Source organism: Streptomyces roseolilacinus (genome assembly GCF_014649335.1).
Taxonomy (GTDB): Bacteria; Actinomycetota; Actinomycetes; order Streptomycetales; family Streptomycetaceae; genus Streptomyces; species Streptomyces roseolilacinus.
In genome coordinates this window covers 287,915-344,333 of sequence record NZ_BMSV01000001.1, presented here as the reverse complement: position 1 = coordinate 344,333, position 56,419 = coordinate 287,915, and the positions used below count along the sequence as shown (strand labels likewise).

General features: G+C 75.2%; 54 protein-coding genes (1 of these 54 only partly in view). 28 read left to right on the top strand and 26 right to left on the bottom strand.

Annotation, left to right across the window (positions count from 1 at the left end; genetic code table 11):
• Positions 1–77: 77 nt before the first annotated feature.
• The gene (locus IE106_RS01520; RefSeq protein ID WP_189529389.1) at positions 78–914 is read right to left on the bottom strand and encodes a transglutaminase family protein; all 837 of its coding nucleotides are present in this window, start codon (positions 912–914) and stop codon (positions 78–80) included.
• Between the two features lie 16 nt (positions 915–930).
• A complete protein-coding gene (locus IE106_RS01515) occupies positions 931–1,926 on the bottom strand; it encodes a GNAT family N-acetyltransferase (RefSeq protein ID WP_189529388.1) in 996 nt (331 codons plus the stop codon).
• Between the two features lie 114 nt (positions 1,927–2,040).
• Between IE106_RS01515 and fdxA the strand changes: the two genes are divergently transcribed.
• Together fdxA and dapC are read left to right on the top strand one after the other, a co-directional pair.
• Positions 2,041–2,361, top strand: coding sequence for a ferredoxin (gene fdxA, locus IE106_RS01510; protein ID WP_010474859.1), 321 nt, complete (start codon positions 2,041–2,043; stop codon positions 2,359–2,361).
• Between the two features lie 107 nt (positions 2,362–2,468).
• Positions 2,469–3,563 (top strand): succinyldiaminopimelate transaminase, encoded by a 1,095-nt coding sequence (gene dapC / locus IE106_RS01505; RefSeq protein WP_189529387.1) that lies wholly within the window; start codon positions 2,469–2,471, stop codon positions 3,561–3,563.
• Positions 3,564–3,655: 92 nt separating this feature from the next.
• Here dapC and IE106_RS01500 read toward each other — a convergent pair whose 3' ends face one another.
• Both IE106_RS01500 and IE106_RS01495 read right to left on the bottom strand, forming a co-directional pair.
• Positions 3,656–4,072 (bottom strand): ATP-binding protein, encoded by a 417-nt coding sequence (locus IE106_RS01500; RefSeq protein WP_189529386.1) that lies wholly within the window; start codon positions 4,070–4,072, stop codon positions 3,656–3,658.
• 378 nt (positions 4,073–4,450) lie between these two features.
• Positions 4,451–5,437, bottom strand: coding sequence for a VldE C-terminal domain-containing protein (locus tag IE106_RS01495; protein WP_189529385.1), 987 nt, complete (start codon positions 5,435–5,437; stop codon positions 4,451–4,453).
• Between the two features lie 38 nt (positions 5,438–5,475).
• Here IE106_RS01495 and dapE point away from each other — a divergent pair, with 38 nt between their 5' ends.
• Positions 5,476–6,579, top strand: coding sequence for a succinyl-diaminopimelate desuccinylase (gene dapE, locus IE106_RS01490; protein WP_189529384.1), 1,104 nt, complete (start codon positions 5,476–5,478; stop codon positions 6,577–6,579).
• A gap of 79 nt (positions 6,580–6,658) precedes the next feature.
• The gene (locus tag IE106_RS01485; RefSeq protein ID WP_189529383.1) at positions 6,659–7,414 is read left to right on the top strand and encodes an LOG family protein; all 756 of its coding nucleotides are present in this window, start codon (positions 6,659–6,661) and stop codon (positions 7,412–7,414) included.
• A gap of 39 nt (positions 7,415–7,453) precedes the next feature.
• Here the strand turns inward: IE106_RS01485 and folP are convergent, their stop codons facing one another.
• Positions 7,454–8,314: a dihydropteroate synthase gene (gene folP / locus IE106_RS01480; RefSeq protein WP_189529382.1), complete on the bottom strand. Its 861-nt coding sequence runs from the start codon at positions 8,312–8,314 to the stop codon at positions 7,454–7,456.
• Positions 8,315–8,439: 125 nt separating this feature from the next.
• Between folP and IE106_RS30900 the strand changes: the two genes are divergently transcribed.
• Positions 8,440–9,009, top strand: coding sequence for a DivIVA domain-containing protein (locus IE106_RS30900; RefSeq protein ID WP_373295886.1), 570 nt, complete (start codon positions 8,440–8,442; stop codon positions 9,007–9,009).
• Positions 9,006–9,617 (top strand): DNA-3-methyladenine glycosylase I, encoded by a 612-nt coding sequence (locus tag IE106_RS01470; RefSeq protein ID WP_189529380.1) that lies wholly within the window; start codon positions 9,006–9,008, stop codon positions 9,615–9,617. The genes IE106_RS30900 and IE106_RS01470 overlap by 4 nt, the downstream gene beginning before the upstream one ends.
• A gap of 63 nt (positions 9,618–9,680) precedes the next feature.
• On the opposite strand, the gene chcB is transcribed toward IE106_RS01470, so the two are convergent.
• A complete protein-coding gene (gene chcB / locus IE106_RS01465) occupies positions 9,681–10,463 on the bottom strand; it encodes a 2-cyclohexenylcarbonyl CoA isomerase (protein ID WP_189529379.1) in 783 nt (260 codons plus the stop codon).
• A gap of 310 nt (positions 10,464–10,773) precedes the next feature.
• Between chcB and IE106_RS01460 the strand changes: the two genes are divergently transcribed.
• Positions 10,774–10,941, top strand: coding sequence for a DUF3117 domain-containing protein (locus IE106_RS01460; RefSeq protein ID WP_010474836.1), 168 nt, complete (start codon positions 10,774–10,776; stop codon positions 10,939–10,941).
• A 193-nt stretch (positions 10,942–11,134) separates the two neighbouring features.
• On the opposite strand, the gene IE106_RS01455 is transcribed toward IE106_RS01460, so the two are convergent.
• Positions 11,135–11,836, bottom strand: a complete 702-nt coding sequence (locus tag IE106_RS01455; RefSeq protein WP_189529915.1) for an O-methyltransferase — start codon at positions 11,834–11,836, stop codon at positions 11,135–11,137.
• 107 nt (positions 11,837–11,943) lie between these two features.
• Between IE106_RS01455 and sigE the strand changes: the two genes are divergently transcribed.
• From sigE to IE106_RS01435, 5 genes are all read left to right on the top strand, one after another.
• Positions 11,944–12,729 carry an RNA polymerase sigma factor SigE gene (gene sigE / locus IE106_RS01450; RefSeq protein WP_189529378.1) on the top strand — a complete coding sequence of 262 codons (786 nt, stop codon included), beginning with the start codon at positions 11,944–11,946 and terminating at the stop codon, positions 12,727–12,729.
• Positions 12,726–13,592, top strand: coding sequence for a zf-HC2 domain-containing protein (locus IE106_RS30055; RefSeq protein WP_229839918.1), 867 nt, complete (start codon positions 12,726–12,728; stop codon positions 13,590–13,592). The genes sigE and IE106_RS30055 overlap by 4 nt, the downstream gene beginning before the upstream one ends.
• Before the next feature lie 78 nt (positions 13,593–13,670).
• Positions 13,671–15,470, top strand: coding sequence for a S1C family serine protease (locus IE106_RS01445; protein ID WP_229839985.1), 1,800 nt, complete (start codon positions 13,671–13,673; stop codon positions 15,468–15,470).
• A gap of 89 nt (positions 15,471–15,559) precedes the next feature.
• Positions 15,560–15,988, top strand: a complete 429-nt coding sequence (locus IE106_RS01440; RefSeq protein WP_189529377.1) for a sec-independent translocase — start codon at positions 15,560–15,562, stop codon at positions 15,986–15,988.
• A gap of 119 nt (positions 15,989–16,107) precedes the next feature.
• On the top strand, positions 16,108–16,779 hold the full coding sequence (locus IE106_RS01435; protein WP_189529376.1) for a hypothetical protein: 672 nt from the start codon (positions 16,108–16,110) through the stop codon (positions 16,777–16,779).
• Positions 16,780–16,867: 88 nt separating this feature from the next.
• Here IE106_RS01435 and IE106_RS01430 read toward each other — a convergent pair whose 3' ends face one another.
• From IE106_RS01430 to IE106_RS01420, 3 genes are read right to left on the bottom strand one after another with little or no spacing between them, the layout of a single operon-like run.
• Positions 16,868–18,001, bottom strand: a complete 1,134-nt coding sequence (locus IE106_RS01430) for an Mrp/NBP35 family ATP-binding protein (RefSeq protein WP_189529375.1) — start codon at positions 17,999–18,001, stop codon at positions 16,868–16,870.
• Between the two features lie 43 nt (positions 18,002–18,044).
• On the bottom strand, positions 18,045–18,692 hold the full coding sequence (locus IE106_RS01425; protein ID WP_189529374.1) for a DUF1003 domain-containing protein: 648 nt from the start codon (positions 18,690–18,692) through the stop codon (positions 18,045–18,047).
• A complete protein-coding gene (locus IE106_RS01420) occupies positions 18,682–19,962 on the bottom strand; it encodes a magnesium transporter MgtE N-terminal domain-containing protein (protein ID WP_189529373.1) in 1,281 nt (426 codons plus the stop codon). Before IE106_RS01420 ends, IE106_RS01425 begins: the two co-directional genes overlap by 11 nt.
• Before the next feature lie 196 nt (positions 19,963–20,158).
• Here IE106_RS01420 and IE106_RS01415 point away from each other — a divergent pair, with 196 nt between their 5' ends.
• Complete coding sequence (locus IE106_RS01415) at positions 20,159–20,932, top strand: hypothetical protein (protein WP_189529372.1); 774 nt, start codon at positions 20,159–20,161, stop codon at positions 20,930–20,932.
• 366 nt (positions 20,933–21,298) lie between these two features.
• On the opposite strand, the gene IE106_RS01410 is transcribed toward IE106_RS01415, so the two are convergent.
• Both IE106_RS01410 and IE106_RS01405 read right to left on the bottom strand, forming a co-directional pair.
• Positions 21,299–21,814, bottom strand: coding sequence for a hypothetical protein (locus IE106_RS01410; protein ID WP_189529371.1), 516 nt, complete (start codon positions 21,812–21,814; stop codon positions 21,299–21,301).
• 30 nt (positions 21,815–21,844) lie between these two features.
• Positions 21,845–22,972 carry a magnesium and cobalt transport protein CorA gene (locus IE106_RS01405; protein WP_189529370.1) on the bottom strand — a complete coding sequence of 376 codons (1,128 nt, stop codon included), beginning with the start codon at positions 22,970–22,972 and terminating at the stop codon, positions 21,845–21,847.
• A gap of 515 nt (positions 22,973–23,487) precedes the next feature.
• Between IE106_RS01405 and IE106_RS01400 the strand changes: the two genes are divergently transcribed.
• The 4 genes from IE106_RS01400 (at position 23,488) to IE106_RS01385 (ending at position 26,647) form a co-directional block, all read left to right on the top strand.
• Positions 23,488–24,090 carry a suppressor of fused domain protein gene (locus IE106_RS01400; protein WP_189529369.1) on the top strand — a complete coding sequence of 201 codons (603 nt, stop codon included), beginning with the start codon at positions 23,488–23,490 and terminating at the stop codon, positions 24,088–24,090.
• 95 nt (positions 24,091–24,185) lie between these two features.
• On the top strand, positions 24,186–24,824 hold the full coding sequence (locus tag IE106_RS01395; RefSeq protein WP_189529368.1) for a DUF6758 family protein: 639 nt from the start codon (positions 24,186–24,188) through the stop codon (positions 24,822–24,824).
• Positions 24,825–25,056: 232 nt separating this feature from the next.
• Entirely contained in the window at positions 25,057–25,917 is an 861-nt protein-coding gene (locus IE106_RS01390) for a PHP domain-containing protein (protein ID WP_189529367.1), read from the top strand.
• A gap of 124 nt (positions 25,918–26,041) precedes the next feature.
• Positions 26,042–26,647, top strand: a complete 606-nt coding sequence (locus IE106_RS01385; RefSeq protein WP_189529366.1) for a MarC family protein — start codon at positions 26,042–26,044, stop codon at positions 26,645–26,647.
• A gap of 91 nt (positions 26,648–26,738) precedes the next feature.
• Here the strand turns inward: IE106_RS01385 and IE106_RS01380 are convergent, their stop codons facing one another.
• On the bottom strand, positions 26,739–26,891 hold the full coding sequence (locus IE106_RS01380; protein WP_189529365.1) for a DUF8834 family protein: 153 nt from the start codon (positions 26,889–26,891) through the stop codon (positions 26,739–26,741).
• Positions 26,892–27,035: 144 nt separating this feature from the next.
• Here IE106_RS01380 and IE106_RS01375 point away from each other — a divergent pair, with 144 nt between their 5' ends.
• Positions 27,036–27,926 carry an NYN domain-containing protein gene (locus IE106_RS01375; protein WP_189529364.1) on the top strand — a complete coding sequence of 297 codons (891 nt, stop codon included), beginning with the start codon at positions 27,036–27,038 and terminating at the stop codon, positions 27,924–27,926.
• On the opposite strand, the gene IE106_RS01370 is transcribed toward IE106_RS01375, so the two are convergent.
• Both IE106_RS01370 and IE106_RS01365 read right to left on the bottom strand, forming a co-directional pair.
• Complete coding sequence (locus IE106_RS01370; RefSeq protein WP_189529363.1) at positions 27,911–28,789, bottom strand: alpha/beta fold hydrolase; 879 nt, start codon at positions 28,787–28,789, stop codon at positions 27,911–27,913. The two genes, IE106_RS01375 and IE106_RS01370, sit on opposite strands and share 16 nt — an antisense overlap.
• A 217-nt stretch (positions 28,790–29,006) precedes the next feature.
• Complete coding sequence (locus IE106_RS01365; RefSeq protein WP_308427850.1) at positions 29,007–31,019, bottom strand: DEAD/DEAH box helicase; 2,013 nt, start codon at positions 31,017–31,019, stop codon at positions 29,007–29,009.
• 487 nt (positions 31,020–31,506) lie between these two features.
• On the opposite strand from IE106_RS01365, the gene IE106_RS01360 reads away from it, so the two are divergent.
• Positions 31,507–32,241, top strand: a complete 735-nt coding sequence (locus tag IE106_RS01360) for a ferritin-like fold-containing protein (protein ID WP_189529362.1) — start codon at positions 31,507–31,509, stop codon at positions 32,239–32,241.
• A gap of 33 nt (positions 32,242–32,274) precedes the next feature.
• On the opposite strand, the gene IE106_RS01355 is transcribed toward IE106_RS01360, so the two are convergent.
• From IE106_RS01355 to IE106_RS01340, 4 genes are all read right to left on the bottom strand, one after another.
• Positions 32,275–32,544, bottom strand: coding sequence for a hypothetical protein (locus tag IE106_RS01355; protein ID WP_189529361.1), 270 nt, complete (start codon positions 32,542–32,544; stop codon positions 32,275–32,277).
• A gap of 204 nt (positions 32,545–32,748) precedes the next feature.
• On the bottom strand, positions 32,749–32,976 hold the full coding sequence (locus tag IE106_RS01350) for a DUF3107 domain-containing protein (RefSeq protein WP_189529360.1): 228 nt from the start codon (positions 32,974–32,976) through the stop codon (positions 32,749–32,751).
• A gap of 132 nt (positions 32,977–33,108) precedes the next feature.
• Positions 33,109–33,750, bottom strand: a complete 642-nt coding sequence (locus tag IE106_RS01345; protein WP_189529359.1) for a TetR/AcrR family transcriptional regulator — start codon at positions 33,748–33,750, stop codon at positions 33,109–33,111.
• 195 nt (positions 33,751–33,945) lie between these two features.
• Positions 33,946–34,191, bottom strand: coding sequence for an Rv3202a family protein (locus IE106_RS01340; RefSeq protein ID WP_189529358.1), 246 nt, complete (start codon positions 34,189–34,191; stop codon positions 33,946–33,948).
• A gap of 124 nt (positions 34,192–34,315) precedes the next feature.
• On the opposite strand from IE106_RS01340, the gene IE106_RS01335 reads away from it, so the two are divergent.
• From IE106_RS01335 to moeZ, 7 genes are all read left to right on the top strand, one after another.
• Positions 34,316–35,302, top strand: a complete 987-nt coding sequence (locus IE106_RS01335) for an alpha/beta fold hydrolase (protein WP_189529357.1) — start codon at positions 34,316–34,318, stop codon at positions 35,300–35,302.
• A gap of 8 nt (positions 35,303–35,310) precedes the next feature.
• Entirely contained in the window at positions 35,311–36,942 is a 1,632-nt protein-coding gene (locus IE106_RS01330; protein ID WP_189529356.1) for a DUF3152 domain-containing protein, read from the top strand.
• Positions 36,943–37,156: 214 nt separating this feature from the next.
• On the top strand, positions 37,157–38,851 hold the full coding sequence (locus IE106_RS01325; protein ID WP_189529913.1) for a DUF3492 domain-containing protein: 1,695 nt from the start codon (positions 37,157–37,159) through the stop codon (positions 38,849–38,851).
• Positions 38,844–39,995: a hypothetical protein gene (locus IE106_RS01320; RefSeq protein ID WP_189529355.1), complete on the top strand. Its 1,152-nt coding sequence runs from the start codon at positions 38,844–38,846 to the stop codon at positions 39,993–39,995. The genes IE106_RS01325 and IE106_RS01320 overlap by 8 nt, the downstream gene beginning before the upstream one ends.
• A gap of 204 nt (positions 39,996–40,199) precedes the next feature.
• The gene (locus IE106_RS01315) at positions 40,200–41,162 is read left to right on the top strand and encodes an NAD-dependent epimerase/dehydratase family protein (RefSeq protein WP_189529354.1); all 963 of its coding nucleotides are present in this window, start codon (positions 40,200–40,202) and stop codon (positions 41,160–41,162) included.
• On the top strand, positions 41,150–41,902 hold the full coding sequence (locus tag IE106_RS01310; RefSeq protein WP_189529353.1) for a spherulation-specific family 4 protein: 753 nt from the start codon (positions 41,150–41,152) through the stop codon (positions 41,900–41,902). Before IE106_RS01315 ends, IE106_RS01310 begins: the two co-directional genes overlap by 13 nt.
• Before the next feature lie 85 nt (positions 41,903–41,987).
• On the top strand, positions 41,988–43,166 hold the full coding sequence (gene moeZ / locus IE106_RS01305) for an adenylyltransferase/sulfurtransferase MoeZ (protein WP_189529352.1): 1,179 nt from the start codon (positions 41,988–41,990) through the stop codon (positions 43,164–43,166).
• A gap of 631 nt (positions 43,167–43,797) precedes the next feature.
• Here moeZ and IE106_RS01300 read toward each other — a convergent pair.
• The 7 genes from IE106_RS01300 to IE106_RS01270 all read right to left on the bottom strand — a co-directional run bounded on the left by IE106_RS01300 (position 43,798) and on the right by IE106_RS01270 (position 53,671).
• Positions 43,798–44,019, bottom strand: coding sequence for a hypothetical protein (locus IE106_RS01300; RefSeq protein WP_189529351.1), 222 nt, complete (start codon positions 44,017–44,019; stop codon positions 43,798–43,800).
• Positions 44,020–44,288: 269 nt separating this feature from the next.
• Positions 44,289–45,854, bottom strand: coding sequence for an alpha/beta hydrolase (locus IE106_RS01295; RefSeq protein WP_189529350.1), 1,566 nt, complete (start codon positions 45,852–45,854; stop codon positions 44,289–44,291).
• Between the two features lie 98 nt (positions 45,855–45,952).
• Positions 45,953–47,560: an alpha/beta hydrolase gene (locus IE106_RS01290; RefSeq protein WP_189529349.1), complete on the bottom strand. Its 1,608-nt coding sequence runs from the start codon at positions 47,558–47,560 to the stop codon at positions 45,953–45,955.
• Positions 47,561–47,642: 82 nt separating this feature from the next.
• Complete coding sequence (locus tag IE106_RS01285) at positions 47,643–49,595, bottom strand: ABC transporter permease (RefSeq protein ID WP_189529348.1); 1,953 nt, start codon at positions 49,593–49,595, stop codon at positions 47,643–47,645.
• Positions 49,592–50,356, bottom strand: coding sequence for a molybdate ABC transporter substrate-binding protein (modA, locus tag IE106_RS01280; protein ID WP_189529347.1), 765 nt, complete (start codon positions 50,354–50,356; stop codon positions 49,592–49,594). The genes IE106_RS01285 and modA overlap by 4 nt, the downstream gene beginning before the upstream one ends.
• A gap of 101 nt (positions 50,357–50,457) precedes the next feature.
• On the bottom strand, positions 50,458–50,853 hold the full coding sequence (locus tag IE106_RS01275) for a TOBE domain-containing protein (RefSeq protein ID WP_189529346.1): 396 nt from the start codon (positions 50,851–50,853) through the stop codon (positions 50,458–50,460).
• 106 nt (positions 50,854–50,959) lie between these two features.
• The gene (locus IE106_RS01270) at positions 50,960–53,671 is read right to left on the bottom strand and encodes a lysylphosphatidylglycerol synthase domain-containing protein (protein WP_189529345.1); all 2,712 of its coding nucleotides are present in this window, start codon (positions 53,669–53,671) and stop codon (positions 50,960–50,962) included.
• 143 nt (positions 53,672–53,814) lie between these two features.
• Here IE106_RS01270 and IE106_RS01265 point away from each other — a divergent pair, with 143 nt between their 5' ends.
• Together IE106_RS01265 and IE106_RS01260 are read left to right on the top strand one after the other, a co-directional pair.
• The gene (locus tag IE106_RS01265) at positions 53,815–54,216 is read left to right on the top strand and encodes an MGMT family protein (protein ID WP_229839916.1); all 402 of its coding nucleotides are present in this window, start codon (positions 53,815–53,817) and stop codon (positions 54,214–54,216) included.
• An 82-nt stretch (positions 54,217–54,298) separates the two neighbouring features.
• A protein-coding gene (locus tag IE106_RS01260) for an ATP-dependent helicase (protein ID WP_189529343.1) crosses the window boundary here: on the top strand, positions 54,299–56,419 show its 5' portion. It continues 1,425 nt past the right edge of the window; only the first 2,121 of its 3,546 coding nucleotides appear in the window; it begins with the start codon at positions 54,299–54,301; its stop codon lies off the right edge, out of view.

Sequence of the window (56,419 nt, the reverse complement as noted above, 5' to 3'; positions counted from 1 at the left end):
CGCGCCGGCACCCCTGTGGCAAAAGGCCGCTGACGCGCCGGAAGCCGGGAAGCCGCGGCGCGGCCGGCCGGCCCGGGTCAGTTGAGCCGGGCCCGCGCCGCGCGCGCGTGGGCGCGCAGGGTGGTGGCGGCGGCCGGCTCCACCGCGGCGACCACGTCCGCGTACGCGTCGATCTCCGCCGCGCCCGCCAGGAAGTCCCCCCGCTGGACGAGGAGCTGCGCCCGCTCGTACCGCAGCCGCGCCGGGTGCGAGGGCAGCAGCAGCGCCAGCTCCACCGCCCACAGCGCCACGTCGGAGCGCTCGGGCCGCCCGGCCGCCCAGGCGCGGATGTTGTTCAGGATGCGCAGCACCATGTCCAGCGGGTCCGCGGGCACCAGCATCGACGGCCGCAGCCGCTCCCCGGTGGCGCCCGCCACCAGCAGCTCCGCGTCCGCGCCGGTCAGCGGACGGCCCCCGGCGAACGGGTCCGCCAGCACCTGCTCGCCCGGGTCCCCGAACCCGACGACGAAGTGGCCCGGCAGCGCCACCCCGTACACGGGGGCGCCCGCCCGCCGCGCCACCTCCATCCACACCGCGGACAGCAGGATCGGCAGCCCCCGGCGGCGCCGCAGCACGTGGTGGAGCAGCGACGACTCCAGGTGCCGGTAGTCGCCGGGCGTCCCGTGGAAGCCGCACCGGTCGCCGAGCAGCGAGGCCAGCGCCGCCGTCCAGGCCCGCGGCGACTTCGGCCCGTACGGCAGCAGCCCCGCCAGCCGGTCCAGCTCGATCTCGGCGGCGTCCAGCTCGGCCTCGCCCAGCTCCGGCTCCGCCACGGCGCCGATCAGCAGGCACAGCTCCGCCAGGCCGGGCCGCTCCTCGCGGGCCGCCCGCGCGAACCGGGTCCGCCACCGGTCGGGTTCGGGATGGTCGTGCATACGCCTCGCGTACCCCTCAGGAGGTGCGGAAGTGGTGGTAGTGGTGGTGGACCGTGAAGCCCATGCCGCCGTACAGGGCGCGCGCCGCGTCGTTGTCGCTCTCCACCTGGAGCCAGGCGGCCGACGCGCCCTCCTCCAGGGCGCGGGCGGCGAGGGCGGCCATCACCGCCCGGGCCAGGCCCCGCCGACGGTGCGCCGGGTCGACCTCCACGGCCATGAACCCCGCCCACCGGCCGTCGACCACGCACCGGCCGATCGCCACCGGCTCCCCGCCCCCGCCCGCCAGGGAGGCGAACCACACCGAGGGCCCGGCGGTCAGGACCCGCACCACGTGCGGTCCGGGCTCGCCCACCCGCTGGTACCGGCCCAGCCACGCCGCGTCCGGCGTGCGGGACAGGGCCACGCGGCCGGTGTCGGCGGCCAGGTCGGCGACGGGCGCGAGCCCCCCGGTCCGCACCTCCGCCGAGACCTCGCGCCGCCAGCCCCGCTCCTCCAGGGCGGCGCACAGCCCCTCCTGGGTGCCCTCGGCGCCGGTCGCGGCCTGCACGTACGGGGGCAGCCCCCGCTCCCCGTACCAGTCGCGCACCCGTGCGAGGGCGTCGTCGAGGGGCAGGCCGGGGTCGCCGAGCGGGAGGACGGAGTTGGCCCGGCGGGTGAACCCGTGCGCGGCGCGCAGGGTCCACTGCCCGAGCGGTTCGCTCTCCACCGGCTGCCAGGCCCGGGCCTGGACCCGCGCCAGCTCCTCGAAACCCGCCGCGGGGCCGCGCCTGCGGGCCGGGGCGGGCGGGACCACCTTGCCCGCGACCAGGGACGATTCCGCGATGCGGACGCTCTCCCCGGTTCTTCGTGTGATCAGCAACACACCTTCGGTCCAGGATGTGAGAACCCCGACGGTGTCGGTGAACCCACCCGCGCCGGAGCCCGTTTCCCCCACCCGGCGGACAGAAACCCGTTTGCCCACGTCAGAAGGTGTGATCCGGACCTCAAGCCGTCCGCCCGCAGTGAACTCCACAGCTCTGTTCGCCCCTCCTGTTCGGATCGTCTCCAAGAACGGAGATACTAGGGGCGGGCATCGACGACGCCGCGCTCCCGCGCAGAGCCAGCCCTACCAAGGAGGAACGACAGCGTGACCTACGTCATCGCGCAGCCTTGTGTCGACGTGAAGGACAAGGCGTGCATCGAGGAGTGCCCCGTCGACTGCATCTACGAGGGCCAGCGGTCCTTGTACATCCATCCGGACGAATGCGTCGACTGCGGGGCCTGTGAGCCGGTCTGCCCGGTCGAGGCGATCTTCTACGAGGACGACACCCCGGAGGAGTGGAAGGACTACTACAAGGCGAACGTCGAGTTCTTCGATGAGCTCGGCTCGCCCGGTGGTGCCTCCAAGCTCGGTCTGATCGAGCGCGACCACCCCTTCATCGCCGCCCTGCCGCCGCAGAACGGCTGATCGCTTATCCCTCGTCGTCGGTCCCGTACGGCCTTCCCGCCGTACGGGGCCGCGGCGTTCGTGCCCGCGGCGCGCCCGAGCGCCGCACCCACGAGAAAGTGAGCACCGTGTCCGGAGTCTCCTCCCGCCTTCCCGTCTTCCCGTGGGACAAGCTGGAGCCGTACAAGAAGACGGCCGCGGCCCACCCCGACGGCATCGTCGACCTGTCGGTCGGCACCCCGGTGGACCCCGTGCCCGAGCTGGTCCGCCGAGCCCTGGTCGAGGCGGCCGACTCGCCCGGCTACCCCACCGTCTGGGGGCCGCAGGCCCTGCGCGACGCGATCACCGGCTGGTGCGAGCGCCGGCTCGGCGCCCGCGACGTCGCCCACACCAACGTCCTGCCGGTCGTCGGCTCCAAGGAACTGGTGGCGTGGCTGCCGATCCAGCTGGGCCTCGGTCCGGGCGACCGGGTCGCCTACCCGCGGCTCGCCTACCCGACGTACGAGGTCGGCGCCCGCCTCGCCGGGGCCACCCCGGTCGTGTACGACGACCCGACCGAGCTGGACCCGGACGGGCTCCGGCTGCTGTGGCTGAACTCCCCGTCCAACCCGACGGGCAAGGTCCTCGCGAAGGACGAGCTGACCCGGATCGTCGCCTGGGCGCGCGAGCACGGCGTGCCGGTCTTCAGCGACGAGTGCTACCTGGAGCTGGGCTGGGAGGCCGACCCGGTCTCCGTGCTGCACGCGGACGTGTGCGGCGGCTCGTACGAGGGGATCGTCGCCGTCCACTCCCTGTCCAAGCGCTCCAACCTGGCCGGCTACCGGGCCGCCTTCGTCGTGGGCGACGCCGCGGTGCTGGGCGAGCTGCTCCGGATCCGCAAGCACGGCGGGATGATGGCACCCGCCCCGGTGCAGGCGGCGACGGTCGCGGCGCTGGGCGACGACACCCACGTGCGCGAGCAGCGCGGGCGGTACGCGGAGCGGCGGACCGCCCTGCGGACGGCGCTGGTGGCGCACGGCTTCCGCATCGAGCACAGCGAGGCCGGCCTCTACCTGTGGGCCACCCGCGACGAGCCCTGCTGGGACACCGTCGGGTACCTGGCGGACCTGGGCGTCCTGGTCGCGCCGGGCGACTTCTACGGCACGGCGGGGGAGCGGTTCGTCCGGGTCGCGTTCACGGCGACGGACGAGCGGGTCGCCGCGGCGGTCAAGCGCCTCGGCTGACGGCCGCCCCGCCGGCGTACGGCGACGGGAGGGGCCCGTACCGCGTCGTGCGGTACGGGCCCCTCCGTGCTTCCGCGGGTGCGGGCGCGAGGTCAGCCGAGCGGGCCGGAGACCGGCAGGCCGCCCAGGAGGGCGCCGCCCGGCAGGCCGCCCGGCAGGCCGCCCGCGGCGGTGTCGCCGGCGAGGCCGCCCGCGCCGTGCGTGACGTCGCCGACGGCCTTGTGGGCGATCGGCGCGGCCTCCTCGACCACGGCGTCGAGGGCCGGGCCGGCGGCCGGGCCCACCTGCTCGACGGCCTTGCCGCTCGCGAGGTCCGAGACGGCCAGCGAGGCGCCGCCCACGGTGTCGGTGACCTGCGCGGTGTCGGGGGCGGTGACGCCGCCGGTGAGGTCGGCGGTCTGGGGGAGGTCCACGGCGCTCGCGGAGCCGGCCGCACCGACCACGGAGGCCGCTCCCGCTGCGGTGAGCAGCGCGGCACTGGCGATCCGGCGGGTCAGGGGGAGGGACATGATGCTCCTTCGACGGAGAAGAGGTCGTGTGGTTGTGATGCCTGTCCGACGATCGGACGCTGTGACAACCGCTCGGAGGCCGGGGGAGGTTGCGGTGGCTCCGGGTAAAGAGTTGGCAATGCGCCGAGGGACCCGCCCCTCCCAAAACCGGGCAAACAAAAGACCCCGGGAAGACACGCAGAATCGTCCCTCCGCAGGTTTCCCCGGAGGGATCCGCGCCCGCCCGGCAGCGGCCGCGCCCCCCGCCCGGAACGGGGTCCGGGAGGGGTGAAGTAGCCCGGTCGGGGGAGTCCCCGGACGTATGGCCGAACGCCACCCGGACGTGTCGCTGTCACTCCGTGAGAAGAATCGACTACTATGCGGCGTCGCCTCGGGGGTCTACTCCGCGACCCTGATGACGACCGCGGCCGTCCCCGCCCCCGTGCCGGGCTCCGCCCTGCGCCAACCCCCGTCGGCCTCCCGCACGCTCCACACGCGGCCCGCGTACGCGACCTCCACGACGCCCAGCGCGTCCGCCCGCGCCACCGCCCACTGCGCCAGCTCCCAGCCGCGCCGCGGCGCACCGTCCGGCACGCCGCCCTCCGGCCCCGCGGAGTCCACCCGCGCGGGCACCGGCACCGTCACCGTCCGGGCCCCGCCGTCCGGCGCCGGGCTCGCGGACGCCGCCCCGCCCGGCGCGCCGCCCTTGCCGTCACCCGGGTCCGCCGGCGCCCCGGCCAGCACGCCCGCGCCGAACGCCCGCACCAGCTCGCCCCGCACCCGCTCCGGGTCCCCGGGGCGCGACCCGCGCAGCGGGGCGCACGTCAGCGACGCCGCCGAACGCCCGGTCAGCGCCGCGGCCAGCAGTGCCGCGTCCGGCTCGTGCTTCGCGTACGCCTGCGGGAAGCCGCTGCGCTGCACGCGCTGCGCGGCCACCGTCAGGGGCAGCCGCGAGTACCCCGGCACCTCCGCCAGCCGGTCGTAGAAGATGCCCGCCGAGTACACCGGGTCCATGATCTGCTCGGCCGTGCCCCAGCCCTGCGACGGCCGCTGCTGGAACAGCCCGAGCGAGTCCCGGTCGCCGTAGTCGATGTTGCGCAGCGCCGACTCCTGCAGCGCGGTCGCCAGCGCGATCGTCACCGCCCGCTCGGGCATCCCGCGCGTGGTGCCCACGGCGGAGATCGTCGCGGCGTTCGCCGCCTGCTCGGGGGAGAGGGCGTACGTGTGGCTGCCGCTGCCGACCGTGCACCGCGGCGTGCCACCGCCGCCCGACTCGTACTGCAGCGCCAGGTAGCCGGCGACGGCCAGCAGGACGGCGGACGCCACCGCGATCCGGGCGCGGCGGCCGCGGCGGCGACGGGGGGAGGGGACGGCGGGCTCGGACACGCAGCCAACCGTACTAGGGGCCGGGATAGGGTCGGCACATGCCTGACTCCAAGCCCGAAGTGCCCCTCAGCACCGCTCTGGACCTCACGTTGGACGGCCCCGCGCTGACCGCCGCGCTCGTGGACTTCCCCTCCGTCAGCGGCACCGAGAAGCCGCTCGCGGACGCCATCGAGCAGGCCCTGCGGACCCTCCCGCACCTGACGGTCGACCGCCACGGCAACAACGTCGTCGCCCGCACCCGCCTCGGCCGCGCCGAGCGGGTCGTCCTCGCCGGCCACATCGACACCGTGCCGATCGCCGACAACGTCCCCTCCCGGCTGGACGAGGACGGCGTCCTGTGGGGCTGCGGCACGTCCGACATGAAGTCCGGCGTGGCCGTCCAGCTCCGCATCGCCGCGACCGTCCCCGAGCCCAACCGCGACCTGACGTTCGTCTTCTACGACAACGAGGAGGTCGCCGCCCACCTCAACGGCCTCGGGCACGTGGCCACCGCGCACCCCGACTGGCTGGCGGGCGACTTCGCCATCCTGCTGGAGCCGTCCGACGGCCAGGTCGAGGGCGGCTGCCAGGGCACCCTGCGCGTCAGCCTCACCCTGAGGGGCGAGCGCGCCCACTCGGCCCGCTCCTGGATGGGCTCCAACGCCGTCCACGCCGCCGCGCCCGTCCTGGCCCGCCTCGCCTCCTACGAGCCGCGCCGCCCGGTCATCGACGGCCTGGAGTACCACGAGGGCCTCAACGCCGTCGGCATCACCGGCGGCGTCGCCACCAACGTCATCCCCGACGAGTGCACCGTCGTCGTGAACTTCCGCTACGCCCCCGACCGCACCCCGGAGGAGGCGGAGAAGCACGTGCGGGAGGTGTTCGCCGACTGCGGCGTGGACGAGTTCGTCGTCGACGACCACTCCGGCGGGGCCCTCCCCGGCCTCGCCCACCCGGCCGCGGCGGCGTTCATGGAGGCGGTCGGCGGCACCGCCCACCCGAAGTTCGGCTGGACCGACGTGGCCCGCTTCAGCGCGCTCGGCGTGCCGGCCGTGAACTACGGACCCGGCAACCCCATCTTCGCGCACAAGCGGGACGAGCACGTCGTGGTCGACCGGATCACCCACTGCGAGCGACGCCTGTACGACTGGCTCACTGCCTGACGGCCGCAATTTCGCCACTCGTCACATTTCCCGCCCTACGCTGAGCCCAGCAAACGATGTTCAGCGGAGGGAGCAGATCATGGGGAACCCCGAGGCCGAAGGACTGCGATCCCTGGCGGAACAGCGGCTGGGGCCGGTGCTCCGCCGCAGGGAACAGGTCCAGCCGGGTACCGCCGACCAGCGGCTGCTGGACACCGCGGGCGACGCGGACTGGGTCCACACCGACCCCTGGCGGGTCATGCGGATCCAGTCCGAGTTCGTCGAGGGCTTCGGCGCGCTCGCCGAACTGCCCTCCGCCATCAGCGTCTTCGGCTCGGCCCGCACCCCGGCCGGCACACCCGAGTACGAGGCCGGCGTGAAGCTCGGCAGGGCCCTCGTCGAGGCGGGCTTCGCGGTGATCACGGGCGGCGGGCCGGGAGCGATGGAGGCCGCGAACCGGGGCGCGCGGGAGGCGAAGGGCGTCTCGGTCGGCCTGGGTATCGAGCTGCCCTTCGAGCAGGGCCTCAACCCGCACGTCGACATCGGCGTCAACTTCCGCTACTTCTTCGTGCGGAAGACGATGTTCGTGAAGTACGCCCAGGGGTTCGTCGTCCTGCCGGGCGGCCTGGGCACGCTGGACGAGCTCTTCGAGGCGCTGACCCTCGTCCAGACCCGCAAGGTCACCCGCTTCCCGATCGTCCTGTTCGGCACGGAGTACTGGTCGGGCCTGGTCGACTGGCTCCGCGGCACGGTCATCGCCCAGGGCAAGGCCGCCGAACGCGACCTGATGCTCTTCCACGTGACCGACGACGTGGACGAGGCGGTCGCCCTGGTCAGCAAGGAAGCCGGGCGCTGAGCGCGACCGCCCGGCGCGGGGCCGGCGCGACCCGACCGGTCACGCCAGCCCCCGCCGGGCGACGGCCGGCTCGCGGTGCCCCGCGATGGCCGCCACCATGTCCAGCACCTGCCGCGTCTCGGCGACCTCGTGCACCCGGTACACCTGGGCCCCCAGCCACGCCGACACCGCCGTCGTCGCCAGCGTCCCGACCACCCGCTCCTTGACCGGCCGGTCCAGCGTCTCGCCCACGAAGTCCTTGTTCGACAGGGACACCAGCACCGGCCACCCCGTCTCCACCATCTCCCCGAGCCGCCGCGTGGCCTCCAGCGAGTGCCGGGTGTTCTTCCCGAAGTCGTGCCCCGGGTCGATCAGCACCGACTCCCGCGGCACGCCCAGCGCCACGGCCCGCTCGGCCAGCCCGACCGTCACGCGCAGGATGTCCGCCATCACGTCGTCGTACGTGGCCCGGTGCGGCCGCGTCCGCGGCTCGGCGCCGCCCGCGTGGGTGCACACCAGCCCCGCCCCGTACCGCGCCGCGACCTCCGCGAGCTTCGGGTCGACGCCGCCCCACGCGTCGTTCAGCAGGTCCGCCCCGGCCTCGCACACGGCCTCGCCGACCTCGTGCCGCCAGGTGTCGACGCTGATCACCACGTCGGGGTGGCGCCGCCGCACCTCCGCCACGAAACCGACCGTGCGCCGCGCCTCCTCCTCGGCGTCGACCTCCTCGCCGGGTCCCGCCTTCACCCCGCCGATGTCGATGATCGCCGCCCCCTCGGCCACCGCCTGCTCGACCCGGGCGAGGGCGGGCTCGTCGCGGAAGGTGGCCCCCTGGTCGTAGAAGGAGTCCGGGGTCCGGTTCACGATCGCCATGACCACCGGCTCGTGCGCGTCGAATTCGCGTCGTCCCAGGCGCAGCATCCCGTAAGTCCTCCTCGCGTAACGTCCCTGCGACCCTAACCGCCGTGACCGCATGGCACGATCGGCACCGGACGTTTTACGCTCCATGTTTCCGGCCCCGGGAGAGGCGCACTGTGTTCTGGTTCTTGGCTGTAGCGATGGTCGTCGTCGTGGCCGCGGTGACCCTCGCGGTGGTCGGCGGCGCGGAGAACGAGGTGCTGCCCGAGGCGCCCCCGGAGCACGTGGCCGACCCCCTGCCGCTCACCCGGCCGGTCAGCCGCTTCGACATCGAGGCGCTGCGGCTGCCGCTGGCGCCCCGCGGCTACCGGATGAACGAGGTCGACGACGTCCTGGACCGGCTGGCCGCCGAACTCGCCGAGCGGGACGCCCGGATCGCGGAGCTGGAGTCCGCGCTGGCCGGCGCGCAGGCCACGGCGTCCGGCCGCACGGACCTCTTCGCCGAGCACCCCCGGCACGACGAGCCCGCCGGCCCCGGCACGCACGACGACCGCCACGCGTACGACGACCGCGACCGCGGCGCGTACGGGGGCCGCGGCGGCGACGCGTACGACGACCGTGACGGCGACGCGTACGGCGCCCACGAGTACGGCGACCGGGGCCACGACCGGCACGACGAGCACGACGAGCACGGGGGGCACGACGGCCGCGGGACGCGCGGGGGCCGCGACGCGCGGGACGGGGAGGGCGACCGGTGACCGGCGGGGCCGTACCCGGACCGGACGGCGCGCCGCGCTGCCCGTGGGGCCTTTCGACGCCCGACTACCTGCCCTACCACGACGAGGAGTGGGGCCGCCCGGTCCACGGCGACGACGCGCTGTTCGAACGGCTCTGCCTGGAGGCGTTCCAGTCCGGCCTGTCGTGGATCACGATCCTGCGCCGCCGGGAGGGCTTCCGGCGGGCCTTCGCCGGTTTCCGGATCGCCGCGGTGGCCGCGTTCACGGAGGCCGACCGGGAGCGGCTGCTCGCCGACGAGGGCATCATCCGCAACCGCGCCAAGGTCGACGCGACGCTCGCCAACGCGCGCGTCCTCACCGGGTGGGAGCCCGGCGAGCTCGACGACCTGATCTGGTCCCACGCGCCGGACCCGGCGGCCCGCCCGGTCCCGCGCACCCTCGCGGACGTCCCCGCGGTCACGCCCGAGTCGACGGCCCTGGCGAAGGCCCTGAAGCAGCGCGGCATCCGCTTCGTCGGGCCCACCACGGCGTACGCGCTGATGCAGGCGTGCGGCCTGGTCGACGACCACCTGGCGGACTGCGTCGCCCGCACCGCGCGCCCGGCCCCCGCGGCGGCTCCGGCCCCCTAGGGAGTGTCTTCGAAACGGCGTCGTCCGCCCGCCGGCCGGCAGACGGGACTTCGAAGACACGACCTAGCGGCCGACGTACCTCGGCTTCTCCTTCGCGAGGAACGCCTCCACCGCGATCCGGTGGTCCTCGGAGGCGCCCGCCCGGGTCTGGAGCTCGTCCTCCTTCTCCAGCGTCTGCGCGAGGCTGTGCCCGGCGCCGTACGCCATGGCCTCCTTGATCGACGCGTACGCGAGCGTGGGGCCCGCCGCGAGGGCGCGGGCGGTCTTCTCCGCCTCGGCGGCCAGCTCGGCGGCCGGCACCAGCTTGCCGACCAGGCCCAGGTCGTACGCCTCCCGCGCGGACAGCGAGCGCGGGAACAGCATCAGGTCGGCGGCGCGGCCGGGCCCGATCAGGCGGGGCAGCGTCCACGAGATGCCCGAGTCGGCGCTGAGGGCCACGCCCGCGAAGGAGGTGTTGAACGACGCCGTGTCCGCGACGACCCGGTAGTCCGCCGCCAGCGCGAAACCGAAGCCCGCGCCCGCCGCGACCCCGTTCACCCCGGCCACCACGGGCTTCGCCATGCCGGTGATCGCCCGGACGATCGGGTTGTAGTGCTCCCGCACCGTCCGCATGGCGTCCTCGCCGGTCAGCGACTGCACGTGCTCCTTGAGGTCCTGGCCCACGCAGAACGCCCGGCCCGTCGCGGTCAGCAGCACCGCGCGCACGGCGGGGTCGGCGCCCGCGGCCTCCAGGGCGTCCCGCAGCGCGACCTTCGCCTCGGTGTTCATCGCGTTCATCGCGTCGGGCCGGTTGAGCGTGACGGTCGCGAGTCCGTCGCTCACCTCGTACAGCACGGTGTCGGCCATGGCAGGGTCCCCTTTGCGGCTCCGGTGATCGTGTCCCGCCCAGCATGGCGGAGATCATCGGGCCCCGACATGTGACCTGCGTCAAACGACGGGCCCGCGCGCCGGGGGCCGCGACGGCGAAGTATCGCAGGCGGATCGCCGAAATAGGGGGTTTTGCGCGATCGCGTTGCGCAGCGATGCCGCCCGATGTTGGTCATCGGGTGTCGCCATGCGGGATAATGACCTGGAAGCAATGTGTTCGACGCCGGTCCGCGCCCTTCCACGGGGCCATCGGCTGAACGATGAGCTGGTTTCAGGAAGGGGAACGAGCATGGCGGCCATGAAGCCGCGGACGGGCGACGGCCCGCTCGAGGTGACCAAGGAGGGGCGGGGCATCGTCATGCGCGTTCCGCTCGAAGGCGGCGGTCGGCTTGTCGTCGAGCTGACCCCGGACGAGGCCGTAGCCCTCGGCGAGGAGCTGAAGAAGGTCACGAGCTGACGCTTACGCCCTACGTTTTCCCGATCGCCCCGGCCGGTACACCCACCGCGCCGGGGCGATCGCGTTCCCCGGGGCGCGGGGCGCCTCCGGGGGGGGGCGCACCGGGGCGGCGTACGGCGCGGAAGGGGCCCCCGGACGGCCCAGGGGGCGCCGGACGGCGCACCGGCCCGGAAGCGGTCCCGCGGGGCGCCGGTCAGCCGCGGCGCACGGCGCAGAGCAGCCCGTCGCCGACCGGCAGCAGCGAGGGCACCAGCTCCCCGCTCTCCCGCACCGCGCGCAGCAGCTCGCGCAGGGTCAGCACCTCCACCGGCTGGGCGCCCGAGTCGACCGTACGGCCGTCCGCGAACACGCCCTCGAAGCACACCAGCCCGCCCGGCCGCAGCAGCCGCAACGATTCGTCGAGGTACGCCAGGTACTCGGTGCGGTCGCCGTCGCAGAACACCACGTCGTACCCGCCGTCCGCGAGCCTCGGCAGCACGTCCAGCGCCCGGCCCGGGATGAAGCGCGCCCGGTTCCCGGCGAAGCCCGCCGCCCGGAACGCCTGCCGGGCGAACTGCTGCCGGTCCGGTTCCGGGTCCACGGTGGTGAGCACCCCGTCCGGCCGCATGCCCAGCAGGAGGTAGATCCCGGAGACGCCGGTCCCCGTGCCGATCTCCGCGACGGCCTTGGCGTCCGCCGTGGCGGCGAGCATCCGCAGCGCGGCGCCGGTGCCCGGGGACACCGAGGGCAGCCCTGCCTCACGGGCCCGGTCGCGGGCCCAGCGCAGCGCTTCGTCCTCAACGGCAAAGGCGTCGGCGAAGGCCCAGCTCGTCTGCCGGTTGGCGGTAATGACCCTCTCCTGTTCCCGTAGTTGGCAACGGTGACTGTAGCCGCTCGCCCTCGGGAACCCGCAGATGGGACCAGGCGTTGGGAAGGGGTGGGGGCGGCCAGGCGGATCAGGACCCGAAGTCGGCCCCAAATTCTCGTAAAGATTCTTATCCGGAGCTAACGGGCGAGGTGGCTATGGTAGGGGCTCCACTGGACACCACCAGAGCCGACAGGGGAGGTGCGGCTGCGCCTGTGGATCGGAGAGGAGCGCTGCGGCTGCGGCGCTTTCTCAGGTCGGCGGGTGAGCCGAGATCCGTGACCGACACCGCTGACAGCACCCACGCCGCCACCGAGACCGCAGCCACGACGGCGACCTTCGCATCGGATGCGGAATCGCAGGCGTGGGCCCCTCCGACCTGGGAGGAGATCGTCAGCACGCACAGCGGGCGCGTCTACCGCCTCGCCTACCGGCTCACGGGCAACCAGCACGACGCCGAGGACCTCACGCAGGAGGTCTTCGTCCGGGTCTTCCGCTCCCTGTCGACCTACACCCCGGGCACGTTCGAGGGCTGGCTGCACCGCATCACCACGAACCTGTTCCTGGACATGGTGCGGCGCAAGCAGCGCATCCGGTTCGACGCGCTCGGCGAGGACGCCGCGGAGCGGCTGCCCAGCCGCGAGCCGTCGCCCCAGCAGGTCTTCCACGACACGCACTTCGACGCGGACGTGCAGCAGGCGCTGGACACGCTGGCGCCGGAGTTCCGCGCCGCCGTCGTGCTGTGCGACATCGAGGGACTGTCGTACGAGGAGATCGCCGCGACGCTCGGCGTGAAGCTCGGCACGGTCCGCAGCCGGATCCACCGCGGCCGGTCGCACCTGCGCAAGGCGCTCAAGCACCGGTCGCCCGAGGCGCGGTCCGGACAGCGCGACGTCGCCGAGCGCACGTTCGCCGCCGTGGGCGGGGAGGGCGGAGCCGCGTGAGTGGCACACGTCCGACCCCTGCGGAACACCACCTGGGGGACCGGCTCGCCGCGCTCGTCGACGGCGAGCTGGGTCATGACGCCCGCGAGCGGGTCCTCGCCCACCTGGCGACCTGCGCCCGCTGCAAGGCCGAGGCCGACGCGCAGCGCCGCGTCAAGAGCTTCTTCGCCGAGTCCGCTCCGCCGCCGCCCCCCGCCGGGCTGCTCGCCCGCCTCCAGGGGTTGCCCGGGGGCGCCGCGGGAGGCGACGGGCCGCCGTTCGGAGGGGGCGGCCTCGGAGTAGGCGGCCTGGGAGCCGGGGACCGGCGGTCCGGGCACGCCCCGGACGCCGGGCGGCCCGGCCCGGGGCCCGGCCTGTTCGGAGTGAGGCCCGGCGGCTTCGGGTACGTCCCGGCGGCCGAGCACGCACCGGCCGCGCGCGGGGGCTTCCGCATCCACGACGTCGGCCGGGAGGCGGAGCGCTCCCCGTGGCGCGGCCGGAGGTTCGCGTTCGCGGCGGCCAGCGCCGTGTCGTTCGCGGCGATCGCGCTGGGCGGGGCGGTACCCACCCTCACGGCGGTCGACGCGCGCGGCGAGGGCTCCGGGAACAAGGTGACACCGCTGCGGTCGCCGTCCGCCGGACAGCCGGCCACGACGACGGAGAACTCCCGCCGCCGCCTCGCCGTCAGCGTGGGCACGGGCCGGTCCGCGGACCGGCCCGGCACCCTGCCGCCCGGCGCGCAGGTGCGGGCGCAGCATCCGGCGGCCCCGCCGTTCCTCCACGCGGCGACCCCGCTGGTCGGCGCGGGAAGCCTGCCGCTGATAGGCACGCCGGGCCCGGTGACGGTCCCGTACCCGTCGTACAAGAGACCCCCGACACCGTGAACGGCGCCCCCGCGGACCTGGTTGAATCCGTGGTCAGGGGCGCCGGAGGGGCGCTGAGTGGCCAGTAGCGGGGAGAGCATGGACGACGGGAAGCCCACGCAGCCGAGAAGAACGTGGTGGAGCCGCCCCACACCTCCGGACCCCACCCCGCCGCCCCCGGCGGGCGACCCGTCCGCCCCCGCACCACCGTCGCCGCCCGGGGTCACCGCGCCCGCGACCACGCACCCGGCCACCGGGGACGTGCCCGCGCCGGGGGCGTCCCCGGCGCCGGCCGGGGGCGGCGCCCCCGCCGCCGGGCCGTCCCTGGTCAAGCCGGACCCCACCCGCACCGCCCCGGCCACCGGTCCCGAGGCCGGCGCCGCCCCGGCCACCGGTCCCGAGGCCGGCGCGGTCCCGGCGACCGGCACCGCCGTGCCCGGGGCGGCGGTCGCGGCCCCGCCCGGCGCCCCCGGACCCGCCGCCTCCCCGGACGGGGCCGGCGCCGGAGCCACCGGGCACCCCGCCGGGAACGGCGGTCCCCTGCACGCGCCCGACGAGTACCGCACGCCGCCCTACGGGGAGCCCGGACCCTGGGCGCCCGCGCCGCCCGTGCAGCGGCCCCTGGCCGGCCCGCCACCCGCCTACGGCGCCCCGGCGACCGCGACCGCCGCACCCCCGCATCCCGCACCCGTCCCCCCGCAGTGGGGGCAGTACGACCCCTGGAGCAGCCCGGCCGCGCGGCAGCACGCGCAGCCGCTCGCCGGCCACCCGGGCGGTGCGGGGCCGCGGCGCCCGCGCAGGGGGCTCGCGCTCGTCGGCGCCCTGCTGTTCGCGCTGCTCACCGGTGTCCTCGGCGGCGCCGTCGGCGCGTACGTCGAACGCAACGGCGGCCTCACCACCGTCGAACTGCCCCAAGCCGGAGCGGACGTCGGGGACCGCGCCCCCGGCAGCGTCGCCGGCATCGCCGCCCGCGCCCTGCCCAGCGTCGTCACCCTCCACGTCAGCGGCGGCGGCGAGCAGGGCACCGGCACCGGGTTCGTCCTCGACAAGCGGGGCCACATCCTCACCAACCACCACGTCGTCGACTCCGCCGACGGCGACGGCGACATCACCGTCACCTTCAGCGGCGGCGAGACCGCCGACGCCACCCTGGTCGGCGGCGACAGCGGCTACGACCTCGCCGTCGTCCGCGTCACCGGGGTGGCCAACCTCGCGCCCCTCCCGCTCGGCAACTCCGACGGCGTCCGCGTCGGCGACCCGGTCGTCGCCATCGGCGCCCCCTTCGACCTCCAGAACACCGTCACCTCCGGCATCATCAGCGCCAAGGGCCGCCCCATCACCGCCGGCGGCGAGAAGGGCGACGGCAGCGACATCAGCTACGTCGACGCCCTCCAGACCGACGCCCCCATAAACCCGGGCAACTCCGGCGGTCCGCTCCTCGACGCGCAGGCCCGTGTCATCGGCATCAACAGCGCCATCCGCGCCGCCGACGACGGCTCCGGCATCGACGACGGCCAGGCCGGCTCGATCGGCCTGGGCTTCGCGATCCCCGTCAACCAGGGCAAGCGCGTCGCCGAGGAACTGATCAACACCGGCAAGGCCACGCACCCCGTCATCGGCGTCAGCCTCGACCTGAAGTTCACCGGCGACGGCGCCCGCGTCGCGGACAAGGCCCAGGACGGCGGCGCGTCCGTCACCCCCGGCGGCCCCGCCGCCAAGGCGGGCATCCGTCCGGGTGACGTCATCACCAGGGTCGACGGCGAGCGCGTCCACAACGGCGAGGAGCTGATCGTCAAGATCCGCGCCCACCGCCCCGGCGACGAGCTCCGCCTCACCGTGCGGCGGGACGGCCGCGAGGGGGCGCGGACGCTCACGCTCGGCTCCTCGGCGGACAACTGAACGGCTGAACGGCTGACGGCTCCGGCGGCAGTCCCGCCACACCGGCGGAGCGGGTACCTTGGTGCAGCGGAGACCTGAGGAGGAGCACGGTGTTCAGTGACATAGGCGGACTCGAGGTGGTGGCGCTGGTGATCCTCGCCGTCCTCATCTGGGGTCCCGACAAGCTGCCCCAGCTCATCCAGGACGTCAGCCGCTTCATCCGCAAGATCCGGGACTTCTCCGAGAGCGCCAAGCAGGACATCCGCAGCGAACTCGGCCCCGAGTTCAAGGACTTCGAGTTCGAGGACCTCAACCCGAAGGCGTTCATCCGCAAGCAGCTCACGGAGAACCCCGACCTGCGGGACATCCAGGAGCTGCGCAGCAGCTTCGACCTCCGCAAGGAGATCGACGAGGTCGCCGACGCCGTCAAGGGCACCGCCTCCGCCCCGGCCGCCGGCTCCGCCACGCCCGACCTCCTGAAGAAGCGCGACACCTCCGAGACGACCGACCGGCCCCCCTTCGACGCGGACGCCACCTGAGCGGTCCGGGCCGCCCCGACCGGCCGGCACCGCTCCCGGGACCGGGCCTGCCGGACGAGCCCGGCCCCGATGGATATCCTCTCCCTCTGTCCGAACGGATCGAGGAGGCGGCCGGGCAGATGGAGACCACGAGACGGGTGGGGGCGCAGGTACAGCCGACGCCCGGCACCACCCCCACGCCGGAGGGGGCGCCCCCGGCCCGCCGCACCGTCGACGGGTACCTGCGGGCACCCTTCCCCTGGTACGGGCTGGACGAGGCGTTCACCGGCCCGCGCTGGCTGATGCAGGTCGGCACGGCGGCGGACGGCACCGTGCAGCACGGCTCGACCGGCCACGGCGAGGAGCCGTCGATACGGCCCGAGGCCGCCGACCGGGAGCGCGGCGCCTTCACGGTCGTCGTCACCGTCGCCGCCCACCCCGTGCGCGGCTCCGGCGACGGCACCGGCGTCCTGGACGCCACGAGCGTGTCCTCCGCCGCCTGGCTGGCCGGCTCGGGGCTCCTCGCGTACACCTGGCCCCCGCAGCTCGACCACACGCGGCGCAACGACTGGCTGGACCAGCAGACGGAGACCGCGTTCGAGCTCGCCGACGACCTGGAGGGGCCCGACTGGACGACGCTGTCGCTGCCCGTGGACGGCGTGCCGAGGGCGTTCCACTACCGCGAGTCCGAGTTCGGGTGGGTCCTCGCGGGCAGCACCGCCGCCGGCGTCCACCTGGGCGCGTACGGGCGGGGGATGAGCGCGTACGGGCTCGGGTTCTCCGTCGTCGCGGACCTCTCCGCGTACACCTGACGGACGCCCCGGCCGGGGCACCCGGACGCGCCGGAGGGGCGCCGCCCGCACGGGCGGCGCCCCTCCGGCGCGCGGTGGGAGCCGCGCCTCAGAACTTGTTGCGCGGGGTGATGCCCAGGGACATGCCCGACAGGCCCCGCTGGCGGCCGCCGAGCTTGCCGGCGATGGAGCGCAGCGCCGCGCCGGCCGGCGAGTCCGGGTCGGACAGCACGACGGGCCTGCCCTCGTCGCCGCCCTCCCGCAGCCGCACGTCGATCGGGATCGAGCCGAGTACCGGGACCGTCGCGCCGGTCGTCCGCGTCAGCCCGTCCGCGACCCGCTGGCCACCGCCGGTGCCGAACACGTCGACCATCTCGTCGCAGTGCGGGCACGGCAGGCCCGCCATGTTCTCCACGACGCCGACGATCTTCTGGTGGGTCTGCACGGCGATCGAACCGGCCCGCTCCGCCACCTCGGCCGCCGCCTGCTGGGGCGTGGTGACGACGAGGATCTCGGCGTTCGGCACCAGCTGCGCCACGGAGATCGCGATGTCGCCCGTGCCCGGGGGGAGGTCCATCAGCAGCACGTCCAGGTCGCCCCAGTAGACGTCCGCGAGGAACTGCTGGAGGGCGCGGTGCAGCATCGGGCCGCGCCACACCACCGGGGTGTTGCCCGGCGTGAACATGCCGATCGAGATGACCTTCACGCCGTTCGCGGACGGCGGCATGATCATGTTCTCGACCTGGGTGGGACGCCCGTCGGCACCCAGCATGCGGGGCACGCTGTGGCCGTAGATGTCGGCGTCCACGACGCCGACCTTCAGCCCGTCCGCGGCCATCGCGGCGGCCAGGTTCACCGTCACCGACGACTTGCCGACGCCGCCCTTGCCGGACGCCACCGCGTACACGCGGGTCAGCGAGCCGGGCTTCGCGAAGGGCACCTCGCGCTCGGCGGTCGTGCCGCGCAGCGCGGCGGCCAGCTCCTTGCGCTGCTCGTCGCTCATCACGTCCAGCGTCACGTCGACGCGGGTGACACCCTCGACGCGGGAGACCGCCTCGCTCACGTTCTTCGTGATCGTGTCGCGCATCGGGCAGCCGGAGACCGTCAGGTACACGGTCACGGCCACCGCGCCGTCCGCCCCGATCTCGACTGACTTGACCATGCCGAGTTCGGTGATCGGTCGGTTGATCTCGGGGTCGTTCACCGTCGCCAGTGCCTCGCGCACCGCGTCTTCCGTCGTCATACGGACGATGGTACGGCGCCCACCACGGGCCCCGGAAAGCCCGTCAGCGGTCGCCTTCGTCACTTCCCGGCGGCGCGGACCTCGGGAACACCGATCCCCGGTCCTCCAGCTCCTTCACCAGGTCCTCCAGCTCCGAGCGGATCCAGTCGCGGGTGGCGACCTCGCCGAGGCCCATGCGCAGCGCCGCGACCTCCCGCGTCAGGTACTCGGTGTCGGCGATCGACCGCTCGTTCTGCGCCCGGTCCTGCTCCAGGTTGACCCGGTCGCGGTCGTCCTGCCGGTTCTGCGCGAGCAGGATCAGCGGCGCCGCGTACGACGCCTGCAGCGACAGCATCAGGGTGAGGAAGATGAACGGGTACGGGTCGAAGCGCAGCGGGTCGGGCATGGCGACGTTCCAGATCAGCCACGTGATGATGACCACCGTCATCCACACGATGAACCGGCCCGTGCCCAGGAACCGGGCGATCCGCTCCGACAGCCGCCCGAACGCCTCCGGGTCGTACTCCGGCAGCAGCCTCGGCCGCCGTACGCGCGGCTGGTCCAGCGGCTGGTCGAGCCGGGTGCGCGGCACGGCCCGCTCCCGCTGGCCGGGGCGCTCCCGCCCGCCGGCCCGGTCCCGCTGACCGGGGCGCTCCCGCCCGGCCGTGCGCTCGCGGCCGGTGCCCCACTCCGGGGTGCGGTCAGGCCCCATGCGCGACCTCCCGCCCCGCTTCCGGCCCGAACTCGGTCTCCCGCCAGTCCTCCGGCAGCAGGTGGTCCAGCACGTCGTCGACGGTGACGGCGCCGAGCAGCGACCCGCTGTCGTCGACGACCGGCGCCGCGACCAGGTTGTACGCGGCGAGGTGGCTGGTCACGACCGGCAGCGGGGTGTCCGGGGAGAGGGGCTCCAGGTCGGTGTCGACGATCGCGGAGACCAGCGTGAACGGCGGGTCCCGCAGCAGCCGCTGGAAGTGGACCGTCCCCAGGAACTTCCCGGTCGGCGTCTCGTCGGGCGGCCGGCACACGTACACCTGCGCGGCCAGCGCAGGGGAGAGGTCCTGCTGGCGGACGCGGGCGAGGGCGTCCGCCACCGTCGCGTCCGGGCGCAGCACGATCGGCTCGGTCGTCATCAGCCCGCCCGCCGTGCGCTCCTCGTACGACATCAGCCGCCGCACGTCCGCCGCGTCGTCCGGGCGCATCAGGGTGAGCAGCCGTTCCTTCTCGTCCTCCGGCAGCTCCGACAGCAGGTCCGCGGCGTCGTCCGGGTCCATGGCCTCCAGGACGTCCGCGGCGCGCTCCGCCTTCAGCTTGCCGAGGATCTCGATCTGGTCGTCCTCGGGCAGCTCCTCCAGCACGTCGGCCAGCCGGTCGTCGTGGAGGGCGGCGGCGACCTCGGCGCGGCGCTTGGGCGTCAGGTGGTGCAGCGCGTTCGCCAGGTCGGCGGGGCGCATCCGCTCGAACGTGGCGACCAGGCTCTCCGCGCCCTGCCCCTCCTCCTCCAGGGAGAAGCCGGTGACCGCCGACCACTCGACGGTCAGCGTCTCGCCCTTGCGGCGCAGCGCCCCCCGGCTGCCGCGCCGCACGAAGACCCGGTCGATCTCCCAGTCGCGGCGGGCGGGCAGCTGGAGCATCGCCACGTCGAGGACGGTCACCTCGCCCCCGCCGTCGACGAGCCGGACCCGCCGGTCGAGGAACTCGCCGAGGACGAGGCGTTCGGTGGGGCGCTGCTCGAAGCGGCGCACGTTCAGGACCCCGGTCGTGATCACCTGGCCGGACTCGACGCCCGTCACCCGGGTCATCGGCAGGAAGATCCGGCGACGGCCGATCACCTCCACGACGAGCCCCAGCACCCGGGGCGGCCGGCGCCCCACGCGGAGCATGGCGACGAGGTCGCGCACCCGGCCCACCTGGTCGCCGCTCGGGTCGAAGACCGGCGCTCCGGCGAGGTGCGAGACGAAGATCCGGGCGGCGCCTCCTGCCATGCCCCGCACTCCTCCCATCCGCGTGACCACCAACCGACATGCCGCTCATGCCCGCACTCCGGTGATTCAGGCTAGCTCGTGATGGTTCGGGTCGCCCGGGTAGGGCGTCCGTCCGGCTCCGTTCGGAGGGTGCGATCAGGCCCCGGTACGCTGCGGTCGGCCGTCCCCCCACGTGAAACACTGAGAGGCAGCGCTGGTGACCGCTCTTCCCCCGGCTCGGCGTACCCGACGCGTCGTGCTCCCCGTCGCCCTCTGCGTCGGGCTGGCCGCGGCACTGACCGCCTGCGCGGAAGACCCGGACGAAGGCACCAACGGGGTCGGCAGACTCCCGGCGAAGGAGATCGAGGGCAAGGCCCGCGCCGCCGCCGACGCCGCCGCCTCGGTACGCCTCGCGGGCACCCTGGTCAGCAAGTCCGGCACGTACACGCTGAACATGCGCCTCAAGGCGCAGGGCGCGACCGGCTCCGTCACCACCAGGAAGTCGACGTTCGAGCTGCTGCGCGTCGGCGACGCCCTCTTCATGAAGGCGGGCGCGACGTTCTGGCGGCACGCCGAGGGCTCCACGGAGGAGTCCGGCGAGCCGACCGAAGCGGACATCGAGGCGGCGGACAAGCTGGACGGCAAGTACGTCAAGGTCCCGCAGGACGACCCCTCGTACAAGCAGCTGCGCGGCTTCACCGAGATGAACGTCCTGCTGAAGGGCCTGCTCGTGCTCCACGGCGAGGTCCAGAAGGGCAACCGCGAGAAGGTCGGCAGGGTCCGCACCATCGAGGTCGCGGGCGGCCGGCACGGCGAGGGCGGCACCCTCGCGGTATCCCTGGAGGGCACGCCCTTCCCGCTCCGGTTCGCCCGCGGCGGCGGCGGGGGCGTGGTGGTCCTGTCGGACTGGAACAAGGACTTCCCGCTGACGGAGCCCGCCAAGGAGGACATCCTCGACTACGGGCGCCAGCTGCCCCGTACCAGCGGGTGAGGGGCTGTTCTTTTTGGGCTCGTTCCGCCGCTTTCCTTTTTGGGCTCGTTGCGCCTCCGGGGCGCTTTGAGCGGGTGTCGACAGGCCGAACGTGCTCAACCCCTCGTTCCTCGGGGTCTGCGCGCGATCGGCCTGTCGACACCCGCGCGCCCCTTCGGCTCCACGAGCGGCACAGGGGGACGCCCTCCCCCTCCCCGTGTGAGTCGGGCTCCACGAGCGGCCCAACAGGGTCACCTGCCCCCGCATCAGCCGCTCCACGAGCGGCCCAACAGGGCGGCCTCCCCCCTGTGCCAGCCGGCTCCGCGGGTGGCCCGCAGGGGTACTCGCCCTGCGCGTCAGCGCTCCACGAGCGGGGTGCGGGGGCGGTCAGCGGCGCCTGGACCGCTTCAGCAGCAGTCGGGGGAGGGCAGCCGGGACGGGGTGGCGGGTCGTCGCCGTCGTGGGCAGCGGCACCGCCGCCAGGGAGTCCTGCGGCAGGTCGGTGACCGCCTCGCGGGGCGCCAGCCGCAGCACCCGGCACTCGCGCGCCCACCGCTCGGTCATGGTCTCCGCGTCGGGGGCGTTGAGCCGCTTGCCCTTCAGCTCCTCGACCGCGGCCCGCCACTCCTCCGAGCCGGGCGCCAGCTCGCCGACCGCCGCCGTCCAGGCGACGACCCGGCCCCCCTTGTCCTTGCTGCGCACGGTGACCTCGGCGGCCGCGCCGTCGGCGAGGCCCGACGGCAGCGGCTGCTCCCCGGGCCCGTCGCCGACGACGTGCGCGGCACCCTCGTGCCACACGTGCCACAGCGCCCGCGCCGGCCCGTCGCCCCGCACCCAGATGAGACCGGACTTCTTGGTGGCCTCCTCGACGAGGGCGTGGGCGAGCAGCGAGTCGTCAGTCATGCCCGCAGCTTAGCCAGCGGGGGCGGGGCCCTACAGCCAGCCGTTGCGCTTCAGGGTGCGGTGGATCGCGAAGCAGGTGCCGATGATCGCGGTCAGCACCATCGGGTAGCCGTACTTCCACTGGAGTTCCGGCATGTGGTCGAAGTTCATGCCGTACACGCCGCACACCGCCGTCGGCACGGCGATGATCGCCGCCCAGGAGGTGATCTTGCGCATGTCCTCGTTCTGGGTGACCGTCGCCTGCGCGAGGTTGGCCTGGAGGATGGAGTTCAGCAGCTCGTCGAAGCCCACGACCTGCTCCTGCACCCGCGCCAGGTGGTCGGCGACGTCGCGGAAGTACTTCTGGATGTCCGGGTCGACCAGCCGCATCGGCCGCTCGCTCAGCAGCTGCAGCGGCCGCGCCAGCGGGGTCACGGCCCGCTTGAACTCCAACACCTCGCGCTTCAGCTGGTAGATGCGGCCCGTGTCGGTGCCGCGGGTGCCGCCCTTCGCCGGGGGCGAGAAGACGTCGATCTCGATCTGGTCGATGTCGATCTCCACGGCGTCCGCGACCGCGATGTAGCCGTCCACGACGTGGTCGGCGATGGCGTGCAGGACCGCCGACGGCCCCTTCACCAGCAGCTCCGGGTCCGACTCCAGCCGGTGCCGCAGGTTCCGCAGCGACCCCTGCCCGCCGTGCCGGACGGTGATGACGAAGTCCCGGCCGGTGAAGCACATCAGCTCGCCGGTCTCCACGACCTCGCTCGTCGCGGTCAACTCGGCGTGCTCCACGTAGTGGATCGTCTTGAAGACCGTGAACAGCGTGTCGTCGTACCGCTCCAGCTTCGGCCGCTGGTGGGCGTGGACCGCGTCCTCCACGGCCAGCGGGTGCAACCCGAACTCGGCGGCGATGCCCGCGAATTCGGCCTCCGTCGGCTCGTGCAGCCCGATCCACGCGAAGCCGCCGCCCTCCCGGACGCGCCGCATCGCCTCGCGCGGCGTCAGGCAGCCGTCGCCCGGCAGCCGCCGCCCGTCGCGGTACACGGCGCAGTCGACGACGGCGGTCGAGGCGGACGGGTCACGGGTCGGGTCGTAGGCGTTGTACGGCTGGTACGGCGACGCGCTGCGCTTGCGCAGGGACGGGCGTACGACGGCGCGCAGGTCACGGATCATCGACATGTCGGGCTCCTTCACGCAGGAAGCCGTCGGCGAGGCGTGGCACAGCCCGGAATGGGGACGTGGCGTTGCGTACGTCCGCAAAGCGGGCGGCACCGCGGGTCGCGGGACGGAGTTCGCGGTTCGCGGTTCGCTACAGACAGGCAGGGGCGACGTGCTCTTCCGTCGTGCGCGGTGCCCGGCGTGCGGAAAACGGGCGGGAACGCCTCAGACGCCCGTACGGGGGGCCGTGCGGGAGGTGGAGCGTGCGCGCGGAGTGCGCGGCAGGAACTGCCCGCGCGGCGCGGAAGAGCGGCTGGTACTGCACGATCGACTTCGATCCACCGCAGCCCCACCTCCTCCGGCCGGTCCCCCGTGGGGGATGACGTGTCGTCGGGACCGGAAAGCACTCCGCCAGCTGTCGCTGGGAGGTGGAGGCGCCTCCACCGCGTACTGTCCCGACCAGCGGCCCACCCTATCAGCCGACTGATGGTCAATCCCTTTCTTTGCCCCTTGGCTACGCGCTTTATGCTCGCCGCATGGAAAAAGTTCTCGCGCTCGTCGAGGCGCGGCTCCGCTCGGCGCTCGGCGAACCGGACGCGCGGGCTTCCGTCACCTTCCTCGGCACCGACCGCGTCGAGGTGCTGCGCTTCACCGACACCGAGAACGGCGACGGCCGCCCGGTCGTCCGGTACGCCACGCTCGGCATGTCGGCACGGCCCATGGCCGACCCGACGGACCTGGTCGCCGACCCGGTGCGCGGCCCGCGCGCCGAACTGCTCCTCACCGTGCGGGCCGGGCTCGCCGACACCGACAAGGTGCTCCGCCCGCTCGCCGTGCTGGCCGCGTCGCCGCAGGTCGAGGGGGTCGTCGTGGCGCCGGGCGCGTCCCTGGACGTGGGGGAGCCGCTGTGGCCGGGAGCCCCGTTCACGTCCGTGCTCGTCGGGGAGCCCGGCGGGCTGGTGCCGGACCTGGAGCTGGACGGCGGGATGGACCCGGTGCGGTTCCTGCCGCTGCTGCCGATGACGCCCAACGAGGCGGCGTGGAAGCGGGTGCACGGCGCGCAGGCGCTGGAGGAGCGCTGGCTGGGCTCCGAGACCGACCTGCGGGACCCGCGGCGGGCGTCGGTCCGCCTCGACTGAGCCGGGGCCTCGCGCCCCGCGGCCGGGCCGGGGCGGCACACCGGACGGGTGATCGTCCTTGACGCGGCGGCGGTGGCGGAGGACCGTTGAACCCTATGAGGGGCGAACCCAGTTGCCCGAAGTGCGGAGGCCGGGTCCGGGCGCCCGGTCTCTTCTCCGACCGCTGGCAGTGCGGGACGCACGGCTCGGTGTACCCGCTCCAGCCCGTGGTGCCTCCCAGCCTGGAGGCGCTGCACGTCGCCGTGAACCGGGCGCGGGTCCCCGTCTGGATGCCGTGGCCGCTGCCCGTCGGCTGGCTGTACACGGGCGTCGCGTACGCCGGTGACGACCGCAGCGGCGGCCGCGCCACCGCCGTCGCCTGCTCCGGGCCCGGGCCGCTCGGCGGCGTGGGCGAGCTGCTGCTGGTCGCCGAGGAACTGGGCGTGGGGCTCGGCGCCCGGCACGCCGGGCTGGACGGCCCCGACCCGGGCCCGCACCTGTGCGTCGACAAGGCGCCGCACGCCAAGGTCCTGGCCGGCGGCCGGCTGACGCCGCTGTGGCACGTGGGCGGCGTCCCCGAGGGGCGGGCCGTCTTCGCGGGCGAGGCGCGCGGCCTGTGGCTGTGGGCGATCGCCTGGCCGGAGCACGCCGGACTGCTGCTCTACGACGAGCTGGTCCTCACCGACCTGCGCGAGGCGGGGCCCGAGGTCGACATGGTGCCCTGCGGGGCGCTCTCCCCGCGCCTGCTGTCCTGACGGCACGCGACCGGGCGTCGGCCCGGCAGGAGACGCGCTCTTCCCGCCCCTGCCGTCCTGACGGGGCCCGCGCCCGCCGCCCGGGTGGGGCCGCGCCCCCCTCCTGCCGGGTCCGTGTCCGCCGCCCCGGCGGGCGACCTCGGCCGGCGGTCCGTTCGTCCGGGCATGGTGGGTTTGGGGGGCGGTTATCCTTGGGTGTCCCCTGTCCGCAGCGAGCCCTGGAGCCTGTGCCGTGCGCATCGACCTGCACACCCACTCCACGGCGTCGGACGGCACGGACACCCCCGCCGAGCTGGTGCGCGGCGCCGCCGCGGCCGGTCTGGACGTGGTCGCGCTGACCGACCACGACACCACGCGGGGCCACGCCGAGGCGCTGGCGGCACTCCCCGAGGGGCTGACGCTGGTGACCGGCGCCGAGCTGTCGTGCCGTGTCGACGGGACCGGCGTCCACATGTTGGCGTACCTCTTCGACCCCGACAAGCCCGAGCTGGCGCGGGAGCGCGAGCTGGTGCGCGACGACCGGGTGCCGCGGGCCCGCGCCATGGTCGGCAAGCTCCGCGACCTGGGCGTGCCGGTCACCTGGGAGCGGGTCGCCGCCATCGCGGGCGACGGTTCCGTGGGCCGCCCGCACATCGCCGAGGCCCTGGTCGAGCTGGGCGTCGTGCCGGACGTCTCCGCCGCGTTCACGCCGGAGTGGCTCGCGGACGGCGGACGCGCGTACGTCGAGAAGCACGAGCTGGACCCGTTCACGGCGGTCCGCCTGGTCAAGGCCGCCGGCGGGGTGACCGTCTTCGCGCACCCCGGCGCCGTCAAGCGCGGACGCACGGTGCCCGACTCCGTCATCGCCGACCTCGCCGCGCACGGACTCGACGGCATCGAGGTCGACCACATGGACCACGACGAGCCGACCCGCGCCCGGCTGCGCGGCCTGGCCGCCGAGCTCGGGCTGCTGACCACCGGCTCCAGCGACTACCACGGCAGCCGCAAGACCTGCCGCCTCGGCGACTTCACCACCGACCCGGAGATCTACGGCGAGATCACCCGCCGGGCGACCGGCGCGTTCCCCGTGCCGGGCACGGGCGGACGCCCGTAACCGGACCGCCGCTCCACCTCCCGTCCCACGGCTCCGCGCCCCCGCGGCCGCGCCGTGGGGCGTCCCGCCCGGCGCCCCGCCGCGCGGCCCGCTGTGTACCACCCCTCTTCCGCAAGGCCTCACCGTGTTCGACGCCGCTGTCTTCGGCTCCCTCTTCCTGACCCTCTTCGTCATCATGGATCCCCCCGGGATCACCCCGATCTTCCTCGCCCTGACCTCCGGGCGGGCCACCAAGGTGCAGCGCCGGATGGCCTGGCAGGCCGTCGCCGTCGCCTTCGGCGTGATCACCGTCTTCGGCATCCTGGGCCAGCAGATCCTGGCCTACCTGCACGTCTCCGTACCCGCGCTGATGATCGCGGGCGGGCTGCTCCTGCTGCTCATCGCGCTCGACCTGCTCACCGGCAAGACCGACGAGCCCAAGCAGACCAAGGACGTGAACGTCGCCCTCGTCCCCCTCGGCATGCCGCTGCTCGCGGGACCCGGCGCGATCGTCTCCGTGATCCTCGCCGTGCAGCACGCCGACGGCGTGACCGGCCAGGTGTCGGTGTGGGGGGCGATCGTCGCGATGCACGTGGTGCTGTGGCTGACCCTGCGCTACTCGCTGGTGATCATCCGTGTGATCAAGGACGGCGGCGTGGTGCTGGTCACGCGGCTCGCCGGCATGATGCTCTCCGCGATCGCCGTACAGCAGATCATCAACGGCGTGACCCAGACCATCCAGGCCGCCTGACCGGTCCGCCCCGACGCACCACCGCGCCCCCGTACGGAGACCGTACGGGGGCGCGGTGGTTTGCTTTCGTTCGCTTCTCGCGTCGCGAACGCTACGACGCGGCGGCTTCCGCCGGGCGGATGTAGAGCCGCTGGCCGGTCGCGGCGGCTTGCTGCACGATGCGGTTGACGGAGGCGGCGTCCACGACGGTGCTGTCGACGGCGACGCCGTCCACATCGTCGAGTCGCATGATCTCGAAGCGCATGGCTTCTCCCTTCGTCGAGCTGGTGTTGTTACACCTGCAACGATGTACAGCCGTTGAAACATTCCCTACGCTAAGGAAATTTTTCGATTGCCTAAACAGAGGCGGCTGGCGGCCCGGTCGCCCGAGGCGGACAATGAGGCCCCTATGAACGACGAGGACATCGCCCAGCGCCTGGAGCGCACCAATGAGCTCCTGCGACGCATGCTGGTCGAGGTCGCCAAGACACCCTCGACCCACGCCATCTTCGTCGACGCCGGTTACGTCTATGCTTCCGCCGGGTTGCTGGTCGCGGGCACCGAGGACCGGCGCTCCTTCGACCTCGACGCCGAGGGTCTCATCGACGCCTTCATCGACACCGCCCGCACGATCTTCGCCGACAGCAGGCTGCTGCGCGTCTACTGGTACGACGGCGCCCGCCGCCGCATCCACACCGCTGAGCAGCAGGTCATCGCGGAGCTCCCGGACGTGAAGGTGCGCCTGGGCAACCTCAACGCCAACAACCAGCAGAAGGGCGTCGACTCCCTCATCCGCTCCGACCTGGAGTCACTGGCCCGGCACCGCGCCATCAGCGACGCCGCGCTCGTCGGCGGCGACGAGGACCTGGTCTCCGCCGTGGAGGCCGCGCAGGGCTACGGGGCGCGGGTCCACCTGTGGGGCATCGAGTCGGCGGAGGGCCGCAACCAGGCCGAGGCGCTGCTGTGGGAGGTCGACAGCTCCCGCGTCTTCGACCTGGACTTCTGTCGCCCCTACATCACCCGGCGGCCCGTGACGACGTACGAGAACGAGGGCGAGCCGCCGCCCTCGCGCGACGAGGTGCGGTTCGTGGGCGCGCAGATCGCCGCGACGTGGCTGGCGGAGCGGGGCGCCGACGCGCTGGCCGAGCTGCTGCCCGGCCGCCCCTACCTGCCCGGCCCCGTCGACCAGGACCTCCTGGTGGAGGCCGAACGGCTGCTGAGCCGCTCCCTGCGCGGCCACGCCCTGCTGCGGCGCGCGCTGCGGGACGGCTTCTGGCAGCACCTTCAGTCGCGGTTCTGAACCGGGTGGGCGTCCCAGAACGCCGCCACCGCCGCCGCGGTCTCGACCGGCCGGTCGGTGTTGGGGGAGTGCTCGGCGCCCCCGATCCGCGTACGGTGCGCGCCCAGCCGCTCGGCCATCGCGTCCAGCAGGGGCACCGGCCAGGTGTCGTCCCGCTCGCCGGACACGACGTGCACGGGCAGCGGCGGGTCCAGCGCGGCCAGCTCGGCGACGCGGTCCGGTTCGGTGACGAGCTGCCGGCCGGTCGCCAGGAGCTGCGCGGGGTTGTGGCGCAGCCAGCGGCGGCGGAGGTCCTCGCGGTCGCCGCGCAGCGGGTCGCCGGCGTCCTCCGGCGGGTCAAGGGCGCGCATCGCCTGCCACACCTGCCCCATGTCCATGACGGCCAGCGCGTCGCCCAGCAGCTTGATCCGCTGCCGCTGCTCCGGGGCGACCTCGGCGGGGCCGGACGACATCAGGGTGAGCGTGCCGAACGGCGCCGGGTCCTCCAGGACCGCGGCCCGCGCGATCTGCCCGCCCAGCGAGTGGCCCAGCAGGTGGACCGGCTCCCCGTCGCCGACCGCCTCGGCCTGCGCCAGCACGTCCAGCGCCAGCTCGCGGCGCGCGTACGCCTCCTGGTCGCTGGGCCCGGACGTCTCGTACTGCCCGCGCCCGTCGACGGCGACGACCCGGTACCCGGCGCCGACGAGGGGCTCCAGCATGGCGACGAAGTCCTCCTTGCTGCCCGTGTACCCGGGCAGCAGCAGGGCGGTGCCCCGGGCCGGGCCGGCGGGCGCGGCGTCCAGCACGGAGAAGGGGCCCCGCGCGGTCGGCAGCGGACAGGCCCGGGCGCAGGGGGGCGGTACGAAGGTGGGCGGCCGGCTCATGCCCCGAGGCTAACGGCCCGGCGCCCCGTCCGCGGCCGGAGGCCCCTCGCCCCGACGCCCCCCGATGCCGGCCCCGGCGCCTGCGGGGGCACGGCGGCCGGCCGCGTACGGCCGCCCGCCGTGCCAGGCGAAGCCGCCCGGCCGGAGCCCCGCCCGGCGGGCGGACGTGCGGAAGGCCCCGCCACCCTCAGGGTGGCGGGGCCTTCCGGCGGTTCGCTCACGCGTCGGCGGACGCCGCGGCCTTCGTGGCGCGACGGCGCCTCGGCTGGGCCTCGGTCGCCTGCTCCGGGACCACCACGGCATCGGCGGACGCCGCGGCCTTGCGGGCCCGGCGGCGCGGCGCGGCCTCGACGGCCTCCGCCGGGGCGTCGGCCGCCACGGAGGCCTCGGCCGCCTTGCGGGTCCGGCGGCGGGGCTTCGCCTCCGCCTCGGCGCCCTCCACGGTCGCCACGGCCTCGACGGCCTTCGGCTCCGCGGCCTTGCGGGTGCGGCGGCGGGGCTTCGCCTCCGCCTCCGGCTCGGCGGCCGGGGCCTCGGCCGCCTCGGTCACGGCCTTCGGCTCCGCGGCCTTGCGGGTGCGGCGGCGGGGCTTCGCCTCGGCCTCCGGCTCGGCCGCGGGGGCCGCCTCGGCGCTCTCCACGGCCTCGACGGCCTTCGGCTCCGCCGTCTTGCGGGTCCGGCGGCGGGGCTTCGCCTCCGTCTCGGCGACGGGGGCCGCCTCGGCGGTCGCGACGGCCTCGACGGCCTTCGCCTGCGGCTCGGCCGCGGGCTCCGGAGCCGTCCGCGCGGCCGTCTCCACCGCGGACGACGCGCCCGCACGGGTACGGCGACGGCGGCGGGGGGTGCGGCGCTCGGCCGGGGCCTCGTCGCCCTCCGCCACCTCGGCGGCGGGCGCCTGCGGCGACACGGCGGTGCCGGCGGCGGCCTCGTCCAGCGACGTGCCACCGCGGGTGCGGCGGCGCTGGCGCGGCGTACGGGTGCGCTCGGCGCGCTCCGGGCGCTCCTCCTCGCGGTGCCGGCCGCGCGGCTTGCGCCCGCCCGGCTCGCCCAGGTCCTCCAGCTCCTCCGCGTCCAGACCGGCCCGGGTCCGCTCGGCACGCGGCAGGACGCCCTTGGTGCCCTCGGGGATGTCCAGCTCGGCGAAGAGGTGCGGGGACGTGGAGTACGTCTCGACCGGGTCGTGGAAGTCCAGCTCCAGCGCCTTGTTGATCAGCTGCCAGCGCGGGATGTCGTCCCAGTCGACCAGGGTGATCGCCGTACCGTGCGCCCCGGCGCGGCCCGTGCGGCCCACGCGGTGGAGGTAGGTCTTCTCGTCCTCCGGCGACTGGTAGTTGATCACGTGCGTGACGCCCTCGACGTCGATGCCGCGGGCGGCCACGTCGGTGCAGACCAGCACGTCGACCTTGCCGTTGCGGAAGGCGCGCAGCGCCTGCTCGCGGGCGCCCTGGCCCAGGTCGCCGTGGACGGCGCCGGACGCGAAGCCGCGCCGCTCCAGCTGCTCGGCGATGTCGGCCGCCGTGCGCTTGGTGCGGCAGAAGATCATCGCCAGTCCGCGGCCGCGGGCCTGCAGGATGCGCGTGACCAGCTCCGGCTTGTCCATGGAGTGCGCGCGGTAGACGTGCTGCTTGATGTTGGCGACGGTCGCGCCCTCGTCGTCCGGCGCGGTGGCGCGGATGTGCGTGGGCTGCGACATGTAGCGGCGGGCGAGACCGATGACCGCGCCCGGCATGGTCGCCGAGAACAGCATGGTCTGGCGCTTCGGCGGAAGCATGTTGATGATCTTCTCGACGTCGGGCAGGAAGCCCAGGTCGAGCATCTCGTCCGCCTCGTCCAGCACGAGCGTGCGGATGTGCGACAGGTCCAGCTTCTTCTGCCCGGCCAGGTCGAGCAGGCGGCCCGGCGTGCCGACGACCACGTCGACGCCCTTCCGCAGGGCCTCCACCTGGGGCTCGTAGGCGCGGCCGCCGTAGATCGCCAGGACGCGGACGTTGCGGACCTTGCCGGCGGTGAGCAGGTCGTTGGTGACCTGCGTGCACAGCTCCCGGGTCGGGACGACGACGAGGGCCTGCGGCGCCTCCGTCAGCTGGTCGGGGCGGGCCCGGCCCACCTCGACGTCGGCGGGGACGGTGACGCGCTGCAGGAGGGGGAGGCCGAAACCGAGGGTCTTGCCCGTGCCGGTCTTGGCCTGCCCGATGACGTCCGTCCCGGACATGGCGACCGGGAGGGTCATCTCCTGGATCGGGAACGGCGTGACGATGCCGACGGCCTCCAGGGCCTCGGCGGTCTCGGGGAGGATCCCGAGCTCTCGGAAAGTCGTGGGCTGCGTAGTCAGGGTGTTGCCTCTTCTGTGAGACGCGGCACGAGGCGAACGCTGGGGGTCTTACCGCGCCGGTCACTCTCCGGCCGTAGACCGCGAGATCACAGCCGGGTGGAGCGGGACCACTGCCGTCGCTCGAGCGTCATGCCGCTGAGGGCCCCTCATGTGCGAGGGCGCACCGAGGGCTGTCGGGTCGGAGCCGATCGGGCCACCGACCGGGCATCCTCATTCATGAAACGGCCCCCCGAGCAGGTACGGAATGTGTCCGCATACTCGACAGGCTCTTTACCACTGTACCCCGGAATCCCGCAGGCGTGTCGGGGGAATTCACAAGGAGGGGGAGGTCACACTCGCTGACCAGGGCCTTACCGGGTGCGGTCGGCGGGCTATTGTGCGCTGCATGGAGACGCCTGACAACGCCGCTGCCACCGAAGAACCGACCGGGATCGCCGCCCTCGACTGGGCCGGGGCCTCCGCCGACCCGCAGTACCGCGCGGCCGTCGTGGACCTGCTCGGCGCCCTCGCCTACGGGGAGCTGGCGGCCTTCGAGCGGCTCGCGGAGGACGCCAAGCTCGCGCCGACGCTCGCCGACAAGGCGGAGCTGGCGAAGATGGCGTCCGCCGAGTTCCACCACTTCGAGCAGCTGCGCGGCCGGCTGGCCGCGATCGACGTCGAGCCGACCGCCGCGATGGAGCCGTTCGCCAAGGCGCTGGACGACTTCCACCGCCAGACCGCCCCGTCGGACTGGCTGGAGGGCCTGGTCAAGGCGTACGTCGGCGACTCGATCGCCAGCGACTTCTACCGGGAGGTCGCCATCCGGCTCGACTCCGACACGCGCGCGCTGGTGCTGGCCGTACTGGACGACACCGGGCACGGGAACTTCGCCGTCGAGAAGGTGCGCGCCGCGATCGAGGCGGACCCGCGCGTCGGCGGCCGGCTCGCCCTGTGGGCGCGGCGGCTGATGGGCGAGGCCCTCTCGCAGGCCCAGCGGGTCGTGGCGGAGCGGGACGCGCTGTCGACGATGCTGGTCGGCGGGGTCGCCGACGGGTTCGACCTGGCGGCGGTCGGGGAGATGTTCTCGCGGATCACCAAGGCGCACACGAAGCGCATGGCCGCCCTGGGCCTCGCGGCCTAGCGGTGCCCACCGGGCGGTCGGCGGCGGCGCGGATCACGCCGCCGCTGATCGCCGCAGGCGGCGCGCCGAGGGGCGGATCAGCAGGGACAGCAGTACGGCGCTGACGGCGGCCGCCCCGAGGAGCGTGCCCAGCACGAAGCCGGGGCCGAGCGCGGCGTGCGTGACGAGCGCGCCGAACAGCGCGCCGAGCGTCCCGGTCACCAGCACCGTGCGACGCGGCGGAAGCCGGTCGGCCAGCCGGCGGAGGATGGCCCAGGACAGGGCGAGTCCGAGCAGGACGGAGCCGAGAGCTTCCCAGAACACAGCATCACCTCGCGGATCGGCGGGGCGGGCAGAGCGGTCGTACCCCGTCCTACCCGACCCATCCGGAAGGCAACCCTCCTTCGGGCGGGACGCCCCGCGGGAGGGACGCCGGGCGCGGGGGACGCCGTGGGGAGCCCGGGTACGACGAGAGGCCCGGCGGGGGACGCATCCCCCGCCGGGCCTCCGTGCTGTCGCGCTACGCCGTCACAGCGTGCCGAAGCCGACCCGGCGCACCGCCGGCTCACCGATCTCCACGTAGGCGAGCCGGTCCGCCGGGATGAGCACCTTGCGGCCCTTCTCGTCCGTCAGGCTGAGCAGCTGCGCCTTGCCGGACAGCGCCTCGGCCACCGCGCGCTCGACGTCCTCGGCGGACTGCCCGCTCTCCAGAACGATCTCCCGGGGCGCGTGCTGCACGCCGATCTTGACCTCCACGGCTATGTCCCTCCGAACGGTCAGCGTTGCGCGATCACCGCGCCGTACGCTGCACACATTAGCCCGGAGAGGCGAGGAGCCACGGCCCGGCACCGCACGCCAGGAGCGAACAGCGCCGCGCCGCCGCCGGGGTCAGTGCCCCTCGGCCCCGTGCAGCGGGAACCCGGCGATGCCCCGCCACGCCAGTGACGTCAGCAGTTGCACGGCCTTGTGGCGCGGGACCGGCGAGTCGCTCGCCAGCCAGTGCCGCGCCACGACCTGGGAGACGCCGCCCAGGCCGACGGCCAGCAGCATCGATTCGTCCTTCGATAGCCCGGTGTCCTCGGCGATCACGTCCGAGATCGCCTCGGCGCACTGCAGGGACACCCGCTCGACGCGCTCGCGCACCGCGGGCTCGTTCGTCAGGTCCGACTCGAACACCAGGCGGAACGCGCCGCCCTCGTCCTCCACGTACGCGAAGTAGGCGTCCATCGTGGCGGCCACGCGCTGCTTGTTGTCCGTCGTGGAGGCCAGCGCCGTGCGGACGGAGTGGAGCAGCGACTCGCAGTGCTGGTCGAGCAGCGCCAGGTACAGCTCCAGCTTGCCGGGGAAGTGCTGGTACAGGACCGGCTTGCTGACGCCCGCCCGCTCGGCGATGTCGTCCATCGCCGCCGCGTGGTACCCCTGGGCGACGAAGACCTGCTGCGCCGCACCCAGCAGCTGGTTGCGTCGGGCTCGGCGCGGCAGGCGCGTGCCCCTAGGGCGCGCCGCCTCTGTCTGCTCGATGGCTGTCACGCCGCCTCCCAAAATCGATCCAAGTGCGCTGTACGCCGCGCCCGCCATCGTACTTTCGGGTAACCCGGCCGTGCGTGGTGCGAACGCAGAATTTCACGTACCGGACGGCGGCGGTAGCCGAAGCTTCAAACGTGAACGACCCGGCTACCGCCAAACCTCCCCAACCTGCGCAAACGGCGACGGGGGCGCCTCGTCTCACACCCCGTCGCGGTAGTCGTCCTCGTCCAGCGCGACCACCCGGGCCTGTTCCGCCGCGTCCGCCTCGTTCGCCACGGCCGGGTCGATGCGCGACAGCGGGTCGTCCGACTGCTGCCGGAGTTCGGTGTGCTGCTCGGCGGCGTCCGCCTCCGGAGTCTCCTCGTCCAGCGCGGCGACACCGGTCGCGCCGTTCTCCCGGGCCAGCTCCGCCAGCGTCTCGGGATCCGTGGGGTCGACGGTCATGAGCTCCCCTTTCTCACGGGCTTCTGCCCTTGCTACGAGCCTAGAAGGTCCCCCTCATCGGCGCTATACGATCTGTGACGGCGAACACACCCGTGCGGGCGTGATCGTCTCGTAACATTGCCGCATGTCTTCGACCGAGCTGCCCGCGTCCCCCACCGCCGCCGGCGCGGCGTCTCGCGTGCACGCCGTACGGGTCGCGGAAGGCGAGCGCCTGCGCTCCGTGGAGCTGCCCGGCCTGACCCTGAACGTCCGTTACCGCCCGTCCGGCACGCCCGGCAGGGCGCCCGCGCTGTACGTGCACGGGCTCGGCGGCTCCTCCCAGAACTGGTCGGCGCTGATGCCGCTGCTCGAAGACGTCCTGGACGGGGAGGCCGTCGACCTGCCCGGCTTCGGCGTCTCCCCGCCGCCCGACGACGGCAACTACTCGGTGACGGGCCACGCCCGCGCCGTCATCCGCCTCCTCGACGCCGGTGGCCGCGGCCCCGTCCACCTCGTCGGCAACTCCCTGGGCGGTGCCGTCGCCACGCGTGTCGCGGCCGTCCGCCCCGACCTGGTCCGCACGCTGACGCTCGTCTCGCCCGCCCTGCCGGAGCTGCGCGCCCAGCGCAACGCGTGGCCCACGGCGCTGCTCGCCGTCCCGGGCACGGCGCGGCTGTTCTCCCGCCTGACCCGCAACTGGACGGCCGAGCAGCGCGTGCGGGGCGTGCTCGCCCTCTGCTACGGCGACCCGGGCAAGGTCACGGACGAGGGGCTGCTGGCCGCGGTCGAGGAGATGGAGCGCCGGCTGCGGCTCCCGTACTTCTGGGACGCGATGGCCCGTTCGGCGCGTGGCATCGTCGACGCCTACACTCTGGGCGGCCAGCACAACCTGTGGCGGCAGGCGGAGCGGGTCCTCGCGCCGACGCTCCTCGTGTACGGCGGGCGGGACCAGCTCGTGTCGTACCGTACGGCGCGCAGGGCCGCGACGACCTTCCGGGACGCGCGGCTGCTCACCCTCCCGGAGGCCGGGCACGTGGCGATGATGGAGTACCCCGAGGCGGTCGCCCGGGCGGTGCGCGAACTGATCGCCGACCGGAGCGGCGACGGCCGCGGCGACGGCGCGAGGAGCTGATACGGGGCGTGGGACGACATAGCCGCAAAGGGCCCGCCCCCACCGACCGGGGGGCGGACGACAGGACCGCCGCCGCTGCCGCGTCCGGCGGCGGACGCCGCCGCAGGGCGGCACCGGAGGCGAAACGGGGCGCGCGGGCGCAGCAGCCCGCCCCCCCGGCTCCCCGGGACGCGCCGGCGGCCCCGCCCCGGCAGACCCCCGGGACACAGCAGCCTCCCCAGGCCCCGCAGGCGCAGCGGCCTCCGCAGACGCTGCAGCCCCAGCAGCCTCCCCGGGCCCAGCAGGCCCCGCGGCTCCAGTGGTCCCCGCAGGCCCCTCACGCCCCGGCCCCCCAGCAGTACGGGTACGGCTACGGCTTCGGCACCCCGCCGCACGGCACCCCCGCCCACGACCCCTCCCGCGACGTGCGCGGCGGGCACCCCGAGCAGCGCGAGCCGGGCGGCGGCTGGGGCGCCGCCCCCCACGCGGCCGCCGCACCCTCCCCGCAGCCCCCCGCGCCCCGGTCGCGCATCGCCCAGAGCCCGCCGCGGGTACCGGGGCCGCGCCGGGAGTTCGTCGAGGCGTTCGACGCGCAGGGGGCGCGGGACGGCGCCGTTCCCGAGGCCGGGGACCGTCCCGCCGGGACGGCCGGGACGCAGGACGCCCCGGCCGGCGACGACGCGGCCACCCGGGCGCGGGACGCGGCCGGTTCCGGCCCGCACGGCGCCCGCGACGGCGCACGGCGCGGCGAGGACCGTGACGGCGCACGGCGCGGCGAGGACCGTGACGACGCGCGCCCCGGTGAGGACCGCGACGGCGCGCGGCGCGGCGGCCGGGCCGGCAGGAGCCGCACGTTCGCCGGGATCGCCGCGGCCGCCGTCGTCACCGTCCTCGCGGTCATCGTCGCCGGCGAGGTCGGCGACGCGCGGCAGCGGGACCGGGCGGACCGGGCCGCCGACGCGCCCGACCGGGGCGCGGCCGACGATGCCTCCCGCTCCGACCAGCGGGCCACCCCGCCGCAGACCGCCCCCGCGCGGCCCGCGGCGCCCGTCGCACCGCCGACGTACGAGCAGCTGATGGCCCGGCAGTTCCCGCTCGACCCGGCGATGAAGGGGTCCGGCGACTTCGCGGCCGTCCCCGGAGCGGACGAGGCGCCCGGCAAGGGGCGCAAGGTCCGCTACCGCGTCGACGTGGAGAAGGGGCTCGGGCTCGACGGCGAGCTGTTCGCCCGGGCCGTGCAGGAGACCCTCAACGACGACCGCAGCTGGGCGCACGGCGGCGCCATGACCTTCGAGCGGATCTCCACGGGCGAGCCCGATTTCGTCGTCACGCTGGCCAGCCCGGGGACGACCGGCGTCTGGTGCGCCAAGTCCGGGCTGGACACGACGATCGACAACGTCTCCTGCGACTCCGCCTCCACCGACCGCGTGATGATCAACGCCTACCGGTGGGCGCAGGGCGCCGAGACCTTCGGCCCCAAGGCGATGCTCGCCTACCGGCAGATGCTCATCAACCACGAGGTCGGCCACCGACTCGGCCACAACCACCGCACCTGCCAGACGCCCGGCGCGCCGGCGCCCGTGATGCAGCAGCAGACCAAGTCGCTGGAGATCGACGGCGTCAAGTGCCGCCCGAACCCGTGGGTGTACCCGGGCGCCTGACGCCCCCACCCGGCCGGGACCTGACGGAACGTCACCGGAAACCGGCCTAGCGCAACGGAACGCCACCAGTGCGCGGAAGTCACGCGCATTCACCCCTTCCGGTGGCGTGACGGACAACCGTCCGTCACGCCACCCGTCGCTCCGCTTACGGTCGTCCCGCCGCGAGTCGCCGGACCAACGGTGGCCGCGCACAAGGGAGATCGGGGGTGTGCTCGTGCGGATCGGACTGCTCACGGAGGGTGGGCACCCGTACGCCTCGGGTGAGACCAGACTCTGGTGCGACCGGCTCGTGCGCGGGCTCTCCCAGCACGAGTTCGACGTCTACACGCTCGGCCGGGGCACCCGCCGGGAGGACGCCGGCCGGGCCCCGCTGCCGCCGCACGTGCGCCAGGTGCGCACCGCGCCCCCGTGGACCGCCCCGGACGGCGCCCGCGTCGGCCGCACGCCGGGCCCGCGGACGTACCGCCGGCGCGACCGCCACCGCTTCGCCGGGCACTTCGAGCAGCTCGTCACCGCCCTGTGCCGCCCCGGCCCGGCCGGGGACACCACCTTCGCGGACGGCCTCTACGGCCTCGCGGAACTCGCCGGCGAGCGGGGCGGCCTGGGAGGCGCCCTGCGCTCGGAGACCGCGGCGCGCACCCTGGAGGCCGCCTGCCGCGCCCCCGGCGCGCGCCGGAGCGCGCACCGCGCGACCGTCTCCGACCACCTGGCGCTCACCGGCCGGCTGGAGCGGGTCCTGCTCCCGCTGTCGCTCGACTGGTACGGCGCGGACGGGCTCGGCGCCGCCGACCTGTGCCACGCCGCGTCGGGCGGCGCGGCGGCGCTGCCCGGCCTGCTGGCCAAACGCTTCTTCGGCACCCCGCTGCTGGTCACGGAGTACGGCGTGCAACTGCGCGCGCACTACCTGACGGTCGGCGGCACGGCCCTCGGCACGCCCGCGCGCTCCCTGCTCTCCGCGTTCCACGGGCGGCTCGCCGCCGAGGTCTACCGGCAGGCCGCCCTCGTCACGCCCGGCAACGCGCACGCGCGCCGCTGGCAGGAGCGGTGCGGCGCCGACCGGGGCAAGCTGCGCACCGTGTACCCCGGCATGGAAGCGGAACGGTTCGCCTCCGTGGGGGAGGGCGCCGACCCGGGCGACCCGCGCACGCTCGTGTGGGTCGGCCGCGCCGAGCCCGCCAAGGACCTCGCCGGACTGCTGCGCGCCTTCACGGAGGTACGGCGGGCGGAGCCCGGCTCCCGGCTGCGGATCGTCGCCGTGCCCGCGCGGGACCCGCGGACGGCCGCGTACCTCGCGCACTGCCGGGCGCTCGCCGCCCGGCTGTTCCCGCAGGACGCCGCCGGCCGCGCCGCGGGGGGCGGCCCCGTCTCCTTCGAGGAGGTCGGCGGCCCCGGGGCGCCCCGGCTCGCCGACGCCTACGCCGCCGGCTGCGTGATCGTGCTCTCCAGCGTCGCCGAGGGGTTCCCCGTCAACCTCGTCGAGGCCATGCTGTGCGGCCGCGCCACCGTCTCGACGGACACCGGCGCGGTCGTCGAGGTCGTCGGCGGCACGGGACTCGTCGTCCCCCCGGGCGATCCGCGGGCGCTCGCGGAGGCGTGCGTCGCGCTGTTGCGCGACCCCGAGCGCAGGGCCCGGCTGGGCGCCGCCGCGCGCGCCCGCGCGCTGGAACTCTTCACCGTCGAACAGAACCTCGCCGCGTTCCGCGCCCTCTACCTCGAAGCGCTGGCGTCGGCGCCGGTACGCCGGGAGTCGGAGGCCCTCGACCCGGACGGCGACCCGCTGCCCTTCGCCCACCCGGCCGAGGCGCACGTACCGGGCCACTGGACGGCGGCCGCCCGGCGCGCCGCCCCGCGGCCCACGCCCACGTGGGCCGCCACCGCCGCGGCGACGAGCGGAGGCGGCCGTGCCTGAACACCCCGGCACCCCGGTCGGAACCGCCCCCGCCCCCGAGGGGGGCGCCCCCGCCGGGACCGCGCCCCGGAGCCCCGCCGACCCCGTCAAGGCGCTGCTGCACCGGCACCGGGAGCTGTGCCGGCGGGCCGTCGACCCCCTGGAGATCGCCGCCGGCCTGGAGGCGCACGGGGTCACCGACAGGACCGCCGCCCGGTTCCGGCACCGCGACGTCTTCTCCCTCGCCGAGGAGCTCTACGCGCGCGCGCCCCGCGACGGGGAGCTCGGCCCGGCCCTCGCCGCCTCCGCGCCCCCCGCGGACCCGGAGGGCCGCCGGAGCCGGCGGGGACGCGGCGGCCGGGTGCTCACCGCGCTGCTGCCCGGCGGCGTCTGCGCCCTCGCGCTCGCCGCGCACGCCCACGCCTCCGGGCCGCCGCTGCTCGCCGTCACCGCCGCGGGCGCCGCCGGGCTCACGGCCGCCCTCGTCCTCGCCGTACGGCGCGGGCCCCTGCGCGCCCGCGGCCACACGCCGCTCGCCGCGCACGCCGCGACCGCCCTGCTCGTCCTGTACGCCACGTACGGCGACGGGTTCCTCGACCAGCTGCTCGGCGGCGGCCCCGCCGGGCCCTGGCCGCCCGCGACCGCCCCGCTCCTGGCCCTCGCCCTCGCGGTGGTGCCGGCCGCCGCCTGCGCCCGGCTGTTCGCCGTGCGGGCCCGGCGCCGGCTCGCGGGCAGCCGCGACCTGGACGACTTCACCGCCCGGGCCCGGCCCCTGTTCCTCGCCGTCGCCGCCCTGCACCTGGCGGCCCTCACCGGGCTGCTCGCCGCGGTCCGCCTGGTACCCGGGACGAGGCCCGGGGCCCTCGCCCCGGCCGCCGCGCTCGGCATGCTGCTGTTCCTCGCCCGGCTGCTCGCCGTGCACGGCCTGCCCCACGCGGGCGCCACCGCGCTCGTCACCACCGCGGCGGCCGAGGTCCTGGCCTGCCTCACGGTCCTCGTCGGCCGGCTGCCCGGCTGCGCCCCCGTGGCCGCCCCGGTACGGCGGGCCGTCGAGACCTGGGGCACCGCGGCCGTACCGGGTGTCCTGTGCGGGGCCGCCGCGCTCGGCCTGCTGGCGTACGCCGCCGCCGTGCTCGCCCGGGCCTCCGCGCACGCCCGCCCCTGACCGCCCGCCCCACTGCCGGCACCCGCCGGCACCCATCGACCGCACCGACCGCACGACCCCAGGACCCGCCAGCGCCACAGGCCCCACAGGCCCCGGAAACACCAGGCGCGTCACGGGTTCCGCGTATCCGCGAGACACCGAGGAGAGACACGACATGACCCCCCAATCCCCGACCACGGCCGCACGGCGCGAAGGGGGCGCGCGATGAGGGTGCTGCTGCTCGGCGCCACGGGATTCATCGGCCGCTTCGTCGCCGACCGGCTGCTCGCCGACCCGGCGGTGCACCTCACCGCCCTGGGCCGCCGCGACGACTCCGACGTGCGGTTCGACCTCGCGGGCGGCAGCCCGGGGGCGCTCACCCGCTTCCTGGACGCCGTCCACCCGGGCGTCGTCATCAACTGCGCCGGAGCCACCCGCGGCGGCGCCCGCGAACTGACCCGGCACAACACCGTCGCCGTCGCCACCGTCTGCGAGGCGCTGCGCCGCAGCCGTTGCGGCGCCCGCATGGTCCAGGTCGGCTGCGCGTCCGAGTACGGGCCGTCGCAGCCCGGCTCGTCGACCGCGGAGGACGCCGTGCCCCGCCCCGGCGGGCCGTACGGGGTGTCGAAGCTCGCGGCGACCGAGCTGGTCCTCGGCTCCGGGCTGGACGCCGTCGTCCTGCGGGTGTTCTCGCCGGTCGGCCCCGGCACCCCGGCCGGCTCGCCCCTCGGCCGCCTCGCGGAGACCATGCGCCGCGCCATGCAGTCCGGCGACACGGAGCTGAAGCTCGGCGGCCTCGGCGTGCAGCGGGACTTCGTCGACGTACGGGACGTGGCGCGCGCCGTGCACGCCGCCTCCCTGTCGGCGGCGCAGGGCGTGGTCAACATCGGCACCGGCCGCGCCGTACGGCTCCGCGACGCCGCGTCCCTCCTCGCGCGCGTCGCCGGCTACGCGGGAGCCCTCCACGAACCGGACGGCCCGCCCACCCGGCCCGTCATCGGCGCCCAGCGCTCCGAGTCGCCCTCCGACCACCAGCCCCCGGTCGCCGCCCACCCCTACCCCGACGGCTGCGGGGCCTGGCAGCAGGCCGACGTGCGCACCGCCCGCGACCGGCTCGGCTGGCGGCCCCGCATCAACCTGGAGGAGTCCCTCGCGGACATCTGGATGGAGGCGGCGTGCCGTATCTGACCAGCACCGGCCCCGGTCTGCCGGCGGCCGGTGCCGAACGGCTCGGCATCGGCGTCCCCGGCTACGCCCACCCGCTCCTCGCCCCCGTCGAGTGGGCCGAGCTGACGCGGCCGGACACGCCCGTGCACTGGGCCGTCCTCAACGTCGCGGACGGCCCCGGCGTCCGGCCCGACCCGCACTGCCTGGAGGCGGCGGGCCGGCTCCGGAACGCCGGCGTCCGGGTCCTCGGCCACCTCGACCTCCGCCGGGGCGCCCGGCCGTTCGGTGACACCGTCTCCGAGGCCCACCGCTACCTCGACTGGTACCGCGTCGACGGCTACTTCCTGGACCGCTGCCCCACGCAGCGGCAGGACCTGCCGGGGATGCGCCGGCTCACCGCCGCCCTGAGGGCCGTCCTGGACCGGGCGGACGGCTGCCACCTGGTCCTCGGCCACGGCGGCCACCCGCACCCCGGCTACGCGGACACCGCCGACCAGCTGGTCACCTTCTCCGGGCCCTGGGCCGAGTACCGCTGGTCCCAGGCGGCGGAGTGGACCGCCGACCACCCACCGGAACGGTTCGTCCACTTCGTCCACGGGGTGCCGCGCACCCATCTCGACGAAGCGGTGCGGATCGCGCGGTGGCAGGGAGCGGGGACGATCTTCTTCACCGACCGCACCGGACAAACCGGCCCATTCGCGGCCCTGCCCGGCTACTGGGACGAAATTGTCTCGCAGATCGGACCAGGTGTCTCGGAATGAGGAGGGCCGTGGCAGTGTTACGGGACATGTAGTCCCCGCCCGCGCGGGGGTAGTCCCGTACTGACATACGACCAACGGAGTCCCCGTGTCGCTGCCACCCCTGGTCGAGCCGGCTGCCGAGCTCACCGTAGACGAGGTCCGCAGGTACTCCCGCCACCTGATCATCCCGGACGTCGGGATGGACGGACAGAAGCGGCTGAAGAACGCCAAGGTGCTGTGCGTGGGCGCCGGCGGGCTCGGTTCGCCGGCCCTGATGTACCTGGCGGCCGCGGGCGTGGGCACGCTCGGCATCGTGGAGTTCGACGAGGTCGACGAGTCGAACCTGCAGCGCCAGATCATCCACAGCCAGTCCGACATCGGCCGCTCCAAGGCGGAGTCCGCCCGCGACTCCGTCAAGGGCATCAACCCGTACGTGAACGTGGTCCTCCACGAGGAGCGGCTCGAGGCCGACAACGTGATGGACATCTTCAGCCAGTACGACCTGATCGTCGACGGCACGGACAACTTCGCCACGCGCTACCTCGTCAACGACGCGTGCGTGCTGCTGGACAAGCCGTACGTCTGGGGCTCCATCTACCGGTTCGACGGCCAGGCGTCGGTCTTCTGGTCCGAGCACGGCCCCTGCTACCGCTGCCTCTACCCCGAGCCCCCGCCGCCGGGCATGGTCCCCTCCTGCGCCGAGGGCGGCGTGCTGGGCGTGCTCTGCGCGTCCATCGGCTCCATCCAGGTCACCGAGGCGATCAAGCTCCTGGCCGGCGTGGGCGACCCGCTGGTCGGCCGGCTGATGATCTACGACGCCCTGGAGATGCAGTACCGGCAGGTCAAGGTCCGCAAGGACCCGAACTGCGCCGTCTGCGGCGAGAACCCCACCGTCACCGAGCTCATCGACTACGAGGCCTTCTGCGGCGTCGTGTCCGAGGAGGCCCAGGAGGCGGCGGCCGGTTCCACGATCACTCCGAAGCAGCTCAAGGAGTGGATCGACGACGGCGAGAGCATCGACATCATCGACGTCCGCGAGGTCAACGAGTACGAGATCGTCTCGATCCCCGGCGCCCGGCTGATCCCCAAGAACGAGTTCCTGATGGGCAACGCCCTCCAGGACCTGCCGCAGGACAGGCGGATCGTCTTGCATTGCAAGACGGGTGTCCGCAGTGCGGAAGTCCTGGCGGTGCTGAAGTCCGCGGGCTTCTCCGACGCCGTCCACGTCGGCGGCGGCGTCATCGGCTGGGTCAACCAGATCGAACCGCACAAGCCGGTCTACTGACCGCCCTTCCCGCCGGCCGGCGGGACCGACGAAGCCCACGGCTCCGACCTGGTCGGTTGCCGTGGGCTTCGGTCGTCGTCGCGTCCGCCCTGCGGCAGGGCCGGGTCCCACGCGTGCGGGCCCGCCGTTCCCCCCTCGACCCGGTCCGCCGGCTCTCCCCCTCGCCGTGAGGGGGAGGGAGAGCGCCGCTTCCGGAGCTCGATCCGAACCCCTTGCGGCCGCCGCCGTCGACCGGCGCGGGGGCCGGGCAGGGACGCTGGTGCGCGCCCCGGCCGCGATGTCGACGTCAGCCGTGGATGCCGGAAGCCCGCCGGTCAGCGGCTGCGGAGAGAACGGGGACGGAGGCCCGGCGGTCCGCCGGGTCCCCCGTGACCGGGGGAAGTCGGCGGTCGCGGGTCACGCCGCGCTCGTGCCGGGGACGGGCTCTTGCGCGTCCTCGAACACGGCGTCGTCGTCCTCCCCGAAGTCCGGGGCCTGGAAGGGGTTGGTCGTCGGAGGCGGCAGCGCCGCGGCGGAGGAGCGGGGCGCCCCTTCCAGAGCGGAGAACAGCGGGGTCGAATCGATGAGAGGTCTCCCTTTTCGCTCCGGGTCCCCGCAGGGACCCGGTGTGCCGTGACCGGGCACAGAGGTCCTACAGCTTGGCCATCTTGGCGTACGGGCTCAGGATCCGCTTCTGCGTCGAGCCGAAGTCCACGAGTGCCGCGATTCCGGCCTCGACGCCGATCACCCGGCCGAGGCCGTACATGTCGTGCGTCACCTGGTCGCCCACGGCGAAGTGCCGGGGGGCAGGCGTGGCCCGGGCCTTGAAGGGGCTGGTGGGCAGGTGACGTTTGGGGGCAGCAGGCTTTGTCATTGCCCCCAGTATGCGCCCGTGGGCGGCTTGTTCGCTGCGGTCGTCCACGTCGGATTCGCCACAGGGCCGGACGGTGGGGCCCACGGGCGGGGAGGGGCCGGGGCGCCGTACCGGTCACCTGGGGGTTCGCCGCCTGGCGGGGGCCTGGACGCGGTCGCGGGGCACCCTCGCCGCCGGTGGCCGGCCTCCGCGGGCAGGGGCGCAGGCCGGACCGGTGGCCGGATCGGGGGGGCCGGACCGCCGGCCGGCCCCCGTCCGGTTCCGGGCGGCTAGGAGCAGGTCGTGCCGTCCGCCGGGACCTCGTCCCGCAGCAGGTAGTCGTCGACCGTCCGCGTCACGCACTGCGAGGAGCCGTACGCGCCGTGCCCCTCGCCCTTGTTGGTGATCAGCACGCCGACGCCCTTGCCCAGGCCGTCCGCCATCCTCCGCGCGCCCTCGTACGGTGTCGCCGGGTCGCCCGTCGTGCCCACGACCAGGATCGGCCCCGCGCCCGGCGCGGACACGTCCTGGGTCGCCGACTCGCCCTTCACCGGCCAGTTCGCGCACCAGCCCGCCGTGTCCCACGCGAGGAAGCCCCCGAACACGGGGGAGATGCGCCGGAACTCGGGCAGCAGCGCCTTCGCCTCGGCGGCCGTGGGCCGCTGGTCGGTGTCGGCGCAGGAGATCGCCCGCTGCGCGTGGCTGTCCGTGCCGTAACGGCCGCTCGGGTCGCGGTCGTTGTACATGTCGGCGAGCCGCAGCAGCGCGTCGCCCCGGCCGTCCTCCGCCTCCCGCAGCGCCTCCGTCAGCAGCGGCCAGCTGCTCTCCGAGTACAGCGGGAGCACGATGCCGGTGAGGGCCAGGCCCTCCGTCAGCTTCCGGGTGCCACTCGTCCCCAGCGGTTGCTCGTCGAGTCGCGCCAGCAGCCGGGTCACCCGGGCCGTGCCCGCCTCGGCGCCCTCGCCCGTGGACGCGAAGTAGTTGTTCAGCGCCCGCTGGAAGCCCGTCGTCTGGTGCCGGGCGTGGCCCTTGCTGTCGGCGGTCGGGTCGACCACCGCGTCCAGCACCGTCCGGCCCGTGTGCTTCGGGAACAGGTGGGCGTACGCCGCGCCCAGCTGCGTGCCGTACGAGATGCCGAAGTAGTTCAGCTTCGCGTCGCCCAGGACGTGGCGGATCACGTCCATGTCGCGGGCGGTGTTGGCGGTGGTGACGTGGGCGATCAGTCCGCCGGAGCGGCGGGCGCAGCCGGCCCCGAAGTCGGAGCCGTCCTTCAGGTAGGCGGCCTCCTCGGCCGGTGTGTCCGGCGTCAGGTCGATCCGCGCCTCGGCGTTCGCCTGCTCCTCGTCCGAGCGGCACACGACCGCCGAGCTGCCGCCCACCCCGCGCGGGTCGAAACCGACCAGGTCGTAGCGGGTGTTCAGCCCGTCGTAGTCCGGTGCGAAGCCCGGCAGCATCTCCACGCCCGACGCGCCGGGGCCGCCGAAGTTGAACAGCAGGGAGCCGATCCGGCCCTTCTTGTCGCGGGCCTCCTTGCGGATCAGCGCCACCGGCAGCGTCTCGCCGTCCGGCTTGCGGTAGTCCAGCGGCACCTTCACCGTCGCGCACCGCCACGCCGACCCCGGCTTCTCACCGCCCTCGGGCGCCTCGCACGGCTCCCACCGCGGCTTCTGGCCGGTCAGCGCGGCCGGCAGCCCCGGCATGCCCGCCGTGCTCCCCGGCCGGCCCGGGGCGGACGACGCCGACGGCCCGCCGTCCGCGCCGTCCGCGCCGCCGTCCTGGCACCCCGCGGCCGCCCCGGCCACCAGGGTCGCCGTGATCGCCACCGCCACGGCCCGTACCCGCATACGCTTGGACATGCACTCCCCAGAACTCCCCCGGACGTACCGGGCATCCCGCCGCTGAATCGTCATGGTAGGCGCCGCCGCCCCCGGTCCCCGTGCCCCTGTGGACAACCTCACGGGCAGACGGTCCCCGACGCCGGGACCCTGCCGTCGAGGAGGTAGGCGTTCACCACGCGCCGCACGCAGGCGTCACCGCCGTTGTACGCGCCGTGTCCCTCGCCCCGGTACGTCACCTCGACGCCGACACCCTTGCCCAGCGCCGACGCCATGGCCGCGGCGCCGGCGAAGGGCGTGGCCGGGTCGCCCGTCGTCCCGACCACCAGGATCGGCGGCGCGCCGGGGGCGCTCACCTCCGGGTGGTCCGACCGGCCCGCGACGGGCCACTGGCCGCACCCCAGCATCTCCCAGGCCAGGGCGTCGCCGAACACGGGCGAGACCCTGCGGAACTCGGGGAGCTTCGCCCTGATCTGCTCCACCGTGAACCGCCGCCGGTCGTCGACGCAGTTGATCGCCGCGTTCGCCGCCCGCAGGTTGTTGTAGTCGCCGTTCTCGTCCCGGCCGTTCATCAGGTCGGACAGCGCCAGCAGCAGCGCGCCGTCGCCGCCGTCCGCCTCGTCGAGGCCCTGCTCCAGGTACTGCCAGTACTTCTTGGAGTACAGCGCCTGGAGGATGCCGCCGAGGGCGTGCGTCTGGGTCAGCTCGCGGTCGCCGATGCCCTGGACGGGGCGCTTGTCGAGCCGCGCCAGCAGGTCGGTGACGAACCGCTCGATCTCCTGCGGGGTGCTGCCGGGCAGCGCGCACCGGTCGCCCCGCCGCACGCAGTCGGCGGCGAAGTTCCCGAGCGCCAGCTGGAACCCCGCGGCCTGGCCGAGCGCCCCCTGCTCGACGGTCCCGCCCGGGTCGACGACCGCGTCGAGGACGGCCCGGCCCACCCGGCGGGGGAACAGGTGCGCGTACACCCCGCCGAGCTCCGTGCCGTACGAGATGCCGAAGTAGTACAGCTTGGCGTCGCCGAGGACCTGCCGCAGCAGGTCCATGTCGCGGGCCGCGTTCTCCGTGCCGACGTGCGGCAGCATCCTGCCCGAGTTCTCCTCGCACGCCGCCGCGTACTTCCCCAGCCCGCCGTGGAGGGCCTTCTCCTCGGCGGCGGTGTCGGGCGTGGCGTCCTGCGCGAAGAACGCGTCCAGCTCACGGCGGTCCAGGCACTCCACGCCGTCGCTCAGCCCCACGCCGCGCGGGTCGAAGCTCACCAGGTCGTAGCGGCCGCGCAGGGCCTCGTACTCGCCTCCGAGGGACGGCAGGGCGGTGATCCCGGAGCCGCCCGGGCCGCCGAAGTTGAAGACCAGGGAGCCGATCCGCTTCGCCCGGTCGCGGGCCCTGGCGCGGATCAGGGCCAGCTCGACCGTGTCGCCGCCGGGGTCGGCGTAGTCGAGCGGGACGTCCATGAACGCGCACTCCCACCGGGTGCCGTCGGGGAGCGGGCTCGGCGGCGACGCGCCGCCCTTCGCCCCGGAGGAGGGCGTGCACGGCTTCCACGCCGGCTTCTGCGCGGCCAGGTCCCTCATCGCGTCCCGGCCGGTCCCGCCGCCCCCGTCCCGGTCCCCGTCGCCGCCGCACCCCGCGACGCCGGCGAGCAGGGCGACGACGGCGAGGGCGGCGGCACACCGGCGGGCGGTCCTCCGCGGGGCGGTCGTCCGCCGGGCGGGGCGAGTGATCGGCATGCGTCCATCGTCAGCGCGCCCCCGCGCCCGCGCCCGCGCCGCGCACCCATGCGGGTGGCCGGCGCGGGCGCGGGCGCCGCGCCTACAGCGGTACGACGGTGATCTCGGTCGCCTTCACGCTCACCCACACGCCGGAGCCCTCCGCGAGGCCCAGCTCCGCCGCTGCCGCCGGGGTCACCTCCGCGACCACCTCGGACGGCGCGCCCGGCACGCCCGACACCAGGACCCGCAGCCGCGCGCCGTGCGCGGCCAGCTCCCGCACGGTGCCCCGCCACACGTTGCGGGGGCTGCCCGAGGGGCGGGCGGCGTGCAGGGACACCGCCTCGGGCGCCGCCACCGCGAGGGCGGCCGTGCCGTCGGCGGGCGCCGGGTCGGCGGCCGTGACCAGCCGGGCACCGTCCGCCGTGTCCAGGCCGCCGCCGCGCACCGTGCCCGGCCAGGCGTTGCGGCCCAGCATGCGTGCCACCCACGGGGAGCGCGGGTGCCGGGCCACCTCGGCGGGCTCCGCGTACTGCACCAGGCGCCCCTCCTCCAGGACGAGGACGCGATCGGCCAGCGAGACGGCCTCCACCGGGTCGTGCGTGACGATCAGGCACACGCCGGGGAACCCGGCCAGGTGCCGGCGCAGCGCGTGCCGCACCCGCGCGCGGGTCGTCTGGTCCAGGGCGGCCAGCGGCTCGTCGAGGAGCAGGAGCCGGGGCCGCGCGGTCAGGGCCCGGGCGAGCGCCACCCGCTGGGCCTGCCCGCCGGACAGCTCGCCCGGCCTGCGGTGCGCCAGGTGGCCCACCCCGAGCCGGTCCAGCCGCTCCCGGGCCTGTGCCCGCGCCCGGGCCCGCGGCACGCCCTGGGCGCGCAGCCCGTACGCGGTGTTGGCCAGCGCCGACAGGTGCGGGAACAGCGCGCCGTCCTGCGGCACCCACGCGATGCCGCGCCGGTGCGGCGGCAGCCCGGCCAGCTCCCGCCCGCCGAGCCGCAGGGTCGTGGCCGTCGCCCGCGGGGTGAGACCCAGCAGGGCGCGCAGCAGCGTGCTCTTGCCGGCCCCGTTCGGCCCGACGACGGCGACCGTCGTCCCGGCGGGCACGTCCAGGCGGAGGGCGGTGGCCCCGTCCACCTCGGCCACCAGCGGGTACGCCGCCCCCGCGGCGTACCCGTCGGCGGGCCCCGCGGCCGGGGCGTCGGCGGGCGGGACGTACCCGCCGGTCCGCTCCTCCCGCTCGGGGCCCGCCGGGCGCGGCGCCTCCCGTACCGCCGCGTGCCCCAGCCAGCGCCCGCGCAGGGCGACCAGGACCGCCGCGGCCGTGACGAGGAGCAGCAGGGAGACGGCGACGGCGCCGTCCGGGTCGTTCTGGAGCAGCAGGTACACCTGGAGCGGCAGCGTCTGCGTCGTACCCGGCAGGTTCCCCGCGAAGGTGATCGTCGCGCCGAACTCGCCGAGCGCCCGCGCCCAGCACAGCGCCGCCCCCGCCACCAGGCCCGGCCCGACCATCGGCACGGTCACCGTGCGGAACGCCCGCAGCGGCGCGGCGCCCAGCGACGCCGCCGTCTCCTCGTAGCGCGGGTGCAGCCCCGCCAGCGCGCCCTCCAGACTGATCACCAGGAACGGCATCGACACGAACGCCGCCGCCACCACCGCGCCCGCCGTCGAGAACGGCAGCGACACCCCGAACCGGTCCGCGAGGACCCCGCCCAGCATCCCGCGCCGCCCGAACCCCTGGAGCAGGGCCACACCCGCCACCGTGGGCGGCAGCACCATCGGCAGCATCACCAGCACCCGCACCAGCGCCTTGCCGGGGAAGTCGACCCGGGCCAGCACCCACGCCAACGGCACGCCGAGCAGCAGCGACAGGGCGAGCGCCCACCCGGACACCACCAGCGACAGCCCGAGCGCCTCCCGCACGGCGGGCGCGGTCAGCCGGTCCCCGAGCGTGCCCCACGGGGCGTGCGCCAGCACCCCGGCGAGCGGCAGCAGCAGGAAGACCACCGCGACCAGCGCGGGCACGGCGAGCGGGACGGGGACCCGCCGGGCGGGGATCACGGCGTCCCGAACCCGGCCGCCGCCAGCAGCGCACGCGCGCGCGGCGACCCCAGCCACGCCACGAAGCGGCGCGCCGCCCCGGGGTCGTGTGCGGAGGTGAGGACCGCGGCCGGGTAGGAGACCACGGCGTTCCGCGCGTCCGGTACGGCGACCGCGTCCACCTCGCCGCGGGCGGCGGCCGCGTCGGTGGCGTACACCAGTCCGGCGTCCGCCTCGCCCAGCCGGACCTTGGCGAGGACGGCGCGGACGTTCGGCTCCTGGGAGACGGGCCGCACCTTCGCCCCGGCCCTGTCGAGGATCTGCCGGCCGTAGCGCCCGACCGGCACCTCGGGCGCGGCCAGCACCACCTTCAGCCCCGGCCGGGACAGGTCCTCCAGGCCGGTGATCCGCTCCGGGTTCCCCTCGGCGGTGACGATGGCGAGCCGGTTGCGGGCGATGACGACGGGCTCGCCGACCGCCTCGCCCAGGCGGTCCATGGTCGGGGTGTCGGCGGTGACGAGGACGTCGGCCGGCACGCCCTGGCGCACCTGGGAGGCCAGCTCCTGCGATCCGGCGAAGGAGAACACGACGTCGGTGCCGGGATGCTCCTCCTCGTAGGCGGCGCCGACGTCCTCGAGGACGTCGGTGAGGGACGCGGCGGCCAGCACGGTCAGCCGCCCCGGCCCGTCCGCCGGGGCGCCGGGGCCCCCGCAGGCCGTCAGCGGCAGCAGCAGGGCCGCGGTCAGCAGGGACGCGACGGCGTGGCGCACGGTACGGCGCACGGGGACCTCCGGCCGGTCGGACGTACGGGGTGTCGGGACGTGAGGGGGGAGGGGGGACGTACGGGGTGCGAGGGGGGCGTGCGGGGCGCGGGGGCGGGCGGTCAGACGCGGTCGATGTGGACGTTGGTCGACTTCACCCGCGCCACCGCCTCGACGCCCACCTCCAGGCCCAGCTCCTCCACGGCCTCACGGGTCAGCAGCGACACGAGCCGGTGGGGCCCGGCCTGGATCTCCACCTGGGCGGCCACGTCACCGAGCTTCACGGCGGTGACGATGCCGGGGAACGCGTTGCGCGCGCTGGTGTACGGCACCTCGCCCCCCTCGTCGGACTGCGCGGCCAGCGCGACGGCGAACGCCGCCAGGTCGGGGCCGTCGACCAGCCGCCGCCCCACCTCGTCCCGGCGCGTGCGGAGCCGGCCGGCGTCGGCCCAGCGGCGTACGGTGTCGGCGCTCACGCCCAGGAGACGCGCCGCCTGCTGTGAGGTGTAGGACCGCATGTGCGGCAATGTAGGCGCGAGGGGCCCGCAGCTGCAAGCAGGATCGGCCGATCCTCCTGGCATCCGCGGGCCCCTCCGTGCGAACCCACCACGCGGGCGCGGTCCCCTACAGGGCGCCCTTGCGCGTCAGGTGGTTGAACGACACCCACCCCGGCAGCACCGGCAGCCACAGCGTCAGCAGCCGGTAGAGCAGCACCGCCGGCGCCGCGACCTCCTTCGGCACCCCGGCCAGCACCAGGCCGGCCAGCAGGGCGCCCTCGACCGCGCCGACGCCGCCCGGTGTGGGCGCCGCCGAACCGAGCGCGTTGCCCGCCAGGAACACCACGGCGAGACTCGCGTACGACAGCGGCTGCTCGCCGCCGTTGAACGCCCGGATCGAGGCGTCCAGGCACAGCACGAACGTCGCCGTCAGCAGCAGCATGCCGCCGATGCCGGTCAGCAGCTTGCCGGGCCGCTGGAGCACGTCCAGCATGCGCGGCACCACTCCCGCGAACAGCGACCGCAGCCGCGTCGACACGAACTTCCGCAGCGCCGGGACCGCCGTCACCACCAGCAGCAGCACCGCGATCGTCAGCAGCCCCGCGATGACCGTCCTGGACGGGGTGAAGTCGTCCTGCGACCGCTCCGTGCCGGTCAGGTAGCCGAATGCCAGCAGCAGCAGGATGTGCGCGCCCAGCCCGAACAGCTGCGACGCGCCCACGCTCGCCACCGCCAGGCCGGGACGCACCCCGGACCGCTGGAGGAACCGCGTGTTGAGCGCCACCCCGCCGACCGCCGCGGGCGCGACGATCTTGACGAAGGACCCGGCGACCTGCGCCACCACGGTCCGCAGGAACGACACCCGCTCCGGTACGAAGCCGAGCAGGCTCATCGCCGCCGCCACGTAGCTGAGCGCCGAGCACGCGACGGCCACCGTGACCCAGCCCCAGTCCGCCTCGCTGATCGTCGACAGCGGGATGCTCGCGATCTGCGACAGCAGGAAGTACGCGGCGATGGCGCCCGCGATGAGGCTGATCAGCGTGCGCGGCCTGATCCGCTCCAGCCGCACCGGCTCCACCGGGGCCTGCGGCCTGATCCGCAGCACCTGGCGGCGGATCTGCGCCAGCAGGTCCTCCTCGCGCGCCTCGTGCAGCGCGTCCTCCAGGGCCCGCTTCTCGGCCTGCTTCTCCGCCCGGACCACCCTGCGCCCCGCCTTCGAGCCCGCCTCGCCGGCCTCGCTGGACGCCTCCAGCCGGGCCTGCTTCGCGGCCTCCGACGCCGCCAGCACCGCCTCCCGCTCCCGCTGCGAGCGCTCGCGGGCCAGCCGGCGCAGCGTCGCCCGGCTGGACCGGCTCAGCGCGATCGGCTGGAGCAGCGGCAGGCAGCCCGCGACCTTGTCGGGGCCGAGGACCTGCACGGCCGCCGCGACCACCCGCTCCGCGCCGACCCGCAGGCCGAGCGTGGTGAGCAGCTGCGCGATGTCCATCCGCAGCACCAGGTCGCCCGCGGCGATCTCACCGCCGCGCAGGTCCGTGATCACCACGTTGCCGGAACGATCCACCAGCAGGGCGTCGCCGGTCAGCCTGCGGTGCGCGATGCGCCGCGACTGCAGCGCCCGGACCTGCTCCCAGCAGCCGCACACCACCTCGTCGGTGATCTCCTCGTCGGCCAGCGAGTCGAGGGAGCGGCCGCCCCGGTGCTCGTACACGAGCATCACGGCGTCCGGGCCGAGCTCGGAGGTGGCGATCAGTTTCGGCGCGTTCGCCCCGGCGGCGATCGCCGCGTACGCGAGGAGCGCCTCCTGCTCCAGGGCCTGCCGCAGCGACTGGATGGAGCGGCGCGTGGTGATGCCGCGCAGCGTCAGGCGGCGCCACACCCGGTAGAAGAAGCCCTGCGCCTGCTGCTCCCGGTCGACCACCGTGACGTCGAGGGGCGAGCCCTCCTCCAGGGTGACCAGGTAGCGGCGGCCCCGGTCGCCCTGCTCGGCGGTCTCCGGCAGGCCCTCCGCGCGCATGGCGGACACCGGGCGGAACCCGACGTGGCGCAGGCCCGCCAGGAGCGTCTGGCCCGTGGGGCGGACGTTCGGCGAGCCGACCGCGTAGAGGGTGCCGTAGGCGACGGTCCAGCCGATCAGGATCGTCAGGATGATCGACAGCGGTGTCGTGTAGCCCGCCACCAGCATGGTGAACGCGTCGAGCAGCAGCACCACCCACAGCACGACCCGCCAGCGCGGCCGCCGGGCCATGCCGACCGCCGACATGTACGCGATGACCGGCGCCAGGTAGCCGTGCACCGGATCCGTGAGCCCGCCGCCGCTCTGCGGCTGGGTGAGCGCCTCCTGGATCGCCGTGGGCGCCGCCCGCGCCACCCACAGGTCCGTCGCGAGGGTGACGCCGTGCGCGAGCACGGCGGCCAGGACGCCGTCCGCGATGCGCAGTCCGTCCCGTTTGATGAGCCTTTCGATCGCGAACGCGACGGGCACGAGCAGCACGGCGATGCTGGAGACGAGCCCGGCCACCTTGACGAACACGTCCGGGGCCTGGCCGGTGCCCTTGCTGATGTCCTGTTCGAGCCCCGAGGTGGTACCGCTGGCGAAGGCCGCGATGCCGATGACGACGACGATCGCGAGGAGGCCGACGAGCAGGCGCAGCAGGTCGGAGGGGCGGTGCACGCGCGCGGCGAGCAGCGGCTCGTCGCCGGAGAGGTCGCTGTGCTGCTCACCGGGGGCGTCGGGCGGCGTGGGCCCGGCGCCCGCGTCGCGGTCCGGCCCGCCGTCCCGGGGGGCGGTGTTCGGGCGCGGCTCGGCGCCAGGAGCGCTCGCCGCGTCGGGAGGCCGCACGTCCTGTTCCTTCGCCTTCTCTGTCTCTTCTTGGTCTCGTATCACCAGTCACCGCCCGGAAGATGGTGGCACGCCCGGGAGGCGGAGGAGGGCATCAGGGTGCGATGCCCGTCTTGTCGTACCCGTGGTGCAGGATGGTGCGGATGACTGCTGAGGAGCACCCCGACCGGCTTCCGGAGTACGCGGAGCGCGTGCTGGAGGTCGCCGAGCTCATCCCGCCCGGCCGGGTGCTGACCTACGGGGACGTCGCCGAATGGCTCGGCGAGGGCGGTCCCCGCCAGGTCGGCAGGGTCATGGCGCTGTACGGCGGCGCCGTGCCGTGGTGGCGCGTGGTGCGCGCCGACGGCCGGCTGCTGCCCGGGCACGAGCGGCGCGCCCTCGGCCACTACCGCGAGGAGGCCACCCCGCTGCGGGAGGCCGCGCCGGCGCACGGCACCGCCGCCACCCCGCCGCGCCTCGACATGAGGCGGGCCCGCTGGGACGGGACCGGTGGCTCCGGCGGCGGTGGCACGGACGACACCGGGCGTGCGATGGCTCACAATTGACAGCTTCCGCCATGGGGCGGGGCCGCGCCCCTTCTCCACCGCACCCTCACCCTCAGCACACCTCCCAGGACCGGCGATCCACGTGAGTTCCTCCTCCACCACCCGGCGCGTGCCGCACCAGGACCCGGTACGACCCGGGGCCTCCGGCGCGTACCGGCTGGTGCGGACCCCGCCGGACCCGGTGGCCCCTCCCCTCCTGGACGCAGCGCAGCGGGCGGTGGTTGACCACGCGGAAGGACCGCTCCTCGTCCTCGCCGGTCCCGGCACCGGCAAGACGACGACGCTGGTCGAGGCGGTGGCGGCGCGCATCGAGCGGGGCGCCGACCCCGAGCGGATGCTCGTCCTCACCTTCAGCCGCAAGGCCGCCGTCGAGCTGCGCGACCGGATGGCCGCCCGGCTGCCCGGCGCGCGCGGCCCGCAGGCGACGACGTTCCACTCGTACTGCTACGCCCTCGTCCGCGCCCACCAGGACGCCGGCCTGTTCGCCGAGCCGCTGCGCCTGCTGTCCGGCCCCGAGCAGGACGTCGCCGTGCGCGAACTCCTCGCCGGCCAGCTGGACCTGGAGCGCGACGGCCTCGCCCGCGTCCACTGGCCCGACGAACTGCGCGCCTGCCTCACCACGCGCGGCTTCGCCGACGAGGTGCGCGCCGTGCTGGCCCGCTCCCGCGAACTGGGCCTCGGCCCGCGCGCCCTCGCCGAGTTCGCCGCCCGCACGGGGCGGCGCGACTGGTCGGCGGCGGCCGGGTTCCTCGCCGAGTACCTGGACGTCCTCGACATGCAGGGCGTCCTCGACTACGCCGAGCTGGTCCACCGCGCGGTGCTCCTCGCCGAGCGCGTGGCGCTCCCCGCGTACGACGCGGTGTTCGTCGACGAGTACCAGGACACCGACCCGGCGCAGGTGCGGCTGCTCCAGGCGCTCGCGGGGCGGGGGAGGACCCTGTACGCGTTCGGCGACCCCGACCAGTCGATCTACGCGTTCCGGGGCGCGGACGTCAACGGCATCCTCGGCTTCCCGCACGCGTTCCGGCGCGCGGACGGCGCCCCCGCGCCGGTCGCCGTGCTCCGGACGGCGCGCCGCTCCGCCTCGGCGGTCCTGGCCGCGACCCGGCTGCTCACCGCGCGGATGCCGCTGCCGCGCCTGCCCGCCGACACGGTGCGGGCCCACCGCGACCTGACGCCGGTGCGCGAGGGCGGGCGGGTGGAGACGTACACCTTCCCGACCGCGTCCACGGAACTGGACAACATCGCGGACATCCTGCGCCGCGCGCACCTGGAGGACGGGGTGCCGTGGAGCGACATGGCCGTCCTGGTGCGCGCCGGAGCGCGGTCCCTGCCGTCGCTGCGCCGCGCCCTGACCTCGGCGGGCGTGCCGCTGGAGACGGACGGCGCGGACGTCGCGCTGCGCCACGAACCGGCGGTGGCCCCGCTCCTGACGGCCCTCCGCGCCACGGCGACGGCGGCCCTGCGGGCCACGGCGGGCACGGAGGGGCGGCAGGGCGGGGAGGGGGCGGCCGCGGGCGACGCTCCTGCCGGTGACGTTCCCCCCGCCGAAGCCCCCGCGGGCGACGCCGCCGGCGAACCCCCTGCCGACGGGCCGGTCCCGGACGGCCCCGCCGTCAGCGCGCCCGGTCCCGCCCAGGAGGGCCCCGCCCCCTCCACCGGCGCCCCCGTTCCCGGCGAGGAGACTCCCGATACGGAAGCCCCCGACACGGAAGCCCCCGCCGAGGAGGCCCCCGCCGAGGAGGCCCCCGCCCCCTGGCTGGACACCGAGACCGCGCTCACCCTGCTCGCCTCGCCGCTCGGCGGCATGGACGCCGCCGACCTGCGCCGCCTCGGCCGCGCCCTGCGCGACGAGGAGCGCGCGGCGGGCAACAAGGTCCCCCCGCCCTCCGACGTGCTGCTCGCCCGCGCCCTCGCCGAACCCGAGCGGCTCGTCGCCCACGACCCCGCCCACGCGCGCGGCGCGCAGCACCTGGGCCGGCTGCTCCGCGAGACGCGCGAGCTCCTCGTCCGCGGCGGGACCGCCGAGGAGGCCCTGTGGCACCTGTGGAACGGCACCGGCTGGCCGAACCGCCTCCACCGGGCCGCCCTGCGAGGCGGCCCCGCCGGTCGCAACGCCGACCGGGACCTCGACGCCGTGTGCGCCCTGTTCGACACCGCCGCCCGCGCCGAGGAGCGCACCGGCGGGCGCGGCGCCCTGAAC

What these genes read in the sequence shown, in the direction of transcription:
- chcB (WP_189529379.1), bottom strand. Translation starts at nt 10,463, where the DNA reads ATGGCCGACACCGTGCTGTACGAGGTGAGCGACGGACTCGCGACCGTC.
- IE106_RS01410 (WP_189529371.1), bottom strand. Translation starts at nt 21,814, where the DNA reads ATGACTGACGACTCGCTGCTCGCCCACGCCCTCGTCGAGGAGGCCACC.
- IE106_RS01405 (WP_189529370.1), bottom strand. Translation starts at nt 22,972, where the DNA reads ATGTCGATGATCCGTGACCTGCGCGCCGTCGTACGCCCGTCCCTGCGC.
- IE106_RS01335 (WP_189529357.1), top strand. Translation starts at nt 34,316, where the DNA reads ATGTCTTCGACCGAGCTGCCCGCGTCCCCCACCGCCGCCGGCGCGGCG.
- IE106_RS01315 (WP_189529354.1), top strand. Translation starts at nt 40,200, where the DNA reads ATGAGGGTGCTGCTGCTCGGCGCCACGGGATTCATCGGCCGCTTCGTC.
- IE106_RS01265 (WP_229839916.1), top strand. Translation starts at nt 53,815, where the DNA reads ATGACTGCTGAGGAGCACCCCGACCGGCTTCCGGAGTACGCGGAGCGC.
- IE106_RS01430 (WP_189529375.1), bottom strand. Translation starts at nt 18,001, where the DNA reads ATGACGACGGAAGACGCGGTGCGCGAGGCACTGGCGACGGTGAACGAC.
- IE106_RS01445 (WP_229839985.1), top strand. Translation starts at nt 13,671, where the DNA reads ATGGACGACGGGAAGCCCACGCAGCCGAGAAGAACGTGGTGGAGCCGC.
- IE106_RS01500 (WP_189529386.1), bottom strand. Translation starts at nt 4,072, where the DNA reads ATGTCCCTCCCCCTGACCCGCCGGATCGCCAGTGCCGCGCTGCTCACC.
- IE106_RS01435 (WP_189529376.1), top strand. Translation starts at nt 16,108, where the DNA reads ATGGAGACCACGAGACGGGTGGGGGCGCAGGTACAGCCGACGCCCGGC.
- dapE (WP_189529384.1), top strand. Translation starts at nt 5,476, where the DNA reads ATGCCTGACTCCAAGCCCGAAGTGCCCCTCAGCACCGCTCTGGACCTC.
- IE106_RS01400 (WP_189529369.1), top strand. Translation starts at nt 23,488, where the DNA reads ATGGAAAAAGTTCTCGCGCTCGTCGAGGCGCGGCTCCGCTCGGCGCTC.
- IE106_RS01275 (WP_189529346.1), bottom strand. Translation starts at nt 50,853, where the DNA reads ATGCGGTCCTACACCTCACAGCAGGCGGCGCGTCTCCTGGGCGTGAGC.
- folP (WP_189529382.1), bottom strand. Translation starts at nt 8,314, where the DNA reads ATGCTGCGCCTGGGACGACGCGAATTCGACGCGCACGAGCCGGTGGTC.
- IE106_RS01340 (WP_189529358.1), bottom strand. Translation starts at nt 34,191, where the DNA reads ATGACCGTCGACCCCACGGATCCCGAGACGCTGGCGGAGCTGGCCCGG.
- IE106_RS01425 (WP_189529374.1), bottom strand. Translation starts at nt 18,692, where the DNA reads ATGGGGCCTGACCGCACCCCGGAGTGGGGCACCGGCCGCGAGCGCACG.
- IE106_RS01290 (WP_189529349.1), bottom strand. Translation starts at nt 47,560, where the DNA reads ATGCCGATCACTCGCCCCGCCCGGCGGACGACCGCCCCGCGGAGGACC.
- IE106_RS01375 (WP_189529364.1), top strand. Translation starts at nt 27,036, where the DNA reads ATGAACGACGAGGACATCGCCCAGCGCCTGGAGCGCACCAATGAGCTC.
- IE106_RS01395 (WP_189529368.1), top strand. Translation starts at nt 24,186, where the DNA reads ATGAGGGGCGAACCCAGTTGCCCGAAGTGCGGAGGCCGGGTCCGGGCG.
- IE106_RS01295 (WP_189529350.1), bottom strand. Translation starts at nt 45,854, where the DNA reads ATGTCCAAGCGTATGCGGGTACGGGCCGTGGCGGTGGCGATCACGGCG.
- IE106_RS01360 (WP_189529362.1), top strand. Translation starts at nt 31,507, where the DNA reads ATGGAGACGCCTGACAACGCCGCTGCCACCGAAGAACCGACCGGGATC.
- IE106_RS01370 (WP_189529363.1), bottom strand. Translation starts at nt 28,789, where the DNA reads ATGAGCCGGCCGCCCACCTTCGTACCGCCCCCCTGCGCCCGGGCCTGT.
- IE106_RS01460 (WP_010474836.1), top strand. Translation starts at nt 10,774, where the DNA reads ATGGCGGCCATGAAGCCGCGGACGGGCGACGGCCCGCTCGAGGTGACC.
- IE106_RS01485 (WP_189529383.1), top strand. Translation starts at nt 6,659, where the DNA reads ATGGGGAACCCCGAGGCCGAAGGACTGCGATCCCTGGCGGAACAGCGG.
- sigE (WP_189529378.1), top strand. Translation starts at nt 11,944, where the DNA reads ATGGTAGGGGCTCCACTGGACACCACCAGAGCCGACAGGGGAGGTGCG.
- IE106_RS01365 (WP_308427850.1), bottom strand. Translation starts at nt 31,019, where the DNA reads ATGACCCTCCCGGTCGCCATGTCCGGGACGGACGTCATCGGGCAGGCC.
- IE106_RS01520 (WP_189529389.1), bottom strand. Translation starts at nt 914, where the DNA reads ATGCACGACCATCCCGAACCCGACCGGTGGCGGACCCGGTTCGCGCGG.
- IE106_RS01380 (WP_189529365.1), bottom strand. Translation starts at nt 26,891, where the DNA reads ATGCGCTTCGAGATCATGCGACTCGACGATGTGGACGGCGTCGCCGTC.
- IE106_RS01420 (WP_189529373.1), bottom strand. Translation starts at nt 19,962, where the DNA reads ATGGCAGGAGGCGCCGCCCGGATCTTCGTCTCGCACCTCGCCGGAGCG.
- IE106_RS01300 (WP_189529351.1), bottom strand. Translation starts at nt 44,019, where the DNA reads ATGACAAAGCCTGCTGCCCCCAAACGTCACCTGCCCACCAGCCCCTTC.